This window comes from Mycolicibacterium hippocampi (assembly GCF_010723735.1).
GTDB lineage: Bacteria > Actinomycetota > Actinomycetes > Mycobacteriales > Mycobacteriaceae > Mycobacterium > Mycobacterium hippocampi.
The window spans coordinates 4502838-4559214 of record NZ_BLLB01000002.1; the positions used below are offsets into that span (position 1 = coordinate 4502838).

The 56377-nt window shown below is 66.9% G+C and carries 59 protein-coding genes (2 of these 59 only partly in view); 32 read left to right on the forward strand and 27 right to left on the reverse strand.

Going from position 1 to position 56377, the window contains the following annotated elements; translation table 11 throughout:
- The 5 genes from G6N53_RS22635 to lipP1 form a co-directional block, all read left to right on the forward strand.
- On the forward strand, window positions 1-632 hold the 3' portion of the coding sequence (locus G6N53_RS22635; protein WP_163892428.1) for an acyl-CoA dehydrogenase family protein. It extends 550 nt beyond the left edge of the window; only the last 632 of its 1182 coding nucleotides appear in the window; the start codon falls outside the window, past its left edge; it ends in the stop codon at window positions 630-632.
- A gap of 50 nt (window positions 633-682) precedes the next feature.
- Complete coding sequence (bphC, locus tag G6N53_RS22640; RefSeq protein WP_163892431.1) at window positions 683-1591, forward strand: biphenyl-2,3-diol 1,2-dioxygenase; 909 nt, start codon at window positions 683-685, stop codon at window positions 1589-1591.
- Window positions 1588-3054 (forward strand): FAD-dependent oxidoreductase, encoded by a 1467-nt coding sequence (locus tag G6N53_RS22645; RefSeq protein ID WP_163896256.1) that lies wholly within the window; start codon window positions 1588-1590, stop codon window positions 3052-3054. The genes bphC and G6N53_RS22645 overlap by 4 nt, the downstream gene beginning before the upstream one ends.
- A 156-nt stretch (window positions 3055-3210) precedes the next feature.
- Window positions 3211-4023: an IclR family transcriptional regulator gene (locus G6N53_RS22650; protein ID WP_163892434.1), complete on the forward strand. Its 813-nt coding sequence runs from the start codon at window positions 3211-3213 to the stop codon at window positions 4021-4023.
- Window positions 4020-4958, forward strand: a complete 939-nt coding sequence (gene lipP1 / locus G6N53_RS22655) for a LipP1 family hormone-sensitive lipase (protein ID WP_163892437.1) — start codon at window positions 4020-4022, stop codon at window positions 4956-4958. The genes G6N53_RS22650 and lipP1 overlap by 4 nt, the downstream gene beginning before the upstream one ends.
- Here the strand turns inward: lipP1 and G6N53_RS22660 are convergent.
- Entirely contained in the window at window positions 4912-6153 is a 1242-nt protein-coding gene (locus G6N53_RS22660) for an NADH:flavin oxidoreductase (RefSeq protein WP_163892440.1), read from the reverse strand. The two genes, lipP1 and G6N53_RS22660, sit on opposite strands and share 47 nt — an antisense overlap.
- A 99-nt stretch (window positions 6154-6252) precedes the next feature.
- On the opposite strand from G6N53_RS22660, the gene G6N53_RS22665 reads away from it, so the two are divergent.
- Together G6N53_RS22665 and G6N53_RS22670 are read left to right on the forward strand one after the other, a co-directional pair.
- Window positions 6253-6597, forward strand: a complete 345-nt coding sequence (locus tag G6N53_RS22665; RefSeq protein WP_163892443.1) for a hypothetical protein — start codon at window positions 6253-6255, stop codon at window positions 6595-6597.
- A complete protein-coding gene (locus G6N53_RS22670; protein ID WP_163892446.1) occupies window positions 6590-7195 on the forward strand; it encodes a Dabb family protein in 606 nt (201 codons plus the stop codon). Before G6N53_RS22665 ends, G6N53_RS22670 begins: the two co-directional genes overlap by 8 nt.
- A 13-nt stretch (window positions 7196-7208) precedes the next feature.
- On the opposite strand, the gene G6N53_RS22675 is transcribed toward G6N53_RS22670, so the two are convergent.
- Together G6N53_RS22675 and G6N53_RS22680 are read right to left on the reverse strand one after the other, a co-directional pair.
- Window positions 7209-8096: an SDR family NAD(P)-dependent oxidoreductase gene (locus G6N53_RS22675; RefSeq protein ID WP_163892448.1), complete on the reverse strand. Its 888-nt coding sequence runs from the start codon at window positions 8094-8096 to the stop codon at window positions 7209-7211.
- Window positions 8093-10015 (reverse strand): flavin-containing monooxygenase, encoded by a 1923-nt coding sequence (locus tag G6N53_RS22680; protein WP_163892451.1) that lies wholly within the window; start codon window positions 10013-10015, stop codon window positions 8093-8095. The genes G6N53_RS22675 and G6N53_RS22680 overlap by 4 nt, the downstream gene beginning before the upstream one ends.
- A gap of 147 nt (window positions 10016-10162) precedes the next feature.
- Between G6N53_RS22680 and G6N53_RS22685 the strand changes: the two genes are divergently transcribed.
- The 14 genes from G6N53_RS22685 (at window position 10163) to G6N53_RS30320 (ending at window position 23096) form a co-directional block, all read left to right on the forward strand.
- On the forward strand, window positions 10163-11740 hold the full coding sequence (locus tag G6N53_RS22685) for an acyl-CoA synthetase (protein ID WP_163896258.1): 1578 nt from the start codon (window positions 10163-10165) through the stop codon (window positions 11738-11740).
- A gap of 14 nt (window positions 11741-11754) precedes the next feature.
- Window positions 11755-12861: a zinc-binding dehydrogenase gene (locus G6N53_RS22690; RefSeq protein WP_163892454.1), complete on the forward strand. Its 1107-nt coding sequence runs from the start codon at window positions 11755-11757 to the stop codon at window positions 12859-12861.
- Window positions 12862-12886: 25 nt separating this feature from the next.
- A complete protein-coding gene (locus G6N53_RS22695; protein ID WP_163892457.1) occupies window positions 12887-14311 on the forward strand; it encodes an aldehyde dehydrogenase family protein in 1425 nt (474 codons plus the stop codon).
- A complete protein-coding gene (locus G6N53_RS22700; RefSeq protein ID WP_163892460.1) occupies window positions 14308-15087 on the forward strand; it encodes a crotonase/enoyl-CoA hydratase family protein in 780 nt (259 codons plus the stop codon). Before G6N53_RS22695 ends, G6N53_RS22700 begins: the two co-directional genes overlap by 4 nt.
- A complete protein-coding gene (locus G6N53_RS22705) occupies window positions 15084-16235 on the forward strand; it encodes an acyl-CoA dehydrogenase family protein (RefSeq protein WP_163892463.1) in 1152 nt (383 codons plus the stop codon). The genes G6N53_RS22700 and G6N53_RS22705 overlap by 4 nt, the downstream gene beginning before the upstream one ends.
- The gene (locus G6N53_RS22710; RefSeq protein WP_163892466.1) at window positions 16232-17269 is read left to right on the forward strand and encodes an acyl-CoA dehydrogenase family protein; all 1038 of its coding nucleotides are present in this window, start codon (window positions 16232-16234) and stop codon (window positions 17267-17269) included. Before G6N53_RS22705 ends, G6N53_RS22710 begins: the two co-directional genes overlap by 4 nt.
- 80 nt (window positions 17270-17349) lie before the next feature.
- A complete protein-coding gene (locus G6N53_RS22715) occupies window positions 17350-17841 on the forward strand; it encodes a polyketide cyclase (RefSeq protein ID WP_163892469.1) in 492 nt (163 codons plus the stop codon).
- 4 nt (window positions 17842-17845) lie between these two features.
- Window positions 17846-18706, forward strand: a complete 861-nt coding sequence (locus G6N53_RS22720; RefSeq protein ID WP_163892472.1) for an SDR family NAD(P)-dependent oxidoreductase — start codon at window positions 17846-17848, stop codon at window positions 18704-18706.
- A gap of 2 nt (window positions 18707-18708) precedes the next feature.
- The gene (locus G6N53_RS22725; RefSeq protein ID WP_163892475.1) at window positions 18709-19653 is read left to right on the forward strand and encodes an alpha/beta hydrolase; all 945 of its coding nucleotides are present in this window, start codon (window positions 18709-18711) and stop codon (window positions 19651-19653) included.
- A 108-nt stretch (window positions 19654-19761) separates the two neighbouring features.
- A complete protein-coding gene (locus G6N53_RS22730) occupies window positions 19762-20838 on the forward strand; it encodes a hypothetical protein (protein ID WP_163892478.1) in 1077 nt (358 codons plus the stop codon).
- 16 nt (window positions 20839-20854) lie between these two features.
- Complete coding sequence (locus G6N53_RS22735) at window positions 20855-21193, forward strand: nuclear transport factor 2 family protein (RefSeq protein ID WP_163892481.1); 339 nt, start codon at window positions 20855-20857, stop codon at window positions 21191-21193.
- A 60-nt stretch (window positions 21194-21253) separates the two neighbouring features.
- Window positions 21254-22036, forward strand: coding sequence for an SDR family NAD(P)-dependent oxidoreductase (locus G6N53_RS22740; protein WP_163896260.1), 783 nt, complete (start codon window positions 21254-21256; stop codon window positions 22034-22036).
- A gap of 60 nt (window positions 22037-22096) precedes the next feature.
- The gene (locus G6N53_RS22745) at window positions 22097-22885 is read left to right on the forward strand and encodes an SDR family NAD(P)-dependent oxidoreductase (protein ID WP_163892484.1); all 789 of its coding nucleotides are present in this window, start codon (window positions 22097-22099) and stop codon (window positions 22883-22885) included.
- Window positions 22886-22919: 34 nt separating this feature from the next.
- A complete protein-coding gene (locus tag G6N53_RS30320) occupies window positions 22920-23096 on the forward strand; it encodes an FAD-binding protein (RefSeq protein ID WP_237166613.1) in 177 nt (58 codons plus the stop codon).
- Between the two features lie 146 nt (window positions 23097-23242).
- On the opposite strand, the gene G6N53_RS22755 is transcribed toward G6N53_RS30320, so the two are convergent.
- Together G6N53_RS22755 and G6N53_RS22760 are read right to left on the reverse strand one after the other, a co-directional pair.
- The gene (locus G6N53_RS22755) at window positions 23243-23857 is read right to left on the reverse strand and encodes a PaaI family thioesterase (protein ID WP_163892487.1); all 615 of its coding nucleotides are present in this window, start codon (window positions 23855-23857) and stop codon (window positions 23243-23245) included.
- Window positions 23850-24374 carry a flavin reductase family protein gene (locus tag G6N53_RS22760; RefSeq protein ID WP_163892490.1) on the reverse strand — a complete coding sequence of 175 codons (525 nt, stop codon included), beginning with the start codon at window positions 24372-24374 and terminating at the stop codon, window positions 23850-23852. Before G6N53_RS22760 ends, G6N53_RS22755 begins: the two co-directional genes overlap by 8 nt.
- A 124-nt stretch (window positions 24375-24498) precedes the next feature.
- On the opposite strand from G6N53_RS22760, the gene G6N53_RS22765 reads away from it, so the two are divergent.
- A complete protein-coding gene (locus G6N53_RS22765) occupies window positions 24499-25173 on the forward strand; it encodes a PadR family transcriptional regulator (protein ID WP_163892493.1) in 675 nt (224 codons plus the stop codon).
- On the opposite strand, the gene G6N53_RS22770 is transcribed toward G6N53_RS22765, so the two are convergent.
- The gene (locus G6N53_RS22770) at window positions 25170-26876 is read right to left on the reverse strand and encodes a 3-ketosteroid-delta-1-dehydrogenase (protein WP_163892496.1); all 1707 of its coding nucleotides are present in this window, start codon (window positions 26874-26876) and stop codon (window positions 25170-25172) included. The two genes, G6N53_RS22765 and G6N53_RS22770, sit on opposite strands and share 4 nt — an antisense overlap.
- A gap of 135 nt (window positions 26877-27011) precedes the next feature.
- Between G6N53_RS22770 and G6N53_RS22775 the strand changes: the two genes are divergently transcribed.
- Both G6N53_RS22775 and G6N53_RS22780 read left to right on the forward strand, forming a co-directional pair.
- Complete coding sequence (locus G6N53_RS22775) at window positions 27012-28157, forward strand: 3-ketosteroid-9-alpha-monooxygenase, oxygenase component (RefSeq protein WP_163892499.1); 1146 nt, start codon at window positions 27012-27014, stop codon at window positions 28155-28157.
- Entirely contained in the window at window positions 28154-28447 is a 294-nt protein-coding gene (locus G6N53_RS22780; protein WP_163892502.1) for a ferredoxin, read from the forward strand. Before G6N53_RS22775 ends, G6N53_RS22780 begins: the two co-directional genes overlap by 4 nt.
- Here the strand turns inward: G6N53_RS22780 and G6N53_RS22785 are convergent.
- A complete protein-coding gene (locus tag G6N53_RS22785) occupies window positions 28434-29240 on the reverse strand; it encodes an SDR family NAD(P)-dependent oxidoreductase (protein WP_163892505.1) in 807 nt (268 codons plus the stop codon). The genes G6N53_RS22780 and G6N53_RS22785 overlap by 14 nt on opposite strands.
- A 59-nt stretch (window positions 29241-29299) precedes the next feature.
- On the opposite strand from G6N53_RS22785, the gene G6N53_RS22790 reads away from it, so the two are divergent.
- Complete coding sequence (locus G6N53_RS22790) at window positions 29300-30358, forward strand: NAD(P)H-dependent amine dehydrogenase family protein (protein WP_163892508.1); 1059 nt, start codon at window positions 29300-29302, stop codon at window positions 30356-30358.
- Between the two features lie 11 nt (window positions 30359-30369).
- Here G6N53_RS22790 and G6N53_RS22795 read toward each other — a convergent pair whose 3' ends face one another.
- The gene (locus G6N53_RS22795; RefSeq protein ID WP_163892512.1) at window positions 30370-32004 is read right to left on the reverse strand and encodes an HNH endonuclease signature motif containing protein; all 1635 of its coding nucleotides are present in this window, start codon (window positions 32002-32004) and stop codon (window positions 30370-30372) included.
- 194 nt (window positions 32005-32198) lie between these two features.
- Here G6N53_RS22795 and G6N53_RS22800 point away from each other — a divergent pair, with 194 nt between their 5' ends.
- Complete coding sequence (locus G6N53_RS22800; protein ID WP_163892516.1) at window positions 32199-32528, forward strand: hypothetical protein; 330 nt, start codon at window positions 32199-32201, stop codon at window positions 32526-32528.
- Window positions 32529-32732: 204 nt separating this feature from the next.
- Window positions 32733-33041, forward strand: a complete 309-nt coding sequence (locus tag G6N53_RS22805) for a hypothetical protein (RefSeq protein ID WP_163892519.1) — start codon at window positions 32733-32735, stop codon at window positions 33039-33041.
- Between the two features lie 75 nt (window positions 33042-33116).
- Here G6N53_RS22805 and G6N53_RS22810 read toward each other — a convergent pair whose 3' ends face one another.
- The 9 genes from G6N53_RS22810 to G6N53_RS22850 all read right to left on the reverse strand — a co-directional run bounded on the left by G6N53_RS22810 (window position 33117) and on the right by G6N53_RS22850 (window position 40868).
- Entirely contained in the window at window positions 33117-33956 is an 840-nt protein-coding gene (locus tag G6N53_RS22810; protein WP_163892521.1) for a DegV family protein, read from the reverse strand.
- 5 nt (window positions 33957-33961) lie between these two features.
- On the reverse strand, window positions 33962-34717 hold the full coding sequence (gene octT, locus G6N53_RS22815) for a diglucosylglycerate octanoyltransferase (RefSeq protein ID WP_163892524.1): 756 nt from the start codon (window positions 34715-34717) through the stop codon (window positions 33962-33964).
- Complete coding sequence (gene gpgP, locus G6N53_RS22820) at window positions 34707-35384, reverse strand: glucosyl-3-phosphoglycerate phosphatase (RefSeq protein WP_163892527.1); 678 nt, start codon at window positions 35382-35384, stop codon at window positions 34707-34709. The genes octT and gpgP overlap by 11 nt, the downstream gene beginning before the upstream one ends.
- On the reverse strand, window positions 35381-35761 hold the full coding sequence (rsfS, locus tag G6N53_RS22825; RefSeq protein WP_163896262.1) for a ribosome silencing factor: 381 nt from the start codon (window positions 35759-35761) through the stop codon (window positions 35381-35383). Before rsfS ends, gpgP begins: the two co-directional genes overlap by 4 nt.
- The gene (nadD, locus tag G6N53_RS22830) at window positions 35758-36420 is read right to left on the reverse strand and encodes a nicotinate-nucleotide adenylyltransferase (RefSeq protein ID WP_163892530.1); all 663 of its coding nucleotides are present in this window, start codon (window positions 36418-36420) and stop codon (window positions 35758-35760) included. The genes rsfS and nadD overlap by 4 nt, the downstream gene beginning before the upstream one ends.
- Window positions 36421-36435: 15 nt before the next feature.
- The gene (locus G6N53_RS22835; protein WP_163892533.1) at window positions 36436-37164 is read right to left on the reverse strand and encodes a GntR family transcriptional regulator; all 729 of its coding nucleotides are present in this window, start codon (window positions 37162-37164) and stop codon (window positions 36436-36438) included.
- A gap of 69 nt (window positions 37165-37233) precedes the next feature.
- Window positions 37234-38667 (reverse strand): vWA domain-containing protein, encoded by a 1434-nt coding sequence (locus tag G6N53_RS22840; RefSeq protein WP_163892536.1) that lies wholly within the window; start codon window positions 38665-38667, stop codon window positions 37234-37236.
- A complete protein-coding gene (locus G6N53_RS22845) occupies window positions 38667-39563 on the reverse strand; it encodes an AAA family ATPase (protein ID WP_163892539.1) in 897 nt (298 codons plus the stop codon). Before G6N53_RS22845 ends, G6N53_RS22840 begins: the two co-directional genes overlap by 1 nt.
- A 48-nt stretch (window positions 39564-39611) precedes the next feature.
- On the reverse strand, window positions 39612-40868 hold the full coding sequence (locus G6N53_RS22850) for a glutamate-5-semialdehyde dehydrogenase (RefSeq protein WP_163892542.1): 1257 nt from the start codon (window positions 40866-40868) through the stop codon (window positions 39612-39614).
- 86 nt (window positions 40869-40954) lie between these two features.
- On the opposite strand from G6N53_RS22850, the gene G6N53_RS22855 reads away from it, so the two are divergent.
- Both G6N53_RS22855 and G6N53_RS22860 read left to right on the forward strand, forming a co-directional pair.
- Window positions 40955-41821 carry a PfkB family carbohydrate kinase gene (locus G6N53_RS22855; protein WP_237166615.1) on the forward strand — a complete coding sequence of 289 codons (867 nt, stop codon included), beginning with the start codon at window positions 40955-40957 and terminating at the stop codon, window positions 41819-41821.
- Window positions 41818-42639 carry an enoyl-CoA hydratase/isomerase family protein gene (locus G6N53_RS22860; RefSeq protein ID WP_163892545.1) on the forward strand — a complete coding sequence of 274 codons (822 nt, stop codon included), beginning with the start codon at window positions 41818-41820 and terminating at the stop codon, window positions 42637-42639. The genes G6N53_RS22855 and G6N53_RS22860 overlap by 4 nt, the downstream gene beginning before the upstream one ends.
- Before the next feature lie 81 nt (window positions 42640-42720).
- Here the strand turns inward: G6N53_RS22860 and G6N53_RS22865 are convergent, their stop codons facing one another.
- Window positions 42721-44772, reverse strand: coding sequence for an NAD(+) synthase (locus tag G6N53_RS22865; protein ID WP_163892548.1), 2052 nt, complete (start codon window positions 44770-44772; stop codon window positions 42721-42723).
- 142 nt (window positions 44773-44914) lie between these two features.
- On the opposite strand from G6N53_RS22865, the gene G6N53_RS22870 reads away from it, so the two are divergent.
- Window positions 44915-45445 carry an Hsp20/alpha crystallin family protein gene (locus tag G6N53_RS22870; protein WP_163892551.1) on the forward strand — a complete coding sequence of 177 codons (531 nt, stop codon included), beginning with the start codon at window positions 44915-44917 and terminating at the stop codon, window positions 45443-45445.
- An 18-nt stretch (window positions 45446-45463) separates the two neighbouring features.
- Window positions 45464-46351 (forward strand): NAD-dependent protein deacetylase, encoded by an 888-nt coding sequence (locus G6N53_RS22875; RefSeq protein WP_163892554.1) that lies wholly within the window; start codon window positions 45464-45466, stop codon window positions 46349-46351.
- Here the strand turns inward: G6N53_RS22875 and proB are convergent.
- The 6 genes from proB to ndk form a co-directional block, all read right to left on the reverse strand.
- Window positions 46295-47434 carry a glutamate 5-kinase gene (proB, locus tag G6N53_RS22880; protein ID WP_237166616.1) on the reverse strand — a complete coding sequence of 380 codons (1140 nt, stop codon included), beginning with the start codon at window positions 47432-47434 and terminating at the stop codon, window positions 46295-46297. The genes G6N53_RS22875 and proB overlap by 57 nt on opposite strands.
- Window positions 47427-48872, reverse strand: a complete 1446-nt coding sequence (gene obgE, locus G6N53_RS22885; protein WP_163892561.1) for a GTPase ObgE — start codon at window positions 48870-48872, stop codon at window positions 47427-47429. The genes proB and obgE overlap by 8 nt, the downstream gene beginning before the upstream one ends.
- A gap of 89 nt (window positions 48873-48961) precedes the next feature.
- The gene (gene rpmA, locus G6N53_RS22890) at window positions 48962-49228 is read right to left on the reverse strand and encodes a 50S ribosomal protein L27 (RefSeq protein ID WP_163892564.1); all 267 of its coding nucleotides are present in this window, start codon (window positions 49226-49228) and stop codon (window positions 48962-48964) included.
- 17 nt (window positions 49229-49245) lie between these two features.
- A complete protein-coding gene (gene rplU / locus G6N53_RS22895) occupies window positions 49246-49569 on the reverse strand; it encodes a 50S ribosomal protein L21 (protein WP_163892566.1) in 324 nt (107 codons plus the stop codon).
- A 189-nt stretch (window positions 49570-49758) separates the two neighbouring features.
- The gene (gene rne / locus G6N53_RS22900; RefSeq protein ID WP_163892569.1) at window positions 49759-52707 is read right to left on the reverse strand and encodes a ribonuclease E; all 2949 of its coding nucleotides are present in this window, start codon (window positions 52705-52707) and stop codon (window positions 49759-49761) included.
- Between the two features lie 322 nt (window positions 52708-53029).
- Complete coding sequence (ndk, locus tag G6N53_RS22905) at window positions 53030-53440, reverse strand: nucleoside-diphosphate kinase (protein ID WP_159234901.1); 411 nt, start codon at window positions 53438-53440, stop codon at window positions 53030-53032.
- A gap of 129 nt (window positions 53441-53569) precedes the next feature.
- On the opposite strand from ndk, the gene G6N53_RS22910 reads away from it, so the two are divergent.
- Window positions 53570-54331, forward strand: a complete 762-nt coding sequence (locus tag G6N53_RS22910) for a MerR family transcriptional regulator (protein ID WP_163896267.1) — start codon at window positions 53570-53572, stop codon at window positions 54329-54331.
- Window positions 54332-54376: 45 nt separating this feature from the next.
- Here the strand turns inward: G6N53_RS22910 and G6N53_RS22915 are convergent, their stop codons facing one another.
- From G6N53_RS22915 to G6N53_RS22925, 3 genes are all read right to left on the reverse strand, one after another.
- Complete coding sequence (locus tag G6N53_RS22915) at window positions 54377-54712, reverse strand: DUF4233 domain-containing protein (RefSeq protein WP_163896268.1); 336 nt, start codon at window positions 54710-54712, stop codon at window positions 54377-54379.
- A 77-nt stretch (window positions 54713-54789) separates the two neighbouring features.
- Entirely contained in the window at window positions 54790-56220 is a 1431-nt protein-coding gene (gene folC, locus G6N53_RS22920; RefSeq protein WP_163892572.1) for a bifunctional tetrahydrofolate synthase/dihydrofolate synthase, read from the reverse strand.
- Window positions 56217-56377, reverse strand: the end of a protein-coding gene (locus G6N53_RS22925) for a valine--tRNA ligase (protein WP_237166617.1). The gene runs 2533 nt beyond the window's last position; the window shows 161 of its 2694 coding nt (coding positions 2534-2694); its start codon lies beyond the right edge, outside the window; its stop codon occupies window positions 56217-56219. The genes folC and G6N53_RS22925 overlap by 4 nt, the downstream gene beginning before the upstream one ends.

Consider the following 56377-nt stretch of genomic DNA (forward strand, 5'->3'; position numbering starts at 1 on the left):
GACTGCGCGGTACCGGGTCCAAGGACGTGATCGTCGAGGATGCGTTCGTGCCGTCCTACCGGACCATGGACGCGATGAAGGTCATGGACGGAACCGCCCAACGCGAGGCCGGGATGACCGAGACCCTGTACTTGATGCCCTGGTCGACGATGTTCCCGCTCGGTATCAGCTCGGCGGTCATCGGCATCGCTGAGGGAGCCCTCGCCGCGCACCTGGACTATCAGCGCGAGCGGGTCAACTCCAGCGGTGTGGCGATCAAGGACGACCCCTATGTCATGTACGCGATCGGCGAGGCGGCCGCCGACATCAACGCCGCCCGCCAGGAACTGCTCGCCAATGCCGACCGGATCTACGACATGGTCGACGCCGGCAAGGAGGTGTCGTTCGAGGATCGCGCCGCGGGCCGGCGCACTCAGGTCCGCGCGGTATGGCGGGCCGTCGCGGCAGTCGACGAGATCTTCGCACGCTCCGGAGGCAACGCGATGCGGATGGACAAGCCGCTGCAACGGTATTGGCGGGACGCGCATACCGGCCAGGCGCACGCGATTCACGTGCCCGGGACCGCGTTCCACGCCTCGGCACTCAGCTCGTTCGGTGTCGATCCTCAGGGTCCACTCCGGGCGATGATCTGAGCTGTCTCGCGCCCGACGTTCCACAATCGACAGACAGTAAGGGAGAGCCCATGGGCCCGATCAAGAGCTTGGGCTACGTCAAGGTTCAAACCGCCGATATCGCGCGCTGGCGCCAGTTCGCCTTCCGGGTGCTGGGTTTCGCGGAAGGAAGCGGACCGGACGAGTCGGCCCTCTACCTGCGGATGGATGAGCGGGCGGCGCGCATCATCGTGGTGCCCGCCGACACCGACCGCATCGTCACCGTCGGCTGGGAAGTCCGCGACCATTCCGCGCTGGAGCGCGTGATGACTGCCCTCAACAGCGCCGGGGTGCCGTTCAAACAACTCACTCAGGAGGATGCGGACGCCCGGCGCATCGAGGAAGGCGTCGCGTTCGACGATCCTGCCGGCACTTCCGTCGAGGTGTTCCACGGCGCGGTGCTCGACCACAGCCCGGTGGTCACTCCGTTCGGGGCGAGGTTCGTCACCGGCGACCAGGGTCTCGGCCATGTGGTGTTGCCCGCCCTCGATGTCGGCGGGCTGTTCGACTTCTACACCGAGGTGCTCGGTTTCGTCTCACGCGGCGCTTTCCGAGTACCGACTCCTCCGGAGTTCGGACCCGTTCGTGTCCGCTTCCTCGGTACCAACGAGCGCCATCACAGCCTGGCTGTCTGTCCGGCAATGACCGTGCGGGACCCTGGACTGATTCATCTCATGGTCGAGGTCGACAGCCTCGACACCGTCGGACAGGCACTGGACCGGGTCAACAAGGACGGGTTCCAGCTGTCGTCGACACTGGGCCGCCACACCAACGACAAGATGGTGTCGTTCTATGTGCGGGCACCGGGCGACTGGGACATCGAGTTCGGCACCGACGGTATGCGCGTCGACGAAAGCCACTACACCGCCGAGGAAATCACCGCGGACAGCTACTGGGGCCACGAATGGGTGAGCGATCTGCCGGCCGCGATGCGGCCATGAACCGCCAGCAGGACCTTGCACCCGTGCCGGCAGCGTCGATCGGCGCCTGGGACCACGAGGCCGATGTGGTGATCGCCGGCTACGGTGTGGCCGGCGCCGCCGCAGCCGTTGAGGCCGCCCGGGCGGGGGCCGACGTGCTCGTCCTCGAGCGCACCGGATCATGGGGTGGCGCCGCGGCGATGGCCGGCGGGTTCATCTACCTCGGCGGTGGCACTGCCATCCAGACAGCCTGCGGCTTCACCGATTCCGTCGACAACATGGCTACTTTCCTCAATGCGGCGATGGGACCGGGCGCCGACGAGAATCGGATCGCCGACTACTGCGCGGGCAGCGTCGAGCATTTTGACTGGCTGGTCGACTGCGACGTGCCGTTCAAAGCCGAGTTCTTCGGCGAGCCCGGCTGGGAGCCGATGGGCGACCAGGGTCTGATGTACAGCGGCGGCGAGAACTCCTTCCCGTTCAACTCCATCGCCACCCCGGCTCCGCGTGGCCACATACCGCAGATGTCCGGCAAGAAACAGGGCGAGGCGAGCGCCGGTTACATGCTGATGAAACCGTTGGTGGACACAGCCACCGCCGCCGGAGCACGCGCACTCTACGACGTCCGGGTGCAGCGCCTGATCGTCGAGTCCGACGGTCGGGTCACCGGTATCCAGGCACGCCACTTCGGCACCGAGACGAACATCCGTGCGCGACGCGGGGTGGTGCTGGCGACCGGGAGCTTCGCCTACAACGACGCCATGGTGGCGCAGTACGCGCCGCGGATCGCAGGACGGCCGGCGGCCTCGATCGAGCAGCACGACGGTCAGGCCATCCGGATGGCGCAGGCCCTCGGGGCGGACCTCGCGCACATGGACGCCACCGAGGTGGCGATCTTCATCGACCCTCAACAACTGGTGCGCGGAATCCTCGTCAACAGCCGCGGGCAACGCTTCGTCGCCGAGGACACCTACCCGGGACGGGTCGGGCAACTGACGCTCTATCACCAGGACAACACGGCGTTTCTGATCATCGACGGCGACGCTCAGGAGGACGCGATGGCGTCACTGTCGCCGCAGCTGATGATGCGCCCGCCCACCTGGGTCTGCGAGTCGATCGCTGACCTCGAGCAGGAGATGAGTCTGGCACCAGGCTGCCTGCAGGCCACCGTTGCTGCGTACAACGAGGCTGCCGCGCGCGGTGAAGACCCGCTGCTGCACAAGAAGCCTCAATGGCTCAAGCCCATCGGGTCGCCGGTCGGCGCGATCGATCTTCGCGAGAGCACCGGTGGTTTCACCCTCGGCGGGCTGCAGACCACCCTGGACAGCGAAGTTCTGCATGTCAGCGGTGAGCCGATCCCTGGCCTCTACGGCGCCGGCCGGTCCACCGCGGGGCTTGCAGCCTGGGGATACGCCAGCGGAATCTCCCTCGGCGACGGCAGTTTTTATGGACGCCGGGCCGGGAGACGCGCCGCCAAGGGCTGATCTTCACGTTTGATATCGCCGTCCGACAGAGTTGTGTCGGGCGGCGATATCTCGTCTCTATGTGATCACGACCATGCCATGTATGCTACAACTAGTCATATATCTACTTGGCATATGTAGTCTGTTTCACATTCGGTGGAGGATCCAATGACGTTGATGTCGCAGCCAGTCGAACCCACTACCCCGAGCGCTGTCATCGACCGCGTCTCCCTGGTGCTCGACGCGTTCGACGGACCTGGCCGGCTGACCCTGGCCCAGGTGGTTCGCCGCACCGGGCTGCCGCGTTCGTCGGCCCACCGCATGCTCGACCGACTCGTACAACTGCGCTGGCTGCGCCGCAGTGGTCGCGACTATGAACTCGGCATGCGTCTGGTCGAACTGGGATCACTGGCCATCCACCAGGACCGACTGCACAAAGCCGCCATGCCGCTGCTTCAGGACCTGCACCGCGCCACCGGGCTGACGGTTCACCTTGCCGTTCTCGACGGCACCGACGTCCTCTATCTCGACAAGACCGGTGACAGGATGGCTGCGGCCATCCCGACACGAGTGGGTGGCCGCCAGCCTGCGCATTGCGCCGCTGTCGGCAAAGCCATCCTGGCCTACGGCCAGGACCCCGAGAACGTCGACCTGACGGCCCGCAAGACCCGTTTCTCGATCAACTCGCGCACCCACCTCACCACGGAACTGGCCAAGGTTCGAGCACACGGCGTCGCCTTCGACCGCGAAGAGTCGCTGGCCGGATTCGGCTGTGTGGCAGCGCCCATCGGCGGCCCCGGCGAGGCCGTCGCCGCCGTGTCGGTGTGCGGACCGATGAACCGGATGACGTTCGACCAGCGTCTGGCGGCGCCGGTGCGGATGACCGCGATGGGAATCTGGCGCGATATCGAGGACGGCCCGCGACGGGTGGTTCCGACGCTGCAGCAGGTGCGTCCCCTGCGGCCCGCACCGGCGATGCAGTACGCGTGAAACTCGATCCCCAGATCGCCGATCTGATCGACACGCTGGACGCCGGCTTTCCACCGGTGCACACCATGACCGGTGCGCAGGCCCGCGCCACGATCCGGTCCCGATTCGTGCCGAACCCTGACCCCGAGCCCGTCGGTTCCGTCACCGACACGTCCATTTCCGGACCCGGTGGCGAGCTCGCGGTCCGGATCTACCGCCCGTTGACCGACGCCGCAGCGCTGCCGGTGGTGGTGTACGCCCACGGCGGCGGCTTCGTGTTCTGCGACCTCGACAGCCACGATGGACTATGTCGGAACCTGTCGAATCGCGCTGGGGCGGTGATCATCTCGGTTGGCTACAGATTGGCGCCGGAGAACCCCTGGCCGGCCGGCGCCGAGGACGTTTACGCGGCTCTGCAATGGACAGCCGACGCCGCGGACCTACTCGATGCCGACGCGCGACGGATCGTCGTCGCCGGCGATAGCGCCGGGGGTAACCTGGCCGCCGTCGCAGCGTTGATGGCCCGTGACCGCGGAGGTCCGAACCTGGCGGGTCAGTTACTGCTCTACCCGGTGATCGCCGCCGACTTCGACACCGAGTCCTACCGGTCGTTCGGCACGGGCTTCTACAACCCGAAACCGGCACTGCAGTGGTACTGGGATCAGTACGTGCCCGCAATCGCCGACCGGCAACACCCGTACGCGTCGCCGCTGGCCGCGGACCTCAGCGGACTGCCGCCGACCGTCGTCGTCACCGCAGGCCACGATCCGCTGCACGACGAGGGGGTGGCCTACGCCGACGCGCTCCAGTCAGCCGGGGTGCCAGTGACCAGGATGCCGTATGAAGGCGGCGTGCACGGCTTCCTCACGATGCCCATGCTCGAGCTGGCTCAACGGGCTCGTGCGGACGTCAGTTATGAACTGACACGGCTACTTTCGAAATCTCCAGCGGACTGACCGCGCCATACCGCTGCTCGGGATCCAGCACACAGTGGGTGCGTCCGAACACGGTGACCATGCACTTGTTGTTGTGGGTGCACCGACTCCGCACGCCCGGGTCGGCGATCATCGCATTGACAAGGCCGGGTTCGCGCAGCAGGGCCCGGCCCATCGCGACGAAGTCGAATCCCTCGTGCATGCCCTGCTCCACGTGGTCGCGGTTGGTGATTCCGCCCAGCAGCACCAGTTTGGTGTTGTGCACCACTGGCACGAACTGACGGGCAGCAGGCAGCATGTAGAGATCTTCGTAGGGATAGCTGCCCATCGCCCACTTGCCCACCAGACGTAGCGGCAGCCTCATCGGCGGCGGCATCACGGTGGCGAACTCCTTCACCGGCACGTCCCCCCGAAACAAATACATCGGTTTGAACACCGATGAGCCCTGGGTGAGTTCGAGCGCGTCCAGGGTGGCGTCGGCGTCCAGCAGCTGCGCGGCGCGCAGAGCCTCGTCGATCCAGATGCTCCCCGGCAGGCCGTCGTCCATGTCCAGCTTGGCGATGACGGCGATGCGGTCCCCCACCACGTCGCGAACCCGCTGCGCGATCTCCCGGACGAACCGCGAGCGGCTGTCGATGTCACCGCCGTACTCGTCCTTGCGGCGATTGACCAGCGGGCTCAAGAACGAGCTCGGCAGGTAAAGGTGGCCGAAGTGCAGCTCGACCGCGTCGAATCCGGCATCGACGGCGACTTGGGCCGCAGCGCCGAACTGATCGATCACCGTCTGTATCTCGTCTCGGGTGATCTCCCGGCAGTACGCCATGGACGCCGGGTTGAGGAACCTGCTCGGCGCGACCGGGGTGACCCCCGTGAGTCGTTTGGGTGCCACCACCCCGGCGTGACCCAGTTGCGCCGAGATCGCCGCGCCGGCGGCGTGCACCGCGGCGGTCAGGCGTTGCAACCCCGGCAACGCCTCCACGCTCATGACGATCTGCCCCGGTGCGCTGGCCGCCTCTGGTGACACACAGCAGTACGCGACAGTGGTCATACCGACGCCACCGAGCGCAAACGCGCGGTGGAAGTCGATCAGGTCGTCGGTGACCAGCCCGAGCGGTGATCGACCCTCAGACGTCGCGGCCTTGATCACCCTGTTTCTCAGCGTCACCGGCCCAAGTTGAGCCGGGTCCATCGGGTTCGGCGACACAGCAACACTCATCCCAACACTGTCCTTCCCAAATCCTTCATGTCGACGACTGCTTCCCGGTGGTCGGGAGCGCTACCGTCATCACCACTGCGCGCTACCTATTCTCGGCTCATGTCCGGCGATGTTTACGTCATAGACCGTGTGGTCACCCGACCCGGCCGCGCCAGGACATTCGTCGACACCTACCTCGCCGAGTACGCGCCGGGCGCCCGCAAACGCGGCATGACACTGTGTAATGTCCTGGTCAGCCCACCGATCTGGTTCGACGACCAGGTCAACACCGTCACCATCACCTGGTCGCTGCCCACCCCCCAGGCGTGGTGGGAGATGACCTGGCAGGGCCGCCCCGACGCCACCCTGGGACCGTGGTGGGCCGGTGTGGCCGACATGATCGAAGAGCGCTCTCGCACCGTGGCTGCCGCAGCCGACGACGTCGACGGGCTGTGCGATGTATAACGTCACCACGTTGATCCACACCGACCAGCGCGACCCCGTGATCGCCGCGCTGCGCGAAGTGGTGCGCGACGTACCCGATGCCCTTGTCGAAGCGACGCTGCCCGGTGTGCGCAATGGCGGCGACATCCTGATGCACCTGAGATTCGCCGACCATAGCCAGTGGCCAGAACTGCAAGCCCCCGTCGACAAGGTTCTGTCGACACCCGCTGTCACCCATGTCGACAGTGCGCACTACCGCGGCAGCCCCGCCGGGCCGAACGATCCGGGCGGATCGGTGTATCGCGCACTGTTCCTGCGGGTGGCTCCGGACACCCCCGACGATGTGCTCGCCCGGTTCGAGGCCGACCTCGCCGCAATGCCGCGCTACGTCGCCACCATCACCGCCTGGCAGCTCAGCCGCGTGACGACCGCCATCGGCACATCGCCATGGACGCACGTGTTCTCGCAGCGGTTCACCGACGTCGACGGCCTGCGCGGACCCTATCTGATGCACCCGATCCACTGGGCCTACGTCGACCGGTGGTTCGACCCGGAATGCCCGGAGTACATCGTCCGAGACCGGGTGTGCCACAGCTTCTGCCACTACCCCGATTCATAGCGCAGGCGGCGTCTCACATGCCCGAGGGTGAGATGTTCGGATTGGCCGTCGCCGGCGGTTCCACCGGCGGCAGCACCGTGCAGCCGTCGAGCGTGTGCACCGCAAGTTGCTGCGACCACGGATAGTGCAGGCTGAACGCGACCAGACCAGTCCGCTCCGCCGCGGGAAGGTGGCACATCGCCAACACAGTCTCGGCCAGGTACTCCACCGGCTCGGTCGGAAAGGCATCCGGAATCAGTTGCGCTGCACCGGGAGTACGAATCGCTGTCGACGGACCCACGCAGTTGACAGCAATATTGGCGTCAACCAGTTCGGCCGCCACGCCTTGGGTGAACCGGTGCAACGCCGCCTTCGCCGATGCATAGATCACATCGCCCGAGGTCTTGTTGTAGTCGCGATACGGGCGCACCGGCGCCACCCCGGTCACCGAACCGATGTTGACGATCCAGCCCTCCCCCTGCGTGGTCATGTGCGGGATCGCGGCGCGCGTCAGGACAAACGGGGTACGCAGGTAGTGCTCGAGGGTGCGGTCGAACGTCTCGGTGCTCATCTGCTCGATCACCGAATAATCAGCGAACCCGGCGTTGTTGACCAGGATGTCGATCCGGCCCGTGCGGTCGAGCACCTCGTCGATCAGGTTGTCACGCTGCTCCGCATCCTCGAGGTCAGCAGCCACACCGATTGCCGTGCCGCCGGCCTTCTCGATCAGTTCGACGGTCTCACCGATGGTGCCGGGCAACGCAGTGGAGCAGCCGCCCCGAATCGACGGCGACGGCGCATGCGAACGCGCCGTCACCACGACCGTCGCCCCCTCGGCCGCCAACCGCTGAGCGATGGCGCGGCCAATACCACGGCTGCTGCCCGTCACCAACGCTGTTCTACCGGTGAGCATTCCAGTCATCGCAACACGAAGTCCTCTTCGATGGGGGCCCGATGCTGATGCCAGACGTCGACGAGCCGAAACGGGGTGGCGACCACAACACGGCCGGAACCGGAACGGTAATAGGTGTGGGCGTTGGGGGTGTGACACCACACGGTGCGGCTCATCGCCTCGTCAATCGCCGCCACGTAGTCGCGGTGCGCTTCTGCGGTCACCTCGATGGTGGTCGCACCGCGCAGGGCCATCAACTGCAAGCACTCGATGATGTAGTGCGCCAGCACCTCCATCGAAAAGTTCGCTCCCGCACCATGTCCGGGGCTGTAGTTGGGTGCCGACGTGATGAACAGGTTCGGGAATCCCGGCACCGTGCCGCCGCGGTAGGCACTCGGACTGTCGCCCCACACCTCGGCCAGTTTCACGCCGTTACGGCCTCGAATGTCCACGGTGGAAAGGAAGTCCAGGTGGTAACCGGTGGCGTAAATGATGATGTCGAGGTCGATGTGTCGTCCGTCCTGCGTGACGATTCCGGTGGCGTCGACCTCCGCGGGCTCGCTGGCCTCGACGTCGACGTGCGGACGGGCCAGCGCCGCGTAGTATCCGCCCGGGTCGCGGATGATCCGCTTGCCGTAAGGCGCGAAGTCAGGAGTCACCTTTTTCGCCAATTCAGTTCCTGCACCGAATGTCTGGTCGATGTACTCCAGGCACATCTTCAGCAGTACGTCATTGGCCGGCGAGATGGACAGGTGGGACTTCGACCATTCCTCGTCCTGCAGGATGATCGGGTAGTTGTTGTCGGCGGTCCCCCAGTACGACTTGAGGCGATGCCATTTCGCGTAGTACGGCAGGCGCGCTCCGAGGTACCGGCGGTGTTCGGGAACCGCGTCGGTGAGCCGCTTGCGCGGCGCCACCCAGTGCGGCTGACGTTGGAACACCGTCAGGTGCTCGACCTGCTCGACGCAGGAGTCGACGATCTGCACGGCGGTGCACCCGGCCCCGATGATCGCGACCCGCTTGCCGGTGAGGTCCAGCGCAGGATCCCACAGCGCGGAGTGAACACTTATGCCCTCGAACGACTCTCTTCCCGGGAGCTCCGGCCAACGCGGCCGGTTGAGGTAGCCCACTGCGGTGATGACGACGCGGGCGTAGCCGATGTCCCGACCCCCCTGGGCATCAACCGTGTGGATCTGCCATTGCTCGCGGTCCTCGTCCCACCACAGAGCCTCGACCTCGGTGCCGAACCGGGTGCGCTCGCGCAACCGGTGTTTGTCCGCCAACGCCACCAGGTAGGCCTGGTACTCCGCGCCCTGCGGATAGTAGTTCGTCCAGTCGGGGTTCACCTCGCGGGACAGCGAATAGTACGCCGACGGCGTATCCACGCCGATTCCAGGATATTTGGTGGTCAACCAGGTGCCGCCGACTTCGTCGTTGCGGTCGATGATCTCGTAGGCGATGCCCGCCTCGGCAGCGGCCAGCGCGGCGTTGATGCCCGCGATGCCTGCCCCGATGATGGTCACGTCCAAGGTTTCAGGGATCGGAACGGTGCGCGGCAGCGTGGGCCGCGACGGCTGGAAGCCGCCCTGCTCCAACAGGAGTGGCACCTGCTCGTCGTCGACCTCGGATCCCAGCGCCACCGGCAGCAATCGGCAGAACAACTCCAGATCGTCGGCCGCGACCGCGTCGGAGCGGCGGGGCGCGGCGAGAGCGTGTATCACGGCATCCGCCAACGCCGCCGACGTGTCGGGATCGGTGACACCCGCACGTTCCGGTGGATCGGGCACATAGGAGATCTTGGGGCCGAACCGGTCGATGACCGACGGATCGCCGGTGATCTGCGCGAGCACCGCCACCAGAACTCCGGGGTCCGCTGCGCGCAGATTGGCCCGCAGTTGCTCAGGATCGGTAACGGTCACTGCGGCCTCAGACGGTGAAGCGGTGGTCATGACTCCGAGTATCGGAGCGAACCCGCGAGTCGGGCATCACAATGTCTACTCAGCGGGAGGCGAGCAGACTTGACGCGGGCCCTCCCATAACCTTCGGCACATGCACTGTGGGCAGGATGGCGCGAGCGGCGATGCGCCGTGGTGAGCATGGACCTCGAGGCGCTGATCAACCGGGCACGCGCGCATACGCTCGGTGATGTCCCCCGCCGCTCGGCGCGACGGCAGCCCGACAAAACCGCGATCGTCGACGGCGATGTGGTGCTGACATTCGCCGAGTTCGACGATCTGGTCGACCGAGCCGCGGCGGCTCTGGACGACAACGGCTTCCGGCCTGGGGACCGGCTGGCGTTGCTGGCACACAACTGCTGGCAGTACGCCGTCCTCGCGTTCGCCACGGCGCGTGCCGCGGTGGTTCTCGTCCCTGTCAACTTCATGCTGACCGCCGAGGAGATCTCTTTCATCCTCGGTCACAGCAAGGTCAGCGGGTTCATCGTCGAAGCAGACCTGGTCCCCACAGCCGAGCACGCGATGCGACTGGGAACGATCGTCACCACAACGGCGGCGCTCGTTTTGCCGGGTCAGCAGAAGCCCGTTGGCTGGGACGACTTCGGGCAGTGGCTACGCACCGGGTCCGCGCCGCCTCAACCCGAATTCGACGACGACCAACTACTGCGGCTGATGTACACCAGCGGCACCGAATCCCGACCCAAGGCCGTCATGCACAGCAGCCGCAGCCTGATGTGGCAGTACGTCAGCACCATCGTGGCCGGATCGATGTCTGGTGACGACGTCGAAATCCATTCCTTACCGCTCTATCACTGCGCACAGCTGGACAACTTCCTGGCCACCGACATCTACCTCGGCGCCACCAGCGTCATCCTGCCGCGCCCGGAACCCGAGCTGATACTGAGGACCATCGAGCGCTACGGCATCACGAATTACTTTGCCCCTCCCACGGTGTGGATCAGCCTGCTGCGGTCCCCGATTTTCGACGACGTGGACCTGTCCAGTCTGCGCAAGGGTTACTACGGCGCGTCGGCGATGCCGACGGAGATTCTCGCCGAGATCCGCGACCGATTGCCCGATCTGAGGCTGTGGAACTTCTACGGCCAGACCGAGATGGCGCCGCTGGCCTCCGCACTCGGCCCCGATGAACAGGACGCTCACCCCGGTGCGGCCGGACGACCGGTGATCAACGTGGACACCACGATCCTCGACGAACACGACACGCCGGTCCCGGCCGGGACCGTCGGCGAGATCGCCCACCGCAGCCCGCATCTGATGCTGGGCTACCTCGACGACCCGGAGAAGACCGCCGAGGCGTTCAAGGGCGGCTGGTTCCACTCCGGGGACCTCGGCTTCTACGACGAGCACGGACTGCTGCACGTCGTAGACCGCAAGAAGGACATGATCAAGACCGGCGGCGAGAACGTCGCGAGCCGCGAGGTCGAAGAGGTGCTGTATCGGCACCCCGGGGTGCAGGAAGTCGCGGTCTTCGGGTTGAGCCACCCGGTATGGGTGGAAGCCGTGGTGGCCGCAGTGGTGGTCCGCGGCGGTCTCACGCTGACCGAGGACGACATCCTCGCCCACTGCCGCAAGCACCTCGCCGGGTTCAAGACACCCAAACACGTCTACTTCGTTGATGCGCTTCCCAAGAATCCCAGCGGCAAGCTCCTGAAGCGAGCGCTGCGGGAGCGCTTCAGCCTCGAACCGACAAGTCACTGAGGAGATTTCCGCTCGTGTTCACCGGACGTATCGCACGATTCAACGCACCGGGTACACCGTTCGAGATCGAGACGGTGAACCTGCCCGAGCTGGGTCCGGGCGAGATCCTGATCAAGGTCACCCGCACCAATATCTGCGGCTCGGACGTGCATGCCTGGCACGGCACGTTCGCCACCCGTGGCCTGGGCGGGCAGCTTCCCACCGTTCTGGGACACGAGATGGTCGGTGTGGTAGAAGCGCTGGGCGAGGGCGTTACAGCCGACTCCAACGGCGCTCCGCTGGAATCTGGCACCCGCGTGGTGTTCCCCTACTTCTTCTGCTGCCATACCTGCCGCAACTGTCTGCGAGGTAGACGCAACTCGTGCCTGAACATGACGATGGCGATGCTGGGCCGCGCCGATGAACCGCCGTACTTCGTCGGCGGTTATGGCGACTACTTCCTGCTGCCGGCCGGCGCGGTGGTCTACACCGTGCCCGACAGCGTCTCCGACGACATAGCTGCCGGCGCCAACTGCGCGCTGTCCCAGGTGATGTACGGTCTCGAACGCGTCGATCAGCAACTCGGCGAGTTCGTTGTGGTGCAGGGCGCCGGCGCACTCGGCCTGTACGCGGTCGCAGTGGCCAAGGCGCGTGGAGCGGCTCGGGTCATCGCGATCGACGGGGTGCCCGAGCGGCTGGAATTGGCGACCGCGTTCGGCGCCGATGCGGTCATCGATATGAATGAGCTTCCCACCGCCAAGGAACGTGTAAGGGCGGTCCGCAAGCTCACCGACGGCCAGGGCGCGGACGTAACCGTTGAGGTCGTCGGCCACCCGTCGGCCATCGACGAGGGGCTGCAGATGCTCGGTCAGTTCGGCCGCTACGTCGAGATCGGCAACATCAACATCGGCAAGACCTTCGAATTCGACCCCTCGAGGTTCGTGTTCGGCAACAAGACGATGGTCGGTGTCTCACTGTACGACCCCGCGGTGCTTTCGCGCGCGCTGACCTTCCTCGAACAACACCGCACCATCTTGCCGCTCGAACGCCTTGCGGCAGCCAGCTATTCGCTCGACAACATCAACGATGCCTTCGCCGCTGCCGAGGACAAGCGCGACGTGCGCGCCAGCATCGTGCCCTGACCACCCGACCCTGGAGAGACGACAGATGCACGACTACACCCGCACCACGCTGTTCATCAACGGACAGTGGGTGACTCCCGATGGCACCGGGGCCATCGAGGTGATCGACCCTGCCACCGAGGAGGTGATCGGTTCGGTACCCAGCGGCACCGCCGCCGATGTCGACGCCGCGGTGTCCGCAGCACGGCGCGCCTTCGACCCGTTGATCGGCGTCGCCGAGCGCCGCGACCGCGTCGCCGCGGTCATCACCGCGATGGAGAAGCGGCTGCCCGACATCGCCGAGACCATCACCGCCGAGATGGGCGCCCCGGTGCGCATCGCCCAGACTGTGCAGACTCAGGTCCCGCTCGCCGTGGCCCGCGGCGTCGAGAACGTCCTGGCGACGTTCGACTTCGAAGAGCGCGTGGCCAATTCGCTGGTGGTGCGGGAACCCTACGGGGTGGTCGGTGCGATCACACCATGGAACTACCCGCTCTACCAGGTGATCGCCAAGGTGCTGCCGGCGATCGCAGCGGGCTGCACCGTGGTGCTCAAACCGAGCAACGAGGCACCGTTGTCGGTCTTCGAGTTCATCGAGGCCGTCGAGGACGCCGGCCTGCCTCCGGGCGTCCTCAACCTGGTGTCGGGTCCCGGCGCGGTGATCGGTGAGCGACTCGCCGAGCACCCCGACGTCGACTTGGTGTCCTTCACCGGCTCCACCGGTGTCGGCGCGCGGGTCGCGGAGCTGGCCGGACGGTCGGTCAAGAAGGTGGCACTGGAACTCGGCGGCAAGTCCGCCAACGTGATCCTCGACGGGGCCGACCTGGCGACGGCAGTCAAGGTCGGCGTCAGCAATGCCTTTCTCAACGGTGGCCAGACGTGCATGGCTTGGACGCGGATGCTGGTGCCGCAGTCCCGCTACGGCGAGGCACTGGACCTGATCGAGGCCGCCGTCTCGCGGTACACCGTCGGGGATCCGCGGGATCCCGCCACCCGGATCGGGCCGTCGGCCTCAGCGTCGCAATACGAGTCGGTATGCGGCTTCATCGAACGCGCCCAGAGGGACGGCGCACGACTGCTCACCGGAGGTGCGCAGAAGATCCGAGAGGTGGGCTACTACGTGACGCCGACAGTGTTCGCCGACGTCGACCCGAACTCGGAGCTGGGCCAGGAAGAAGTGTTCGGCCCTGTGCTCGCCGTGATCCCGTTCTCCGACGACGAGGATGCGCTGCGGATCGCCAATGGCACCCCGTACGGACTGTCCGGCGCCGTGTGGGCAAGGGACACCGACACCGCTATCGCCTTCGCCCGCGGCGTGCAGACCGGTCAGCTCGACATCAACGGCGGCCAGTACAACCCGGTCGCGCCGTTCGGCGGCTACAAGAAGTCCGGCATCGGCCGCGAACTCGGCCGGGCCGGCTTCGAAGAGTTTCTGCAGACCAAGTCCCTGCAACTGCCGGTGACGGCGTGAACAGCCCGCTGGACATCGCCGACACCGGCGCAACCCGGGTCTGGACGATCAACATCCCCCAGGCCGGCAACGCGATCACCGACAAGGGCTTCATCGCCGCTTTCGAAGCGGCGGTGGACGACGCCAACGCCGACACCGCCGTCGGCGCCGTCATCCTCACCGGAGCGGGCAAGATCTTCTCCGCAGGTGGCAACGTCAAGGAGATGGCTGATCGCGAAGGTATGTTCGGTCTCGATGCGCTCGATCAGCGCCGCGCCTATGTCGACGGTATCCAGCGGATCCCGCGGGCATTGGCCCGCCTGGAGGTGCCCGTGATCGCCGCCGTCAACGGAGCCGCCGTCGGCGCCGGGTGCGACCTGGCAATGATGTGCGACCTCCGGGTAGCATCCGAGCGGGCCTCATTTGCTGAGAGTTTCGTGCAGATCGGCTTGATCCCCGGTGACGGCGGCACCTGGTTCCTGCCGCGCGCCATCGGCTACGAAAGGGCCGCCGAGATGACTTTCACCGGTGATCGGATCGATGCGGCGACAGCGCTGCAGTGGGGCATGGTCGGCCGGGTCGTACCGCACGACGAGCTGCTCCCCCAATCCCACGTGTTGGCCGAGCGCATCACCAAGAATCCCGCGCACGCGGTGCGGATGGCCAAACGCCTGATGCAGGAGTCCCGGACCGGTGTACTGGAGTCGACGCTCGGCATGGCCGCGGCGATGCAGCCGCTGGCACACCGCGACCCTGAGCACGAGGCGCGTATCGCTCGGTGGAGGAGCCAGGGATGACACTTCCCCGTTTGATGCCACCGGCCAGCGTCGACGCCTCGAGCACCGATGAGCTGCGCGACGAAGTCCGCCGTTTCCTCGCCGAGCAACTAGCCGCCGGCGCTTTCACCCCCGCGGTGGACGGCTGGCTGTCCGGCTGGGACGAGACCTTCACCGCCGCCCTCGCCAAGCAGGGCTGGCTTGGTATGACAGTTCCAAAAGAATATGGTGGACATGGCCGCTCGTTCCTGGAGCGGTTCGTGGTCACGGAGGAGCTGCTGGCGGCGGGGGCCCCGGTGGCGGCGCACTGGATCGCCGACCGGCAGATCGTGCCGGCCCTGTTGAAAAGCGGCACCGAGGCACAGCGGACCCAATTTCTGCCACAGATCGTGCGCGGTGAGTGCTTCTTCGGCATCGGGATGAGCGAGCCGGACTCCGGCTCCGACCTGGCCAGTGTGCGCACCCGGGCTGTCGCGGTCGACGGTGGGTGGTCGCTGTCGGGCACCAAGGTCTGGACCTCCGGCGCGCACCGGGCGCACGCGTTCATCGCGCTCGCCCGCACCGCACCGGCGGACCCGGCGCACCGGCACGCCGGCCTCAGCCAGTTCATCGTCGACCTGCGCGGGCCGGGCGTGGACATCCGCCCCATCATCTCGATGAACGGCGCCCACCACTTCAACGAGGTGATCCTCGAGGAGGTGTTCGTGCCCGACACCATGGTGTTTGGGGAGATCGGCGCAGGCTGGCAGCAGGTGACCTCCGAGTTGAGCTTCGAACGCAGTGGGCCCGAACGATTCTTGTCAACCTTCGTGCTGCTCGCCGCAGCCGCCGAGCACATGGCTGCGCACCGGACGACTCGCAGCAATGAACTGGGACGAATTGTCGCCCGCGTGGCGGGCCTGCACCACATGTCGACTGCAGTGGCGGGCGCGCTGGAGCGTGACGAACCCGCCGACGTGCCGGCTGCGGTGGTGAAGGTGTTGGGCACCACCACAGAGGGTGACATCGCCGACTTCGCGGACCTCTATGTCGGCGGCGCTGCCATCGTCGACCCTGCGCTGGCCGAGCTGGTGTCGAGTGCCGTCGACCAGCGCCCAGGCTTCACGCTGCGTGGCGGAACCAATGAGGTGTTGCGCGGTGTGATCGCGCGAGGACTGGGGATGCGATGACCGCCACCGGTATCACCGCGTTCGGTGTCGACCCGGCCGTGGTCGACATGATGGGGCGGGTATTTGCCGACCACCGCGAAAGTCATCCGCCCACCGCAGGGGTCGAGCGTGACTCGACGTTGTGGCAGACGCTCGATGAACTCGGACTGCTGCGTCTCACCGGTGCAGAGTCAGCAGGCGGCAGCGGAGCAGGTTGGTACGAGGCCGCCGAACTCCTGGCGGCCGCGGTACATCACGGCGTGCGGATTCCGTTGGCCGAACACGATCTACTGGCGTGCTGGCTGCTGGAAGCCAACACCATGGAGTGCGACAAGGCGGTGCGCACCGCGGCGATGCTCAGCGATCAGGGGGTCGCGACGGGAGTTCCCTGGGCGACCGGCGCCGAGCGGATCGTCGTCGTCTGGCCCACCGGGGACGAATACCGCGTGGCCGACGTTGAGGTCGCCGCACTCGACATCACCCCCGGCATCAACTTGATCGGCGAGCCACGCGACACTGTGCGCGCCGATGTGGGCACCCTGACAGGAGCGCCACTGGCCGCGGAACTGGTCGCCGTCTTGCGACGTAAGTCAGCGCTGGTGCGCTCGATTCAGGTGTGTGCCGCCCTGGACCGAATCCTGGCCCTCTCGATTGAGCACTGTGGCTCCCGGGTCCAGTTCGGACGCCCGCTGTCCAATTTCCAGACAGTGCAGAATCTGATCTCCGATATCGCCGCCGAGACAGCGTTGGCGCGTGCCGCAACCGAAGCCGCGCTCACCGCCGCTGTCACCAGCGACTGGTCGGCTGCCAAGCTCGACTTCCTCATTGCGGTGGCGCGATCGTGTACCGGCCATGCAACTTCGGTGGTGGTGCGCAACGCCCACCAGGTTCACGGCGCCATGGGCACCACCTTCGAGCACCGGCTGCACGAGTTCACCCGGCCCGCCCTGGCGTGGCGTTCGGAGTTCGGATCGATGCAGCACTGGGATGGCCAGGTGACCGACGCCGCCCTGCAGGCGGGCACGGCAGGGTTGTGGAGTCTCATCACCGGTTGACGCAACTTCACGGACGGCCATGTTCCACTGATCGGGCAACACTGATGTCACCGGCGACACCGTCGAGTTGACTCACAGCCATGACCAACGAGATCACGCTGCCCGAGGTTCAGGAGTTCATTGCCGGATTCTGGTACCACTACGACCAGGGCCACTTCGACGAACTCGCACTGCGCATCGGCGAGGAAATGGAGTACCTCAGCCGGTCCGAGTCGGGTAACTGCCCGTTCGAGCATCTGCTCGCCGCCGAAGTGCACGGCGGTGCCGAGACATTGGCCTGGCTGACCCAGCACCGTAACGAAAACCCTTATCCGTTGCGCCACCACGCCACCAACATCTTCCGCACCGGCACCGACGGCGAGATCACCAACGCGCGCTTCTACATGTACGTCAACCAGGTAACCAACTCGGTACCCTTCGACGTGTCCAGCGGTGTGGCCGATGTCGGCATCCGCCGCGGCGACCGCGGCTTGGTCTTCACGTCGATGAAGGTCCTTCTCGACGCCGAGGATTCGATCCCGCTCGCCGAATACACCGCCAATAATGCCGCCGGCGCAGCAGCAGGTTCCTGACCCGATGTCCGCTCGCGACATCTTCGCCGGCGGCGTCGCTGTCGTCACCGGCGCCGGAGCAGGCATCGGCGCCGGTCTGGCCCGCCACGCGTCGCACCTGGGTATGACAGTGGTGCTCGCCGACGTCGACGGCGCTGCAGTGCGCGCGTTGAGCGACGAGCTCACCGCGGCGGGCGGGCATGCGGTGCCGACGGTGTGTGACGTCCGCGACGCCGATGCGGTGGCTGAACTGGCCGATCGCATCTATCGCGAGATCGGTCCGGTGCGACTGCTGGTCAACAACGCCGGCGTCGAACAATTCGGATACCTGTGGGATACCCCGGTGGCCAATTGGAACCGCGTCGTGGACGTCAACATCAACGGCGTATTCCACGGTGTGCGCGCCTTCCTGCCCAGGATGATCGAGGCGGGCACACCCGCGTGGGTGTGGAATCTGTCATCGATCGGTGGCGTCGCCGTCGTCCCCCTGCAAGCGCCCTACATCATGAGTAAACATGCAATTCTCGCGCTGACCGAGTGCCTGCAGCTCGAGGTTCAGCACGCCGGGCACGACCACATCCACGTGCAGGCTGTGCTGCCCGGTGCGGTGGTCTCCAACATCTTCGAGTCTGCCGGCGGTGTCAGCAACGGTGACGTAGCCGCCGCGGAATCTCAGCGCACCGCCATGCTCGACATCAAGGCCGAGGCCATGGATCCCATAGCCGCCGCGGAGGTGGTGTTCGAGCAGGCCGCGCAGGGTCGGTTCTATCTGCTCACCCAGCCTGAGTACGTCGGATCGGCGATGACCGAACGCGCCAATGTCCTTGCCGAACAACGACCCCCGATGCTGCGGACGCGGCGCCGGTTCGATCCTGCCGAGCATTGAGCGTGACCGTCTGGTCACTGGATCCCGACGCCGCGGCCCGAGTCGCAGCGTTCGGAGCCATACCCCCGATGCGCCGGCGCGGCCTGGATGCGGTGCGGCACGGACTCGAGTCGGCTCCCCTGCCCGACGACATGCCACCCATGGTCGCCGTGGAGGACTGTCCGATCCCGGGCCGGGCAGGCAAGATCGCCCTGCGCATCTACCGTCCGAGTTCCGATGCCGGCGGGCCGGTAGTGGTCTACTTCCACGGCGGCGGAATGGTACTGGGCTCCAACCGGTCGTTTGAACCCCTGGCGAGGATGCTGGCCGCTGCCGGCGACGCCACGGTGGTCGCGGTCGACTACCGACTGGCCCCGGAGAACCCGGCGCCGGCGCAGTTCGACGATGCGTTCGCCGCCACCTCGTGGGTGTTCGACAACGCCGACCGTCTGGGTGTCGATCCGGCGCGGCTTGCGGTGGCCGGCGACAGTGCCGGCGGATCATTGGCCGCCGCGGTGAGCCTGGCGGCGCGCGACCACGACGGACCCGCCATCGTCGCGCAGGTGCTGATGTATCCGGGTCTGGACCGTGACATGGCCGCGCCGTCGATCGTCGCGCTGCCCGACGCCCCGATGCTGTCGCTGGACGACATCCATTACATGCACGACCTGGCCGACCGCGGAGCGGGCGCACCGCACGACGCCTACCGGGTGCCGGCGTATGCAACCGACCTGACGGGGCTTCCCCCTGCGATCGTGGTGACCGCCGAGTGCGACCCGATCAGAGACTGGGGCGAACGGTACGCCGCGCGGCTGCGCGACGCCGGCGTGCAGACCACGGTGACTCGCTATCCCGGCGTCTACCACGGGTTCTTGATGCGCGCCGACGCGACGGCTCGCGGTCGGCTGGCCATCGCTGAGGTCGGCGCCCTGCTCCGGGCGAAATTCACCCACCCGTTGCGATTCTGACCACATCGCGGTTCTGACGCGATTGTCCCGATCACCGGAAAGCACCGATATGCACCGCTGAGATTCAGCACACAATCGACCTACCAGTGAACGACAAGAGGAGACTTCATGCTCACCGATGAACGGCGGATGGCGCTGTCCGACGTCCTGCGACCCGCGTCCCCGCCCGTCGAGGTCAGCAACGTCTACACCGACGACCAGCGCGACCGTCTCCTCGACGTGGTCCGCGCCGACGGTCCGTGGAAGCTGATCATCGCCCAGCACTTCGCCTCGGCCGACGAACTGATGGCCACGATGAGCGGTGCGTTCCCCGAGGGATTCACCCCGTCGCTGGACCTGTTCCTGACCCCGACGTTCCGTGGCTATCTGGCGAATTACGGGACCGTGCTCTATCCGGAACTGCACGACGTGTTCTACAACGCGCGCTTCCTCGACATGGCGAAGTCCTACTGGCAAGCCGAGTACGCCAAGCCTGAACTGATGCTGTTCAACATCAACGGGCCGTGCGCCAATCGTGATCCGGGACATCTGGATTCGCCGAGCTTCCGCGGCGTGCGCCACGAAAATGCGCCGACGTGGTTGTGCAGCGTGATGGGCAAGTCCGGACTGTTCACCGACTACCTGATCAAGATGGCGCAGGTCATCACCTGGTTCTCCCACGACTCGACCAGCGGATTCACCTACTGGCCGGAAGGGCCCCTCAAGCAACCGCAGCGCCTGCTTCCCCCGGTGTACAACCGCGGGGTGGTAGTCCAGAACGAGATGATGATGCACCGGGGCGAGGCCAACGGGCCACTGGAACAACAGGTCCCGTCAGGGCTGGAGTTCGACACCGTGTTCGCCGGGGACCCCGACGATCGCTCCATGTGGGTGCTGAAGAACGACGACCATGTGATCGCCCGCCACCACACCGACGAACTGCGCTTCCTGGTGCACTGGTCAGCGGAGGTGTTCTCCGACTTCGACGAACTGAAGAAGAACATGGACGGGTCCGATGACCTGACCATCGACAAGGCGATTGACATGCTGGTCGACAACCTCGCCACGACCGGTATCAAGCTCGACATCCCCAGCGCGCCATTGCACGACCCGGAGTTCATCGGGGCACTCAACGCCGCCTACGATCTCGGCGGACCGACGATCTACCCCGACGAAGCACCGCTGAGCGCATTTCAGATGGCCTAGTGGACGACTCGAGCGTGTGGCGAGTGCACCGATCGACCACGCCGTCGTCGACGTGGTGAACGAGTACCCGGCGTGCCTGGACACACGGGACTGGGCGGACCTGGACGGCGTTTTCACCCCCGATGTGGTCGGTCGCTGCGGATCGTTGATCGAACGACGGCATGCCAGAGTGGCATCGATCCGGAGCTTTCTCGACAACTATGGGCCACCCCCTCAGTGCTTCACCAAAGCACGCGTCATGCACATCGGCCAAGGGGCGCGGGCCGCGCTCGTTCCGTACGAAGCCATCGAGGTCTACCGGGATCAGTTCGTCAGAACACCCAAGGGGTGGCGAATCAAGCATCGCCACTTTTGATGTTCACATCACACTCGGAGACCTCAACGTGCTGCAGTCAGCATGATCGAAGGGATGGAAATGCAGAGATTCGACGACCGTAAGATACTCGTGACGGGTGCCGGCTCGGGCATCGGGCAGGCCACGGTCGCCCGGTTGCTCGCTGAAGGTGGCACGGTTGTGGCGTACGACGTCTCCGCCGACGGACTGGCCGCCACTGCGGCCGCCGCGGACGACACCGGCGACGGAATGCGGCTCACCACCGCCGTCCTCGACGTCTCGTCGGAGGATGCGGTCACGACGGCCGTCGACGCCGCGGCCACCGAGCTGGGTGGCATCGACGTCCTCGTCAACGCCGCAGCGATACAGCGCTGCGCGCACACTCACGAGCACACCCTCGACGACTGGAACACCACGCTGGCGGTCAATCTCACGGGAACCTTCCTGATGACTCGGCGGGCACTGCCTGCGCTGCTGGCATCCGGGCATGGAGTGGTCGTGAACTTCACGTCGACGGCGGCGTCGTTCGCACACCCGTACATGGCCGCTTACGCCGCGAGCAAGGGCGGCGTGCTGGCGTTCACCCATGCGTTGGCGCTGGAGTACTCGAAGCAGGGCTTGCGCGCGGTGAACGTCCAACCAGGAGGTGTCGCAACCGCTTTGGCGTTGAGCACGCTGGACAAGATGCCGGAGGGTTATGACCTCGGGCTGTGGGCCAAGCAGACCCCACTGATCGGTGGCCGGGACAACGAGATACTCGGCGATCCGGGCGCGGTGGCATCGGTGATCGCGATGGTCGCCTCCGAGGACGGCCGTTTCATCACCGGCACCGAGATCCGTGTCGATGGTGGCGCGCACGCCTGAGTCGGACCGACCGCCCAGCATCTAAGGACCGCTGATTATCTGAGTGAAGGACTCCGGACTGTGCAGATCAAGGACAAGGTCTTCGTTGTCACCGGTGGAGGCAACGGGATCGGCCGCGAGGTCGTTCTCGGCTTGGCCCGCCGGGGGGCGCGGGTGTCCGCGGTCGACCTCGACGAACGAGGGCTCGCGGAGACGAAAGAACTTGCCGGGGCAGGGGACGCGGTATTCCCGCACAGGGTCGACGTGACCGATCGCGCCGCGGTCGCGGTGCTGCCTGCGGAGGTGACCAACGTCCACGGGCAGATCGACGGCGTGGTGAACATCGCCGGCATCATCCACCGGTTCGCTCCGTTCACCGAACTGTCCGTCGGCGATATCGACAGGATCATCGACGTCAACTTCTGGGGGACGGTCAACGTGTCCCGCGCCTTCCTTCCCATCCTGGTCGAGCGGCCTGAGGCGAATCTGACCAACATGTCGAGTCTGGCGGCATTGATCCCGTTCCCCGGTCAGATCTTCTACGGCGCCGGCAAGGGTGCGGTGAAGCAATTCAGCGAAGGTCTCTATGCTGAACTGCTCGACACGAATGTCCATGTCGTGACGGTCTTTCCCGGTAACGTCAGCACGAACCTTGCCGGCAACTCGGGTGTGCAGATGGTTGATGCAGGCGGGCGCAAGGTCCGCTCCACGACTCCTGAGGTGGCCGCGGCGAAGATCGTCGACGGCATGACAAGGGACAGCTTCCGGGTGGTGGTCGGTACCGATGCTCGCCTCCTCAGCGCACTGTGTTGGATCTCGGCGAAGCGCACCACGGGATTTGTTGCCAGGCAGATGAAGTCGGTGCTTTGACCGTCATGGGTCCAACACGCGAGTACGACGTCTCGTGGTCGGGTTCGGGGCCGCCGGCGCGGCAGCGGCGATCGAGGCAGCAGATCGGGGCGCGCGGGCGCTCGTGTTGGATCGCGGCTACGGGGGCGGTGCCACCGCCCTCTCAGGCGGCATCACCTATGCCGGAGTTGGCACCCAGGAACAGTGCGACGCGGGTATGCGGACACCATAGATAATCTTCGGGCGTACCTCATACAGGAGGTTGGTGACGCCGTCAGCGACGAGACGCTCGACCGGTGCTGCGAACAGAGCCCTGGACTCATCACGTGGCTGACAGAGCAGAGCGTCGATTTCAAGGGCGGGCCGGTGTGCCGGCCTCTACGCGGCCGGCCCCGCCTCCAACGGTGGCCGCTGCTTGGGATGGATGAACACACCCTCGGCCTGCACCGTGACCCCGTGCCCGTCGGTGATCTCCCCGACCGCGAACGTCTTGACCCCTTCCACCCGCTGCACGCGGGCCTGGGCACGCAGCGGCCCCAACGGCGTGCCCCTCAGATACCGGACGGTGAGCGTGCCGGTGTAGGCGGGCCGGCCTGGCTGATGCGCGGTGGCACCCAGCACATGGTCGAGCACGAGCGCACACACGCCACCGTGCACGTGACCGGCCGGACCTTCGTAGGCCGCACCGAGCACGAACTCCGTCCACACCTGACCGTCCGGTTCGTGGTGCACGAACAACGGCGGCGCGACGGGGTTACGGATACCGATCGCGACGTTCCCCCAGGCGCTGCCCTGCCCGTCGGGGGTCGTGCGAAGGCCGAACGATCCCGGCATGAGTTCGACGCTGAGCTGCTCACATGCAGTGTCGATGAGCTGCCTCGCCGCGAGCACCGCGGCGGCATCAGCCTCGGTGCGGATGGTGACATCGATGAGTTTGCGTACCGAGACGGCCAGCGGTTCGTACACCGCCTCCAGCGGATGCGGATCAGTCATGGAGGTCGATGCCGCCGTATCCGCCCCGGTAGAACAGCAACGGACGCCTGCCCTCGTGGGCGTGAAGGCCGGTCACCCTGGCCACGACGATGGTGTGGTCTCCAGCGCCATGCTCGAATTCGACGTCGGCCTCAATAGAGGCCAGTGCGCCGTCGAGGACCGGTGCCCCGTTGTCGCCAGGTGCCCACGAGACCTCTGCGAACTTGTCGACACCCGACGTGGCGAACGTTGCGCACACCGTTCGTTGGCCGACGGCCAGCACGTTGATGCAGACCCGTCCCACGGTTCGAATCAGCGGCCAGCTCGACGAGGTGTGTGCAGGGCAGAACGAGACATAGGGCGGATCCAGCGACACCGACGTCACCGATTGGCAGGCGAAGCCGTACGGGCGGGCACCGTCATGCCCGGTGATCACCGCGACGCCGGTACAGAAATGCCCCAGCACCGCACGCATCGTCACTGCATCCGGCCGGTTGATCACGCGTGCGCCGGGCGGTTGATGGTCTGAAGTGTTCATCGCTCTCCATGGCTGTCGGCTGTCTGATTGCAGAGTGTCCGGCGGGGTGGACGCACGCAACACCAACTCCCGACCACCGGTCGTCACACGCGCCACTCAATGGTCGGGTTGCTAGTCTTCCGCAATGGAAGGTGACGATCCCGCGGCGAAACCGGCTCTTGCCGCGACCAGTTGGGCGATCCTGGCCATCCTGTCGTACGAGGACGAGCTCTCGGGCTACGACGTGAAGAAGGTGACGGAATGGAGCATTCGGTATTTCTACTGGAGTCCGTCGTTCAGCCAGATCTATGCCGAACTGAAGAAGCTCGAGAAGCTCGGCCTCGTCACCTCGCGCCTCGATCACGACAACGGTGCCCGTAGCCGCCGCCTCTACAAGATCACCGCAGCTGGGCTGCAGGCCGTGAGAGGTTGGGCCAACGATACTCCCGCTGAGCCGCCGATGTTGAAACACGGTGTGCTGCTCAGGGTTGCGTTCGGACACTTGGCCGACCCCGGGAAGCTCAAGGAGCTGTTGCAGGAACACGTCGAATTCGCCGAGAACATGCAGCGACAGGCAGCGCACGATGCACACGGCGCCGAAACGTTGGATGCGTGGGCCTACCCGCGTCTGGCCCTGCAGTGGGCCGCCCGGTACTACACGAACGAGCGTGAGCTCGCCCAACAGATGATCAAGGATCTCGACGAAGCCGAAGAGGCCTATGCGCGCTCCGGCGGCGCGGCCGGGGTACCCGGTCCCGGCCCGCGATACTGGCGAGAAGTCGAACAGCGGGTCGCAGCAGAAGACGAAGAACGGTCCTAGTCCTGTCCTGCTGCATCCCGGGCAGCGATGTAACCGAAGACCAGCCCCTGAGCGATCGTGGCTCCGGCGCCGGGGTAGCTCGCGCCGAACGCATTCGCCGCGGTGTTGCCGAGGGCATACAGACCATCAACCGCGGAACCGTCTTCGCGCAGCACCCGGGCCCGGTCGTCGGCCTGTAGGCCGCCACAGGTTCCCAGATCGCTCAGCACCATCTTGACCGCGTAGAACGGTCCCTGGGTCAGCGGTCGGAGGTTCGGATTCGGGGTCACGGTCGGGTCGCCGTAGTACCGGTCGTAGGCGCTCTGTCCGCGCCGGAAGTCGGGGTCACTGCCGGCGTAGGCGCCGGAGTTGAAACGGTTGATGGTGTCGAGGAACTGCTCGCGGGGCACACCGATCGCCGTGGCGAGGCCGCCCATATCTGCAGACTTGTGAGCGATACCCGCCTCGTACCAGCTCTGCGGGATCGGCATCCGCGGAAACAGTTCTGCAGCAAAGACATAACTGTTTCGGTACTGCTGATCGAAAATGATCCACATCGTTTCCACCGGGTTGCCCGCGCGTTCCCGTTCGAGTACACGCTGCCCGAAGGACATGTAGTCGGCCGACTCGTTGGTGAAGCGGGCGCCTGACTGGTCGACGATCAACGACCCGGGCAGCGAGCGCTCGGCCAGCATGACCGCCGGCGCTCCGTCGGGCAGCGCGGCGACCGCGGGGAACCACCAGGATTGCTCCATCAGATCGATGGCGGCGCCAACCTCCTGGCCGATCCGGATTGCGTCGCCGGTGTTCGTCTCGGCACCCAGGCTGGCGTGTGACTCGAGGGCCTCGGACTGGAACTTCCACCGCATGCCCATGCTGTGGTCGAACCCTCCGGCAGCCAGAACGACCCCGCGCCTGGCGGCGATCGTGTAGTCCTGTCCGTTTTGTTCCACCACCGCGCCGGTGACCCTGTCACCTTCGGTCGTCACGCGGGTCAGCGTCGTGTCCGTCCAGATCGGAATGCCGGCCCGCAACACTCCGGAGAACAAGGCGGCCGCCAGTGCCTGCCCGCCCGCGACGTAGTGCCGGCCGAGCAGCAGCCCGCCGATACCCTGCGCCAGCCGCTTCGCCACCAGAGGCAGGCCTTTGCGGGGCACCCTCGCCATCAGATTGAGCCAGCGGTAATCAGCGCCGGTGGTGGGCATCGGGACAGAGGCCTTCATTACCCCCGGACGCAACCGGGAGCGGTATTCGCCGAGGATCGACGTGTCCAACGGTCGGCACTCGCAGGTGCGCCCCGCCGCGGAGCCGCCTGGTTTCTCAGGGTGGTAATCGGAATAGTCCTTCGCCCAGAACAGACGCATGGGCGTGGTGCGCCGCAACATCTCCACCGTCGGCGCCTGGTTGGCAAGGAATGCGCTTGCTCGCGCGGTCGAGATGGTGTCGGCAACGACTGATGAGAGATAGGTCTGAGCGCGTTCGGCGCTATCTCCGGCGCCGGCCTCGGCCAGCACCGGGCTGGCAGGCAACCACAGCGCTCCGCCCGATCGTGCGGTGGACCCGCCGACCACGGAGGACTTCTCCACGATCAGCACAGATAGGCCACGCTCGCGCGCCGCCAGGGCCGCCGCCATGCCGGTGCCTGAGCCGACGACCAGCAGGTCGACGGTGGTGTCGCGGACGGGCAATCCGGTGGGAATGGTCGAGGAGTGCGCAGTCGTCACAGGCGAAACGTAGGACAACCCGCGACTGGGTCGACCGCGCTGTCCCAATGAGCGGAAGACGGTGTCCGGCAGGGGCACAAAAACCGATTCAATGCCTTCAACACCGACCCGAGCCAATCTATAAGGACGGTTCAGATGACCACCGCCAGCCAGCATGACGAGGTTCGATTGATCGAAGCCGAGGCGGCGCCGACTCGTTTCGCCCGGGGTTGGCACTGTCTGGGGCTGACAAGGGAGTTCGGCGACGGATCACCGCATCAGGTGAACGCCTTCGGCCAGAAGCTCGTGGTCTTCCGCGGCGCGGATGGCGCAATCAACGTCCTGGACAGCTACTGCAGGCACATGGGCGGCGACCTCTCCCAGGGGCAGGTCAAGGGCAATGAGATCGCCTGCCCCTTCCACGACTGGCGCTGGGGCGGCGACGGACGGTGCAAGAACGTGCCTTACGCCCGAAGGGTGCCCCGCCTGGCCCGTACGGCCACGTGGACGACGATGGAGCAGGACGGGATGCTCTTCGTCTGGAACGATCCGGAGCGCAAACCACCCCCCGCCGATGTCACCATTCCCCGCATCGAGGGGGCGACCAGCGACAACTGGACCGATTGGCACTGGTACACCACAGTGGTCAACACCAACTGTCGCGAGATCATCGACAACGTCGTGGACATGGCCCACTTCTTCTACATTCACGGCTCGTTGCCCACCCACTTCAAGAACATCTTCGAAGATCACGTAGCCACCCAGTACATGAAGAGCGGCGCTCGACCCGATCTGGGAGATCCCGAGGGGGTCAAGCTGATCGGCACGACGTCCTTGGCGTCCTATCACGGACCTTCCTTCATGATCGATGACCTGACCTACCACTACGAAGGCACTGATCAGCGCACCGTGCTGATCAATTGCCACTACCCCATCGATGCGAATTCCTTTGTGTTGCAGTACGGCATCGTCGTGGAGAAATCGGAGTTCCTTCCCGAAGACCTCGCGATCCAGACGGCCGTTGCTCTCGGCGATTTCGTGAAGATGGGTTTCGAGCAGGACGTCGCTATCTGGCGCAGCAAGGCACGCATCGACAACCCCCTGTTGGTCGAAGAGGACGGGCCGGTGTATCAGCTGCGTCGCTGGTACGAGCAGTTCTACGTGGACGTCGCCGACGTCACGCCGGACATGGTGGACCGCTTCGAGTTCGAGCTGGACACCACCCGTCCGAGCGAGGCGTGGATGAAGGAGATCGAGCACAACATGGCAGCCAGGGCCGCGGTGTCGGGAACCGTGGGATGACCCTGCGCGCCGACAACAGGCTCGCCGAGGCCCCCATGACGATGGTGGATTGCGGGCGATGCGCGGCCCGCGTCATGGTGCGCAAGAGCAGCTGGAATCAAACCAGCGTGCAATGGGATGCGGCGGCCTCGGAGAGTTGCCTCGAGCGAGATGCCGCAGAGCAGCTCGCGCCGACTGGGGAACACGAACTCTTTCTCGCGTGCACGGCGCTGAGCATCTCGATTTCCGACGCGGTGCGCCGCGGCGAATTGCCGATCGTCGACCAGGATTCCACTGTCAGCGGACGATGACAGAACTCGGCTCCCTTGGGGCTCCCAACATCTCGCGGTGCGAAGGCGGCCTACGGCCCCCCTCGTCGGTGACCCCGTACCGCTGCGCCAGTTCCGCACCGATCACCGTCTGGCCGCTGAGCTCACCCAGAGTCGGATCGTAGTACAGCGCATCGATGAGGTGGCCGGTGAACTCCGGGGTCTCGGCCTGCTCGGCGAACTCCGCCAGCGCGTCCTGATTGTCGTGGAAGGCCGAACGCAGCTTGTCGGTCAACAGGATTCCCATCCAGATCGACACCGTTGTGACGGCGGTGCCGCGGAAGTCGACCGCCATGTCGGCGGCCATCTTGTCGACGCCGGCCTTCTGTGCCCCGTAGGCCGGGCCGTGCATGTAGCAGACCGACCCCGGCGAGGAGGTGAAGACGATCAGCCCGCGGTCCGCGGCCAGCAGCAGCGGAGCGGCGTGCCAGGCCGCGATGTAGGACGACCGCAGACCGACGTCCAGCACGTCGGCCAGCTCGCGGGGCTTCTCCCAGAACGGTGCCGCGCCGATCAGATCGTCGGAGATGACCGCGGCGTTGTTCACCAACAGATCCAGCCGGTCACACTCCTGGCTCACCCGCTCGAACAGCCGCTCGACGGCGGCATCGTCCCGATGGTCGAGCGGGACCGCGACGACGCCCTCGGGCGCGTCGAGCATGCTGCGCCCCGTCCCGTACACCCGCCAACCGTTGGCCGCCAGTGCAGTCGCAATGCCGCGTCCGGCGCCCCGGCTGGCACCGGTCACCACGGCTACCGGGGCCGGGTCAGTCATGTGACCAACCCTAGAGGCAGTAGCTTCATCTGTTGACCCACTCTCGACGAGGAGATGTCATGAGCAGAGCTCACCCCGACCCACCGCTACGTGTCATCCAGTGGACCACCGGCAACATCGGGCGACGGTCACTGCATGCCATCATCGGTCGCGACGACATGGAACTGGTCGGCGTGTTCGCCCATGGCGCCGACAAGGTCGGAGTCGACGCGGCGGAGCTGTCCGGGTGGCCTGAACCCACCGGGGTGACGGCGACCGACAACATCGAGAAGCTGGTGGCGCTCAAGCCTGATGCCTGTTGCTACAACCCGTTGTGGCCCAGCATCGACGAGTTGGTCCGGCTGCTGGAGTCCGGTATCAACGTCTGCTCCAGTGCTGCCTGGATCACAGGTGGCAAGCAGTCGCCGGAGGATCTGAATCGCATTCGAACGGCTTGCGAGAAGGGCGGTTCCACGATCTTCGGCAGCGGTGCGCATCCGGGGATGAGCAACCTGGTCGGGATGGTGCTCTCGGGCGCCTGTGAGCGCGTCGACGAGATCCGGATCACCGAATCGGTGGACTGCTCCACCTATGAGTCCGCGGGCACCCAGACCGCGATGGGCTTCTCCCAGGACCCCGACACGCCGGGCCTGGCCGAGAACGTGCGCAGGGAGAGCGAGGTGTTCGCCGAGTCCGCCGCGATGATGGCCGACGCGATCGGAGCCACGCTCGACCGGATCACGTTCGACGTGACGTTCACCGCGGCCACCGGTGACAGCGACCTCGGCTTCATGCAGATCCCGAAGGGCACCGTCGCCGGCGTGCACGGCTACCACCGCGGCTGGGTCGGCGACCGCAATGTGGTCAGCGTCGGGTTCAACTGGATCATGGGCGATCAGGTCACCCCACCCAAGCCGCTCGAGCACGGCCACGTCGTCCAGGTGTTCGGCCTGCCGAACATGCGCACCGTGGTGCACTGCCTGCCGCCCAAGGACTGGACCGAACCCGGTTTCATGGGGCTGGGCATGATCTACACCGCGATGCCGGTGACCAACGCGGTCCCCGCGGTGGTCGCCGCGGCACCGGGCATCGTGACACTGGCCGATCTGCCGCCCATCACCGGCCGCTCGGCAGTCTGAATCTCACCGCTTCAGAAGGGTGGTGGTTTGTTGTGTTCGGCGACGAGGTCGTCGTTGAGGCGGCGTTCGGCGGTGATGGTGTGGGCGCGGTTCTGGGCGCGGGTGTGTCGGCGTCGGGGCATCATGGCGCCGCGTTGGTCGGTGGTGGTGTTGGTGTTTCGGGGTGGGTCGCCGTCCCACAGGGCCGCGGTGGGTGGGCTCAGCGCGGGGAACAGGGCCGCCCCTGCAGGGTGGGTGGTGTAGGTGTGGCCGGTGGGGCTGGTCCAGATGATGGTGCCGTCGGGTAGTTGTCGGTCGTGCCAGCCGTTCTCGCCGGTCCAGAAGGTTTTCAGGAGGTGATGGAAGCGGCATAGGCATTTGCAGTTGGAGGCGTGGGTGGGTCCGACCGGGTAGGGCACAGTGTGGTCGATGTCGGCTTCGGTGGCTGGGGCGTCGCAGCCGGGGAAGCGGCAGGTCAGGTCGCGGCAGCGGATGAAGTCGGCCAGTGCCCGGGAGGGGGTGTAGCGCGGCTCGGGCGGGGCCAGGCCGGGGTGGGTGACGGTGCGCAGCCGGGCGCGGGCCAGCAGCGGGTCGAGCAGGACCGCGGGCAGGATCCCGGCTCCGAACACGAACGCCGGCGACGCTGGGGTGCAGGATTCGGGCTTGTTCTCGGGCTCGCCGTTGGGCTCGTCGCCGGGACCGCCGCTGTCGTCACGGTCGCCGTCACCGGGATCCCCGCCGCCGGACCCACCGTCGGGCCCGCTGGGTCCGGCGTCGCCGTCACCGGGATCCCCGCCGTCACTGGGATCCCCACCGTCACTGGGGCTGTCTTGGCTGGCGGCGGTGAGGGTCTCGTGGTCGGCGACGACGTAGACGACGGTGTTCTTGTCGTTGGGGTTGGCGCGGGTGGTCTCGCAGTCGGGATCTGCGCACTGGCAGCTCATGGTGGTCTGTTGGATCAGCGCGCTCAGGGCGTCGGCGCGACGCTCCTCGGCGCTGCGGGGATCACGGTCACAGACGCTGTAGGCCATCTCCTGCACACGTTTCTCGTCGAGGGCGGCGTCGGCGCTGAACAGTCGAGCCCACAGGCTGGTGTAGCCGGGTGGGTCGCCGGGGGAGCCGAATTGCACATCGCGGCGGCTGACTGATTCGCGGGCGCGGCGCAGCGCGCCGGGATCGTGGCGTTCGATCAGCGCGTCGATGGCCTGTTCGGTCTTCTTGATCGACAGCGCGCCCCACGCACCGATCCGCTCGGCGAGTTCAGCATCCACGGCGGTCATCGCGGCGGGGTCTTCGATCAGGTAGGTGCGCCACACGATCGCCCGGACCAGCATTTCGCTGATCAGCCCGGCGTCGAACAGTGCGGCGACCTTGGGCAGCCGATCACGCAGCGCGACCCCGCGGTGGGCCTGATGCGAGGCCAACGAGCGGGTGATGTTCTGGGCGGCGGCCAGTTCGGCGACCACGGCGGCTTCGGGGTCGAGCCACCACGATTCGCGATCCCCGGGGGGCAGGTCGGTGCGGCGGGTGAAGATCTCGGCCATCACCGACAACTTGCGCGCACACGCGGCGTTTTCGGTGCGCGCCCACCCTCGGGCGGCGTCGACCAACTCGGCATCGGTGAGCGAGGCCAGGTCCGCGGTTTCGGGGAGTCCTTCATCGAACATGCTTCGAACACTAGTTCGACCCACTGACAAGTTTCACCGATGTGTTTCTGCCAGCCGTCGTTCATATCCTGCCACCGGAATTAAACCCCTGACCTGCCGGTTTAGGCCATCAGAACCACAAGAAAGCAACACAGAACGTCGAAACCGCGAGATTCGCTCCACGGCTCCGACCCAACACATAGGGAGCAGAGACCATGAAGAACTTCACCGCCGCCACCACCATCACCGCCATCGCCGCCGGATTCACCGCCGCCTTCATCGGGCTGGCCGGTCCCGCCGCTGCCGGGCCGTGGCCGCCGAAAGCGGCCCCCTCGGGCTCCGGCAGCGCCGCCGACACCATCGCCTCACTCGAGGCCGACGGCAACCGCGTCATCGTCAACCGCCAGGGCTCGACCGCACTGGACAGCGCCGAAGTCGTCTCGGTCCGTCAGGGCCAGCCGATCCGCGAATACGTCTGGGACGCCCAGGGCGACCGCCGGGTTCTGCAGAACACCGGCAACGTGGTCTTCGTCGACGTCAAGTAACCCCACAGAGCCGAAAGGGGCACCTCCACCAGGAGGTGCCCCTTTTCTCGTCAGCGACCGCGGCCTCGGCGAGCAACGGGACCGAGGTGTTTCTGCCAGCAGCCGTTCAATTACTGCCACCGGAATTAATCCCCTGACCTGCTGGTTTAAGCCATCAGAACCAACAAGATCAGCAAGATGTAGAACACATAGGGAGCAGAGACCATGAAGAACTTCACCGCCGCCACCACCGCCACCGCCATCGCCGCCGGATTCACCGCCGCCTTCATCGGGCTGGCCGGCTCCGCCGCCGCCGCCCCGTCCGGCTCCGGCAACGCCGCCGACACCATCGCCTCACTCGAGGCCGACGGCAACCGCGTCATCGTCAACCGCCAGGGATCCACCGCACTGGACAGCGCCGAAGTCGTCTCGGTCCGCCAGGGCCAGCCGATCCGGGAATACGTCTGGGACGCCCAGGGCGACGACCAGGTCCTCGAAACCACCGGCAACGTCGTCTTCGTCGACGTCAAGTAACCCCCGAAACCACAATAAGGGGCGCCCCCTCCCCCCCGGGGCGCCCCTTTTGTCATTCCGCGACTGCGTGGCCGCCTACGGTTCGGCGACCTGGATGGCCACCCCGACGGCTCCGCCACCCACATGCACCGACAGCACCGGCCCCATGTCGGCGACGGTCAGCGATGACAACTGCGGAAGACGTCGCGTCAGTGCGGCTCCCAGTGCGTCGGCGGCATCGTGGTTGTCGACGTGATGCACCACGACGTCCGCCGTGTTCTCGCCCACCACCTCGGCGACCCGTTCCACCATCGCGGCGTGCGCCTTGGTTACGGTTCTGATGCGCTGGTCGAGCACCAGTCTCCCGTCGACGTCCAGACACAGCAGGGGTTTGAGCGCCAGCGCAGTGCCCAGCCACGACGCGGTCGTGCGGATCCGTCCGCTGCGCCGCAGGTTGTCCAGGCGGTGCACGACGAGGAAGACGTTCGTACGGCCCAATGTCGACCGCGCCGCGGCTTCGACGGAATCGACATCGGCACCCGAGGCCGCGTACCGAGCCGCGGCCATCGCCACGAAACCGACACCCATCGCCGCCGAACGGGAGTTCACGACCCGCACCGACGGTCCGAACTCTCGCGCCGCCGTGACGGCTGCACTGTAGGTGCTCGACAGCGCGGCCGACAGATGTACTGCCACCACGCCGTCACCCCCGCTGTCGGCCAGAGCCAGGCGATAGGTCTCGACGAGCTCGGCCGGCGTGGCTCCCGCAGTCGTCACCCCGTGCCGGTCGTGGATGTCGTACGGGACGTCGTCGACGCCGTCGCGCAGGTCCATGCCGTCGACAAGCACATGCAATGGCACCTCGCGAATGTCCCAGCGCTTACGCTCGTCGAGCCGCAGGCGCGATGACGAATCGCAGACAACCACTACAGACATGACTGCTAACCGCTCGAATCAGGCAGGTGCACACCGGCTTCGGCGAGTCCCTTGATCATCAGTTCCGCCACCGCGCGGTGCGCCTCGAAGTTCCAGTGGATGCCGTCCGGGTTGCCCCGACCACTCATCACCTGCTCGGACACCGCCGCCTTGAGATCGACCAGCGGCACCTGGTGCTCGACTGCCCATTGCGTGATCGCCTCGACCGTTCCCGGCCTGCCGTGGTGCGCCAGCCCGTAGGTGGGCGCCCGGTGCACCGACGGCAGCGAAGCCACCACCGGAATTCCGGGCCGGTTGAAATCGATTGCGGCTCTCGTCATTTCGAGATACTCCACGGTCAGATGCGGGGGCAACGCCGGCCGTGCGAACGGTGAGAACCGTGGCTGCGCCCACCCGTAGCCGTCCCGCACCCAGCGGCGCAGCCACGGCGGCCGCACGTACCGGATCATCTCGCGCAGAGCGGTGGGCAACGGTGACGGCAACGAATCCATCCCGGACGTCGCGAAGATCACCGCCCCGGCGCGCGGCAACGCCGCCCACGACCGCGGGTCCTGCGTGGCCGCCCACCACACGTCGCGACTGGTCCAGCCGATCCGTCCGATCAGTTCGAGATCCCAACCGAGTTGATCGGCAACAATGTTCGGCCAGATGCGGGGATCATCGGACGGCAGACCACCGGTCGGACCGTAGTAGGACAGCGAGTCACAGAAGAGCAGCAGGGTCCGGCGGGGCAGATCCACAGCAGGCGACTCAGAGGACATCGTTGGCGACCTGCGCCGAGGCGTTCCACACGTCCAGACGCCACCGGATGTCGTCGAAAGAGTCCCGCGCCCCGTCGGGCCGAGAGTGTCCGGCCAACTGCACCCAGCTGGCATTGCCCATGCCGCCCAGCACCGGCCAGTTGTCGACGGGCAGCCCCAGCAGCGCACCGGTCAGGGCGGCGATCAGCCCGCCGTGCGCCACCAGCACCACCGGTCGGTCGGGTTCGTCGCCGCCCCACTCGGGCTGCCCTGCCACCAGTTCCCGCATCAGCGGCATACTGCGGGCCGCGACATCGACGCGGCTCTCACCACCGTGCGGAGCCCAGCGCGCATCGTCCCGCCATGCCAGCCTGGCGCCTGGAGCGACCGCGTCGACCTCGAGGTGCGTCATCCCCTGCCAGTCACCGAGATGGGTCTCCCGCAACCGGGTGTCGATACTGACCGGTTGCCCGCTGCGGTCACCGAGCGCGACGGCGGTGTCCAGCGCGCGCCGCAGATCCGACGACACGATCAGCAGCGGCTGGCGCTTGGCGAGCACTTCGGCCGCGGCGACAGCTTGTTCCCGCCCCAGTTCGCTGAGGTCGGTGTCCAACTGGCCCTGCATCCGGCTGCCGGCGTTGTACTCGGTCTGACCGTGCCGCAGCATGACCAGGCGGCGGATCGTCATTCGGTCGGCTCCCCCGCATCGTCCAGGTCGACGGGCACGGTCGGGCAGTCCCGCCACAGCCGGTCCAGCGCGTAGAAATTGCGCTCGTCCTGATGCTGGATGTGCACGACGATGTCGACGTAGTCGAGCAGGGTCCAGCGGCCTTCGCGGGTGCCCTCACGGCGGGCCGGCTTGTGTCCGGCGGCGCGCATCTTCTCCTCGACCTCGTCGACGATCGCGTTCACCTGCCGCTCGTTGGACGCCGAGGCGATGACGAAGCAGTCGGTGATGACGAGTTGACCGGACACGTCGATGACGACGACGTCGTCGGCGAGTTTGGCCGCAGCGGCCCGCGCGGCGACTTCGGCCATGTCGATGGCTTCCTTGGTGGCGGTCAGAACCGGTCTCCTTCACCTGTGAGGCTGGGGCTTTTTTCACTTCTGTACAGATCCCGTTTCGCGACGTACTGCACGACACCGTCGGGCACCAGATACCAGATGGGTCTGGACTCCTCGGCGCGGACCCGGCAGTCGGTCGAGGAGATCGCCAGCGCGGGCACCTCGACCAGGTGCAGCGCGTCGGAGGGTAGTTCCGCCATCGCGGCCGCGATGTGTTTGCCGTCGAGTTCGTACCCGGGCCTGTTGACGCCGACGAACCTGGCGATCGCGAACATCTCTTCCCAGTTCTGCCACGACAGGATCGACGCGAGCGCATCCGCGCCGGTGATGAAGTACAGGTCGGCGTCGGGATTGAGGGCGTAGAGATCGCGCAGCGTGTCCTTGGTGTAGGTCGGCCCGCCGCGGTCGATGTCCACCCGGCTGACGGAGAACCGCGGGTTGGAGGCTGTGGCGATCACCGTCATCAGATAGCGGTCCTCGGCGGCGGTGACTGTCCTGGTGCGCTTCTGCCACGGCTGACCGGTGGGGACGAACACCACCTCGTCGAGTTCGAACAGGTCGGCGACCTCGCTGGCGGCCACGAGGTGACCGTTGTGGATGGGATCGAAGGTCCCACCCATCACCCCCAGCCTTCTCTGCCGTCGCTCCCCTGGTTGCACGAATAGCGAGCTTACTCAGACCCCCGAGAGCCGGGGCGTCTGGAGAACTTCGGTGACCTCGAATGCGGCGCGATCAGCGCGGTACACGTCGTACCCGTACTCCACGCACCGGCCGGTGGTGTCCTCGGTGCGCCGGGTGAGCAGGGTCCCCGCCGATCCGGCCCGTACTCCCAGCTGCACGCTGGTCGCGTCGTCGAGCACGATCGACTCCAGCACCGCCGTCGAGCGCGCCAGCTCGATCCCGTACCGGTTGCGCAGCGCCGCCCACAGGGACCCCTGCTCCGGCTCGTCGAGGATCCCGGGAGTGAGCGCGGCAGGCATGTACGTCGTCTCCAGTGCGAACGGGACATCGTCGACGGTGCGCAGCCGGTGGAACGCGTGCACGGAGGCGCCGGCGGCCAGGCCGAGGGCGCCACGCACCACCGGGGTGGCGGGCTGGTGCACGGCCCACAGCTGACGCGCGGCGGGCCTGCGGCCCATCCGGGCGACCTCCTCGGAGAAACTGCCGACGTGGAACCGCACCCGGGGCTCGGCGACGAACGTGCCGCGCGGCGGGTTCCGGTACACCAGACCTTCGCTCTCCAACAGGGACAACGCCAGCCGCGCGGTCATCCGGCTGACGCCGTGCACTTCGGCCAGCTCACGTTCAGACGGCAGTAGCGTGTGAGGCGCCAGTTGCTCGGAGGCGATCCGGTCGCGGACGTCGGCCGCAATCGTCATGTACAGCGGCGCGCCTGAAGGCATCCATGCAGCGTAGCGGGGGTGAGCACGGTCCAGATGCGGTTCGCGGCGAACGTGTGTTGACGGGCTGAACTAGACGGGCAGCAGGGCGTCGATCACCGAGGCCAGCTGCTTGGCCGAACGGCATTCGTGCATCGTGATGACGTCCTCGTACCGCGGCACCGCCGAATCACCGCTTCCCCAGAGGTGTCTGGGTTCGGGATTGAGCCAGTGGGCGTGCCTGCTGGCATTGACCATGTGGGCGAGCAGTTCGGTCTCGGGATTGCGGTAGTTGTTGCGGCCGTCACCGAGCACCAGCAGCGAGCTGCGCGGCGAGAGCACATTCGGATACTGGTCGAGGAAGGACACGAACGCGTGGCCGTAGTCGGAGTGGCCGTCCCGGGTGTAGACCCCCGCCTCCCGGGTGATGCGCTGCACGGCGACCGCCAGATCGGAGTCGGGGCCGAACAACTGGGTCACCTCGTCGGTGGTGTCGATGAAGGCGAACACGCGAACCCTGGAGAACTGCTGGCGCAGGGCGTGCACCAGCAGCAGCGTGAAGTGGCTGAAGCCCGCCACCGAACCGGACACGTCGCACAGCACCACCAGCTCGGGCCGCGCCGGGTGCGGTTTCTTGAGAACCACGTCGATCGGCACGCCGCCGGTGGACATCGACTTGCGCAGCGTCTTGCGCAGGTCGATCTCACCGGCACGTGACCGCCGCCGCCGGGCGGCCAGCCGGGTGGCCAGCGTGCGCGCCAGCGGCTGCACCACGCGGCGCATCTGCCGTAGCTGTTCGCCGGATGCCCGGAGGAACTCGACGTTCTCCGCGAGCTGCGGGACGCCGTACATCTGCACGTGGTCGCGGCCCAACTGCTCGGCGGTGCGCCGCTTGGTCTCGGCTTCGACCATCCTGCGCAGCTGGGTGACCCGCTGAGCAGCCAGCGCCTTGGCGATCTGCTCCTGGGTGGGTGTGGGTTCCTCGCCGTAGGGGGCCAGCAGCCCGGCCAGCAACCGACCTTCCAGATCGTCCAGGCTCATCGCCTTGAGCGCCTGATACGACGAGTACGACGGGCCGCGACTGGAGTTGTAGCGTCCGTACGCCTCGACGATCTGGGCGATCATGGCGGCCAGCCGCTCGTCGAGGTTGGCCAGCTCCTCGTTGTCGCTGAGCATGTCGACGAGCGCGCTGCGCAGCGCCTCGATGTCCTCGGCCGGCAACCCCTGTTCGTCGGTCTCGTCGTCGAGCACCGTCCGGGCACCGAGTGCGGCCGGGAAGTAGAGGTCGAACAACGCGTCGTAGGTCTCGCGATGGTCCGGGCGGCGCAGCACGGCGCAGGCGATGCCCTCGCGCAGCACGTTCCGGTCGCCGAGGCCCAGCGTCGCCATCACCCGGCCGGCATCCACCGTCTCCGACGGACCCACCGAGATCCCTTGTCCGCGTAGCGCTTCCACGAACTCCACCAGATGGCCCGGAATTCCGTGGGGCGCCAGCGGCTGCGGCGGGCGGGTGCGTCGGACCGCCATCAGTTGAGCCTCAGCTCCCCGGAGGCCTTGATCTGGTCGGACTGGTGTTTGAGCACGACACCCAGCGTCGCCGCGATTAGCTCGTCGTCGATGGTGTCGAATCCCAGCGCCAGCACGGTGCGACCCCAGTCGATGGTCTCGGCCACCGACGGCACCTTTTTGAGCTGCATGCCGCGCAGTACGCCGATGATGCGGACCAGCTCCTCGGCCAGGTGTGCGGGCAGTTCGGGAACCCGCGAGAGCAGGATGCGACGTTCGAGGTCGGGGTCGGGGAAGTCGATGTGCAGGAACAGGCAGCGACGCTTGAGCGCCTCGGACAGCTCCCGGGTGGCGTTGGATGTCAGCACCACCAGCGGTTTACGGGTGGCGGTGATGGTGCCGAGTTCGGGCACTGTCACGGCGAAATCGCTGAGCACCTCAAGCAGCAGACCTTCGATCTCGATGTCGGCCTTGTCCGTCTCGTCGATCAGCAGCACCGTCGGCTCGGTCTGCCGGATCGCGGTCAACAGCGGACGGGACAGCAGGAACTCCTCGGAGAAGACGTCGTCCTTGGTGCGGTCCCAGTCTTCACCGTCGCCCCCCGCACCCGCGTTTCCTGCCTGGATACGAAGGATCTGCTTGGCGTGGTTCCACTCGTAGAGCGCCCGCGCCTCGTCCACACCCTCGTAGCACTGCAACCGCACCAGCTCAGAGCCGGTGGCCTGCGCGACGGCGCGGGCCAGTTCGGTCTTGCCGACACCGGCGGGCCCCTCGACCAGCAATGGCTTGCCCAGCCGGTCGGCCAGGAAGACCGCGGTGGCGGTGGCGGTGTCGGGCAGATAGCCGGTCTCGGACAACCGACGTGCGACATCGTCGATGTCGGCGAATATCGGCACCGTACGTGCGGGGAAGCTCATGGATTGATCCTCTTCGCGCAAGCGCTCATCGATGTTTGCTCTCCTGACTCAGGCGGGACGGGTGTGGCCGGTAACGGGTGAGCCCCACACGATCCACTTGGTGGACGTCAACTCTGGCAGGCCCATCGGGCCTCTGGCGTGCAACTTCTGGGTGGAGATGCCGATCTCTGCGCCGAAACCGAACTGTTCCCCGTCGGTGAACGCGGTGGACGCGTTCACCATCACCGCGGCAGCATCCACCCGTTCGGTGAACCGTTGGGCCGCAGCGAGATCCGCGGCGACGATGGCCTCGGTGTGGCCGGTGCCGAACTCGTTGATGTGACTGATGGCGCCGTCGACTCCATCCACGATGGCCAGCGCGATGTCCATCGACAGGAACTCCGCTCGCAGTTCCTCCTCGGACGGATCGGCGTGCACCGTCACCCCGGCGTTCTGCAACGCAGCGGTGAGCCTGGGCACGGCGACATCGGCGATGGCCGCGTCGATCAGCACCGTCTCTGCCGCGTTGCACACGCTGGGCCTGCGTGTCTTGGCGTTGAGCAGAATGCGTTCGGCCATCTCGAGATCGGCCGATTCGTGTACGTAGACGTGGCAGTTGCCGACACCGGTCTCGATGGTCGGCACCTGGGCGTCGCGCACCACCGCATCGATCAATCCCGCTCCGCCGCGCGGGATCACGACGTCGACCAGACCGCGGGCCTGGATCAAGTGGGTGACGCTGGCCCGGTCATCACTGGGAAGCAACTGCACGGCGTCGCTGTTGAGGTTCTCGGTCTCCAGCGCCGCACGCAGCGCGGTGACCAACGCGGCGTTGGACTTCGCCGCCGACGAACTACCACGCAGCAGAACTGCGTTGCCCGCCTTCAGCGTCAATCCGAAGGCGTCGACGGTGACGTTGGGGCGACCCTCGTACACGATCCCGATGACGCCGAGCGGCACCCGCTGCTGACGCAACTGCAGACCGTTGACCAACGTGCTGCCGCGCAGCACCTCGCCGACCGGGTCCGGAAGGCCGGCGACCTGGCGCAATCCGTCGGCGATGCCCTCGATGCGGGTCGGGGTGAGCGCCAGGCGGTCGAGCATCGCCTCCGCGGTGCCGGCGGCGCGGGCGGCGTCGAGGTCGGCCTGATTGGCCTCCATGATGGCGCGGGTGTTCATCAGCACGTGGTCGGCGGCGGTGCGAAGCGCGCGGTTCTTGGCATCGGTGCCCAGCGTCGCCAGCGCGCGAGCCGCGACCCGTGCGCGGCGGGCGGCGTCGTGGACCTGCCCGCGCAGGTCAGGTGCCGAAGGGGCTTGCACATGCATCAGGCCAGCGTATCCGGTGGGCGGCGCGCGGACCGGACCGGCCGTTGAGGTTGTCACAGCGCGACGCGCTCCCTAACGTCTCGGGTGTGACGCGAGTCTGCGTGGTCGGAAGTGTCAACGCCGATCTCACGTTCACGGTGACCGAACTCCCCCGGCCGGGTCAGACCGTGCTCGCGTCGGCGCTGTCGACGTCGCCGGGCGGCAAGGGCGGCAATCAGGCGGTGGCCGCCGCCCGGGCCGGCGCAGACGTGGCGCTCGTCGCGGCCCTGGGAACCGATCCGGCGGCCGAGCAACTGCGCACCCACCTGGACGCCAACGGCGTGGGGCTGGCAGGGGTGGTCCGTGTGCCCGGGCCCAGCGGGTCCGCGGCGATCATCGTCGACGCCGCAGCCGAGAACTGCATCGTGGTGGCGCCGGGTGCCAATGCGCATCTGAGCCTGAACTCGGCCAAGACCCGGTCGGTCGTCGCCGACAGTGACGTGGTGCTGCTGCAGCTGGAGATACCCGTCGACACCGCCACCGCCGCCGCCCGCGTCGCCCGGGCCGCCGGAGCGGTCGTCATCGTCAACGCGTCACCGACCCCGGACCGGGAAGCCATCGCGGCGCTGGCCGAACTGGTCGACGTGGTCGTGGTCAACGAGGAGGAGTCCGGTGCCTGGCTGACCGCCGCATCATCGCCGGTGAACCACCTCGTCATCACCCGCGGATCACGCGGCGCGAGCCACCTCGCCGGCGGGCGACGACTCGATGTCGCGGCCCCTGCGGTGGAGGCGGTCGACACCACCGGCGCGGGCGACGTGTTCGCCGGCGTGCTCGCGGCAGCGTGGCCGCACGGTGCCGACCACGCACTGCGGCGCGCCTGTGCGGCCGGCGCCCTGGCGACGCTGGTCCACGGTGCCGGTGACTGTGCCCCTTACAGTGAGGCCATCGAGGACATCTTGGAGGCTTCATGACCACGACGAATCCGCCACGGCCACCCGAGGGCGACTGGCTCGGGACGCCGTACCTACGTTTCACCCGGGACGGCGCGTTCGGGGTGTGCACGCTGGACCGGCCCGAGGCGCGCAATGCGATGACCCCGGCGATGTATTTCGGAATCAAGTACGCCGTCAAACACGTCGACGGCGATCCGGACCTGGCCGGGCTGCTGCTCACCGGCACCGGTGACGTCTTCGCCCCGGGCGGCGACATGGGCGGCGGCGGAGCGGACAACTGGCTGACGTTCGGTTCCGCGCTCGGCATGGACGCGTTGCCGTTCGACACCCTGCGCCAGTCCGCCAAGCCGGTGGTGGCCGCGGTGAACGGCCTGTGTCAGGGCGGCGGGCTGCAGATCGCGTTGTGCGCCGACATGGCGGTGGTCAGCGACCGGGCGACGTTCCGGGTGCCCGAGCTCTACCGTGGCATCGCCGACACGTACTACAGCCACATGCTGGCCCGGCTGATCGGCCCGGTGCGGACCCGGGACCTGATGTTCACCGGCCGCACGCTGTCCGCGGCCGAGGCGCTCGACTGGGGCATGGTCGCAAGGGTGGTTGCCCACGAGGACCTGCACGACGCCGCCCGCGAGGTGCTCGCCCAGTGCGCGCGTACCGCGCCCGCAGCCAGAGCGGTGATCAAGTCGAGCCTGGACAACTACATCGGCCTCTATGACCGCATCGGCATGCAGTCGAGCCTGGGCGCCCCCGAATCCATCGAAGGGTTCATGGCGTTCAAGGAGCGGCGCTCCCCCGAGTGGGTGCATCCCGAGCTGCGCATCGAAGGCCGGCTCTAGCACGGGCCCGACACACCGTTGAGGCTGCGGTCAGGGCGGCGACACGCCGGGCGATCGCGCCGTCAGCGCAGTCTCAACTGTTCATTCGCGGGGAATCGCGGCCTCGATCTCGTCGAGCCAGGCGCGCGCGGACATGTCCGACGGCGCCCGCCAGTCACCGCGCGGGGACAGCGAGCCGCCGGCAGAGACCTTGGGCCCGTTCGGCAGCGCCGAGCGCTTGAACTGGCTGAACGAATAGAAGCGCTCGGCGAACACCTGTAACCAGTGGCGAATCTCTTTGAGCGAGTACGCCGGTCGATCACTCTCCGGTAGACCGGGGGGCCAGTTGCCGCGCTCCGGGTCGCTCCAGGCGTGCCAGGCCAGGAAAGCCACTTTCGAGGGCCGGAACCCATAGCGCAACACCTGGAAAAGAGAGAAGTCCTGCAACACATAGGGGCCGATCTTGCCCTGGGTGCTCTGGATCTCCTCGTCCTCGCCCGCTGGCACCAGTTCCGGGCTGATCTCGGTGTCCACCACCGACTGCAACGCCGCGTTGATCTCGTCATCGGCGCTGCCGAACTGCTCCGAGGAGATCACCCAGCGGATCAGATGCTGGATCAACGTCTTCGGGACACCGCCGTTGACGTTGTAGTGCGACATCTGGTCGCCCACGCCGTAGGTCGACCAGCCCAGCGCCAGCTCCGAAAGGTCCCCGGTGCCCAAGACGATGCCGCCGCGCTGATTGGCCAGCCGGAACAGGTAGTCGGTGCGGAGCCCGGCCTGCACGTTCTCGAAGGTGACGTCGTAGACCTTCTCGCCGCGGGAGAACGGATGATCCATTTCGCGCAGCATCAACTCGGCCGACGAGCGGATGTCGATGGTCTCGAAGGTCACCCCCAGTGCGGCGGCCAGTCGGGTGGCGTTGTTCTTCGTTCGCTCACCGGTGGCGAACCCGGGCAGTGTGAACGCCAAAATGTCGCTGCGCGGCCGCCCTTCGCGGTCCATCGCCTTGGCGGCGACGATCAACGCGTGTGTCGAGTCCAGACCGCCGGACAGGCCCAACACCACCTTCGGGTAGTTCAGCACCCGCAGTCGCTGTTCGAGGCCGGACACCTGGATGTTGTAGGCCTCGTAGCAGTCCTGCTCGAGTCGCTGGGGATCGGCAGGCACGAAGGGCAGCCGCTCGACGTCACGCAGCAGGCCGATGTCGCCGCCGGGCGGGTCGAGGCGAAACTCGATGCGGCGGTAGGAGTCCTCGTCGATCAGTTGATGGCGCCGGTTGTCGTCGAAGCTGCCCATCCGCACCCGCTCGTTGCGCAGCAACTCCAGGTCGACGTCGGCGGTGGAGCGCCGCTCGCCCTTCGGGAAGCGCTCGGACTGCGCGAGACAGACGCCGTTCTCCCAGATCATGGTCTGGCCGTCCCAGGCGAGATCCGTCGTGGACTCGCCCTCACCCGCCGCGGCGTACACGTAGGCGGCCAGGCATCGGGACGACGTCGACCTGGCCAGCAGGCAACGATCGTCCGCGCGGCCGATCGTGATCGGGCTGCCGGACAGGTTGGCGAGCACGGTGGCGCCGGCCAATGCGGCTTCGGCGCTCGGTGTCACCGGGACGAACATGTCCTCACATATCTCCACGTGCAGCACGAATCCGGGCAGGTCGGCCGCGGCGAACAACAGATCCGGACCGAACGGCACGTCGGCGTCACCCACCCGGATCTCGCCGTGCTCGTCGGCGCCTGCCGCGAACTGACGCTTCTCGTAGAACTCGCGATAGTTCGGCAGATAGGACTTCGGCACCACGCCGAGCACCCGGCCGCGGTGGATGACGACGGCGGTGTTGTAGATCCGGTTGCGGTACCGCAGCGGCGCCCCGACCACCAGGACGGGCAGCAGCCCAGCCGAGCCGGCGATCACCTCGAGCAATGCGTGTTCGACGGCTTCGAGCAGCACGTCCTGCATCACGATGTCCTCGATCGAGTACCCGGACATCGTCAACTCCGGAAACACCGCCAGGGCCACACCCTCGTCATGGCATTCCCGGGCCATTTGCAGCACCGACTCGGCGTTGGCGGCAGGGTCAGCAAGCGTGGTGTGGTGGGTGCATGCGGCGATGCGCGCGAAGCCGTGCCGGTAGGCCGAGTAGAAATCCATGCCTCATTGTTGCCCGAAACCCCGAGCGAATAATCAGGCCCCGACAGATGCGGCCGCGCAGCCTGCTCCTGTTGGCCTGTCGTTCGTCCGCCGGAACCGCGCCCGACCCGGGAACTTCTTCTGCAACGTGCATGCTGGACGCGTGAATAAGGTTGCCACTCAACGCCAGTCGCGTCCGATGCTCACCGATCTGGCGAGCCTGCTCGACAGTCTCCCGACGTTTGCGGCACTGCGACCGCTTTTCGACACCCGGGCGATCCACGTCGAGGACGAGTTCCACGACGACACCTACGAGGTGCGCGCCGAACTGCCCGGGGTGGACCCCGACGAGGACATCGAGGTGACGGTGTGCGACGGCCGGTTGACGATCACCGCCGAGCGGGCGCACCCGGGTGAGAACTGCGGCCGTGCCGAGTTCACCTACGGAACGCTGACCAGGACCCTTGCCCTGCCCGACGGTGCGGACCAGGACGACGTCAATGCCACCTACGACCGCGGAATCCTCACCGTCTCGGTGCCGCTGTTGGACCGGCACCGGCTGCAGAAGCACGTCGAGGTGGTGGAGATCGTCGCTCTGGAGGAGTCCGCCGTCGGGGACGACGACGACGCTCTCGACACCGACGAGAACGCTTTTGACACCTCTGACCAGCAGGTATCCGACGAGGAAAGCTGATCACTTACATTCGAGGACGTGGAAGCACCCGAACTGGTCGCGCTGCTGGAGGGCAGGCGTCTCGCCGTGCTGACCGGCGCCGGCCTGTCGACCGATTCGGGGATTCCGGACTACCGCGGGCCGGACTCACCGCCCAGTAACCCGATGACGATCCGCCAGTTCACCTCCGACCCGGTGTTCCGGCGGCGCTACTGGGCGCGTAACCACGTCGGGTGGCGGCACATGGACCAGAGGATGCCCAACGCCGGGCACCGGGCGCTGGCCACCCTCGAACGCGCTGGTGTGGTGTCCGGGCTGATCACCCAGAACGTGGACCTGTTGCACACCAAGGCCGGCAGTCGCGCGGTGGTGGATCTGCACGGCACCTATGTACGGGTGGTCTGCCTGGACTGCGGCCACACCATGTCCCGGGCCGTGCTGGCCGAACTGCTCGAGGCCGCCAACCCCGGATTCCTCGAGCGCGTGCGTGCCGTCGGCAGCATCGGGGTGGCTCCCGACGCCGACGCCGAGGTCGGCGACACGACGAACTTCCGTATCGTCGACTGCCCTGCGTGTGGCGGCATGCTCAAGCCCGACATCGTCTACTTCGGTGAAAACGTTCCCAAACACGTTGTCGAACAAGCCTATTCAATGGTCGACGACGCCGATGCACTGCTGGTGGCGGGATCTTCACTGACGGTTTTCTCCGGCTACCGGTTCGTCCGCCACGCAGCGGCCCGCGGTATACCCGTGGCGATCGTCAACCGCGGACACACGCGCGGCGACGACCTGGCGACGATCAAGATCGACAACGGCTGCTCACCGATGCTGGCGCTGTTGGCCGACGAACTGCCCGCAAATCCGCGCCGTTCAGACGGCCACCAGGTCGTCGGCGTGCACGGCGGGCCGGCGCAGCTCGGCGGGTAGGTCCGAGGTGGACCGACCCAGCATGGTGCCCAGTTCGGTGGCGTCGTAGGCGACGACACCCCGAGCGACCAACGTCGAGTCCTGAGCACGCAGCTCGACCACGTCACCGCCGTAGAACCGCCCGGAAAGCGCCGTGATGCCCGCGACGAGCAAGGAACGCCGTTGCCGCACCACGGCGTTGACCGCGCCGTCGTCGAGCGTCAATGTCCCTGCGACCTCCGCTGCGTGCCGCACCCAGAACCGGCGCGCCGACATGCGCTCGGAGCGCGGCGCGAAGACGGTGCCCACCGAGGCGTCGGCCAGCGCGGCCGCCGCGTCGGTCGCGGCTGCCAGCAGCACCGGCACGCCTGCGTCGGCGGCCAGCAGCGCCGAGGACAGCTTGGACACCATCCCGCCGGTGCCGAGGTGGCTGCCCCGGCCGGCTGTGACGCCTTCCAGATCCCCGGGCCCATCGACCTCCGGAATGAAGCGCGCCGGGCGGTCCTCCGTCGCTTTGCGCGGGTCGCCGTCGTAGAGGCCGTCGATGTCGCTCAGCAGGATCAGCGCGTCCGCTCCGACCAGGTGCGCGACCAGTGCCGAAAGCCGGTCGTTGTCACCGAATCTGATTTCGTTGGTGGCCACGGTGTCGTTCTCGTTGACGATCCCCACCGCGTGTAGCGTCCGCAACCGGTCCAGAGTGCGTGCGGCGTTGGTGTGCTGCACCCGCATCGAGATGTCGTGCGCTGTCAGCAGTACCTGTCCCACCGTCCGTCCGTAGTGTCCGAAAGCCGCACTCCACGAATTGACCAGGGCCACCTGTCCGACGCTTGCTGCCGCCTGCTTGGTGGCCAGATCCGTTGGGCGTCTGGCCAACCCGAGCGGCTCGATCCCTGCGGCGATCGCACCGGATGACACGATCACCACATCGGATCCGGCCCGCATCCGCATTTCGATCGCGTCGGCGAGGCCCTGCAACCGACCCGCGTCGAACATCCCCGTCGGGGTGGTCAGCGCAGTGGTGCCGATCTTGACGACGACCGAACGCGCAGAGCGGACAGCCTCCCGGTGAACGGAGTTCGCCCAGTCGGCGCGGTCCTCACTCACCGCTGCCCTCTGCTCGGCGTGCCTTGCGCGCAGCCTTGCGCTCATCGGCCGAGACGCGGTCGGTCTGCTCGAGCCGGACGTCGGTGCCGCGGCCCGACATCTGCATGTCCACCCCGGCCGGGGTCTGCGGCTCCCAGTCGAACGTCATGTCGCCGATGGTCACGGCACATCCGGGCCGGGCTCCGAGTTTGAGCAACTCGTCCTCGACACCCAGGCGTGCAAGCCGGTCACCGAGGTAACCGACCGCCTCGTCGTTGTCGAAGTTCGTCTGCGCCACCCACCGCTGCGGCCGGGTGCCGCGCACCACGAACCCGCCCGTACCGTCGGCTTCGACGGTGAAACCGCTGTCGTCGACGGCGACCGGCCGGATCACCGGCCGGCGCGGCACCACCTCGGGCTGGGCGGCGCGGTACGCGGCGACCATCTCCCAAAGGGCGAAAGTCAACGCCCGCAGGCCGTCTCGGGCAACCGCCGACACCTCGAACACCGGCCAGCCGAACTTGCGGGTGACTTCCTCGCGGACGAAGTCGGCGAGTTCACGAGCGTCGGGGACATCGATCTTGTTGAGCACCACGGCCCGCGGACGCTCAGCGAGATCACCCAGCGTCGAATCCCCCTGCAGCGTGGGGGTGTAGGCGGCGAGCTCGGCTTCCAGCGCCTCGATGTCGGAGACCGGGTCGCGGCCGGGTTCCATCGTCGCGCAATCGACGACGTGCACCAGCACCGCGCACCGTTCGAGATGGCGCAGGAAGTCCAGCCCCAGGCCACGGCCCTCGGAGGCACCCGGGATCAGGCCGGGAACATCAGCGACGGTGAACGTGTGCTCGCCAGCCGACACGACGCCCAGGTTGGGCGCCAGCGTCGTGAACGGATAGTCGGCGATCTTCGGCTTGGCGGCGGAGATTGCCGACACCAGCGACGACTTGCCTGCCGACGGAAACCCGACGAGTCCGACGTCGGCGACCGTCTTGAGCTCCAGCGTAAGATCGCGGACCTCGCCCTTCTCGCCCAGCAGCGCGAAGCCGGGGGCCTTACGCGCCCGCGAGGCCAGCGCGGCGTTGCCCAGCCCGCCCCGCCCTCCGGCGGCGGCGTCGAATCGGGTACCTGCGCCCACCAGGTCGGCCAGCATCCGGCCGCGCTCGTCGAGGACGACGGTCCCGTCCGGGACCTTCACCTCGAGGTCGGCACCGGCCGCACCGTCACGATTGCTGCCGGCGCCCTGCTTGCCTGACGGGGCCACGACATGGGGATGGAAGTGGAAATCCAGAAGGGTGTGCACCTGGGGGTCGACCACGAACACGACGCTGCCGCCGCGCCCACCGTTCCCGCCGTCAGGGCCGCCCAGCGGCTTGAACTTCTCGCGGTGGACCGAGGCGCAGCCGTTCCCGCCGTTGCCTGCCCGCGCGTGGACGACGACGCGGTCGATGAACCGGGTCATCGGACTTCCTTTCCGTCACGAAATCTACGTTCACAGACGAAGCGCAAGAGCCCCTCTGAAAACGCAGATCTCGCCGGTGGAAGAGGGAACTACGCGTCGACGCGCGGGGCGCGGACGACGTTGACGAACTTGCGACCGCGCTTCTTGCCGAACTCGACGGCGCCGGGCGCCGTGGCGAACAGCGTGTCGTCGCCACCGCGGCCGACATTGTCACCGGGGTGGAAGTGGGTACCGCGCTGCCGGACCAGGATCTCGCCGGCCTTGACGACCTGCCCGCCGAACCGCTTCACGCCCAGTCGCTGAGCGTTGGAGTCGCGACCGTTGCGTGAGCTCGAAGCGCCCTTTTTGTGTGCCATGTCTGTCGCCTCCGTCGTTACTTGATGCCGGTGACCTTGAGCACCGTCAACGGCTGACGGTGGCCCTGGCGCTTGTGATAGCCGGTCTTGTTCTTGAACTTGTGGATGCGGATCTTCGGGCCCTTGATGTGCTCGAGCACCTCACCGGTGACCGCGACCTTCTCCAGCGCCTTGGCGTCGGTGGTCACCTCGGACCCGTTGACGACCAGCGCGACCGGCAGCGAAACCGTGGCGCCGGGCTCGACCTCGAGCTTCTCCACCTTGACCACGTCACCGGCCGCGACCTTGTACTGCTTGCCACCGGTCTTCACGATCGCGTACGTGGCTGTTTCGGCTGCCATCGATGGTCTTCCTCTGCTTCGCGTGCGGGCGCGCAACACCCGGGGGTGCGCGTGCGGGTCTGGGGTGCGGGGGCCCGGGACGTGCGCTAACGCAGCCTCGAGACTTCCCACTGCCTCCCGCTGGCCGTGAGCAGGCCATGGAGACAACTGGTCAAGGGTACGTGACCAGCGGGTAGAGGGTCAAACCGCTCAGTCGGCCGACGGTGGACCCGCGGGTCTCGCCGCCGCTCGTCTGCGGCTGCGGCCCCCTGAGGCGGTGGCGACAGCACGTCGCGGCTCATCTGAGTCCTCCGAGTCCTCTTCCGAATCGTCGTCGGTGTCGTCGTCGGAGTCGTCGGAGTCATCCGAATCGTCGATGACGTCGATCTCGTCCTCGTCGGAGTCCTCGTCGTCGTCATCGAGATCGATCTCGTCCTCGTCATCATCCGAGTCGTCATCATCCGAGTCATCCTCGTCGGAGTCGTCCTCGTCGGAGTCATCCTCGTCCGAGTCATCGTCGGAGTCGTCGTCGTGCCTGACGGCTTCGCGGATGGCGTCGGGCTCGAGCTCGGCGACCTCTTCGGCGGCTTCCGTGGCCTCATCGACCTCGCCGTCGTGCTCATCGTCATCGTCGTGCTTGCCGTTTGCGGCGGCCATCGCCTTGAACATCGGATGCTCACCCGGCGAGTGGGCGGGCACTTTGGCAACCGGAACATCCTGCTGCTCCCGTGCGCCGCGCTTGCCCCGCTTGCTGCGGCGTCCGCCGCCGGACTCGGCCTTTCGCCCCGCCGACGACGTGGAGTCGACCGGGTCACCGTGTAGCACGATGCCGCGACCGCCGCAGTGGGTGCAGGACGTCGAGAACGCCTCGATCAGCCCGGTTCCGAGACGCTTCCTGGTCAGCTGCACCAGGCCGAGTGACGTGACCTCCGAGACCTGATGGCGGGTGCGGTCCCGGGCCAGCGCCTCGGTCAGCCTGCGCAGCACCAGGTCGCGGTTGTTCTCAAGCACCATGTCGATGAAGTCGATGACGACGATGCCGCCGATGTCACGCAGCCGCAGCTGCCGCACGATCTCCTCGGCAGCTTCCAGGTTGTTGCGGGTCACGGTCTGCTCGAGGTTGCCCCCCGAGCCGGTGAACTTGCCGGTGTTGACGTCGACGACCGTCATCGCCTCGGTGCGGTCGATGACCAGCGTGCCGCCGGACGGCAGCCACACCTTGCGGTCCATCGCCTTGGCGAGTTGTTCGTCGATGCGGTGCACCGCGAACACGTCGGGGCCCGACCCGGATTCCGTGGACTCCGCCGGTTCGTATTTCGTCATCCGCGGGACCAGTTCCGGTGCCACGTTGTTGACGTAGTCGTTGATCGTCTTCCAGGCATCGTCACCCGACACGATCAGCCCGGTGAAGTCTTCGTTGAACAGGTCGCGGATGACCTTGACCAGCACGTCGGGCTCTTCGTAGAGCGCCACCGCCGCGCCGGCGGCCTTCTTCTTGGTCTCGGCGGCCTTGGCGTCGATCTGGTTCCACCGTTCCTGCAGGCGGTCGACGTCGCTGCGGATGTCCTCTTCTTTGACACCCTCCGAGGCAGTGCGGATGATCACGCCCGCGTCCGCGGGAACCACCTCCCGCAGGATCTCCTTGAGCCGCTGACGTTCGGTGTCGGGCAGCTTTCGACTGATACCGGTGGACGAGGCGCCGGGCACGTAGACCAGGTAGCGCCCGGCCAGCGAGACCTGCGTCGTCAGCCGTGCGCCTTTGTGGCCGACAGGGTCCTTGCTGACCTGGACGACGACGTAGTCGCCCGGTTTGAGTGCCTGTTCGATTTTGCGCTGCGCGCCGCCGAGGCCGGCGGCCTCCCAGTTGACCTCACCGGCGTAGAGCACACCGTTGCGGCCGCGGCCGATGTCGACGAACGCCGCTTCCATCGACGGCAGCACGTTCTGCACGATGCCGAGGTAGATGTTGCCGACCAGCGAGGTCTGGGCGGCGGAGGTGACGAAGTGCTCGACCACCACGCCGTCCTCCAGCACCGCGATCTGCGTGTAGCGGGCGCCCTCGTGCGGCGGTTCGCTGCGGACCTTGTCGCGCACGACCATCACCCGCTCGACGGCTTCGCGGCGTGCCAGGAACTCGGCCTCGCTCAGGATCGGAGGCCGACGACGGCCGGCGTCGCGACCATCCCGGCGGCGTTGCCGTTTGGCCTCCAACCGGGTCGAGCCGCTGATCCCCTGGATCTCGTTGTTCGACGAGTCACCGTCGCCGCCGCCCTTGGCGCGCCGCGGAGGACGCTCGTGCACGACGGTGTTGGGCGGATCGTCGGCAGAGGTGCTGCCGTTGTTGTCGTCGCCGGAGCCGGACTTGCGCCGGCGGCGTCGGCGCCTGCGGGTCTTGGCGCCGTCTGTGCCCGACCCGTCGTCGTCACCGGTGTCGTTGTCGTCGTCGGATTCGTCACCGGAGTCGGACTGGTCGCCGTCGCCCTGATCGTCACCGTCGGTGTCGGAGGTCGCGTCGTCGCCGTTCTGCTCGCCGCGACCGCGTCCGCGGCCCCGCCGTCCGCGCCGCCGACGCTTGGCAGCCGGACGTTCGGCCTGGTCGTCGTCGGAGTCCGAGGCGTCGTCCTCGTCGTCATCGTCGTCGTCGGTGTCATTGTCGTTGTTGTCGTCGTCATCGGCGCGGACGCTGTCCTGGCGCAAGCGCACGGGCTGCGGAGCGACGAACAGCGGGAGGTAATCGGCGGTTTCTGCCGGGTCCGAGTCGGGAGTCTCCAGGATCAGCCGTGACTCCGGTTCCTCCTCGGCCACGGCCGGCACGCTCGGCTCGACGTCGGCGACGGGCTCTGGCACGGTCTCTGGCTCCGGGTCGGCGACGGGGGCCGGCACGGCCGCCTCGGCGGCGACAGGTTCGGCGAGGGCCTCCCGCACCTGGTCTGCTTCGTCGCGGCCCACGGTGGAGTGCGCGCTGCGCGTCCGGCCGTCCATCTCGACCAGGGCGTCGATGATGCGCTTGCTGGTGGTCCCCAGGACCCTGGCCAGCGAGTGGACCCTCAGCCGTTCAGGCGGTGGGGCGTCTTTCGCTTCACCCGTCGGGACCGCGCTGTGCTCGGTCTCTGCGGGGAGGTTGTCGGTCGGGCTTTGAAAGTTCTCATTGTCGGCCACGTATTCTCCTCAAGCCCCCGGGCGCGTCGGGTTCTGACGCGGCCACGCGAGGGCTTCGTTTTTGTGTCCGGGCTTAACTACTCCCGAACTTGTTATGGTCTCGCCCCGAGCGATCCCCAGAGGAACCATCTCGGTGCCGGTCTGAATGATGGCTGGACTGTCTGCGCCGCACAGCAGGTAGCGGTGGTCGCGCTCGTCGAAGTCTTCATCCGGGTGGCCGACCACGGGTTGTTAAGCCGGTCACCCGCAGCCAGTATCCCACATCCCGACAGCGGCTCCGAGGAGGCTGACGCAATCCGCGGTCAACCCGTGCCGCGCGGGCCTATCGGCCGGGGAACCAGAGGTCGATCTCACGAACGGCCGAATCCGGCGAATCAGAGCCGTGGACCAGGTTGTACTGCGTCTCCAACCCCAGGTCACCACGGATCGTGCCGGGTGTGGCCTTCTCGACGGGATCGGTCCCGCCGGCCAGTTGCCGGAAGGCCGCGACCGCGCGCGGCCCTTCGAGGATCGCGGCCACCACCGGACCTGAGGTGATGAACTCCAGCAGCGACGGGAAGAAGGGCTTCCCCTCGTGCTCGGCGTAATGCGCACGAGCCAGCTCGTCGCTCACGTTCTTCAGTTCCAGGGCTGCGATGGTGAGGCCTTTGCCTTCGATTCGGCTGAGGATCTCTCCGATGAGGCGGCGCTCAACACCGTCGGGCTTGATCAATACGAGGGTCCGCTCAGTCACGGCCGACAGCCTAGCCGGACGACGATCAAGCGGCGAGGAACGAGTCCGCTCGATTACGTTCGAACATGCGGACTTGACCCTCACGCGACGTGAGGCACCACCCTGATCGACGTGACGCAGGAGACGCAGGTGGACGAACTCACCGTGGGCGAAGTCGCGGAGCGATTCGGCATCACGGTGCGGACGCTTCACCACTATGACCACATCGGGTTGCTGACCCCCAGCCGGCGCACCGCCGCGGGTTACCGGGTTTACACGCCGTCGGACCTGAGGCGCCTGTCCCAAGTCATCGTCTACCGCAGGCTCGAGTTACCTCTTGATGAGATCGCGCGCCTGCTGGACGACGGCAACGAGGTCAGCCACCTGATTCGGCAGCGCGAACGCGTCATGTCACGGCTCGATGAGATGAAGGACCTCATCGAGGCAATCGATCACGCATTGGAGAAGGCAATGACGAACACCCCCATGACCGACGACGACATGCGCGAACTCTTCGGTCACGGTTTCGACGACTATCAAGCAGAGGCCGAGCAGAAGTGGGGCGAGACCGCCGAATGGAAGGAATCACAGCGCAGGGCGAAGTCCTACGGCAAGGACGAATGGATCCAGATCAAGGCCGAGGGAGCAGCAGTCGAGAAGGCCTTGTCCGACGCCTTCCGCGCTGGACTGCCGCCCGACTCCGAAGAGGCGATGACTGCGGCTGAGCAACACCGGCTTCACGTGAATCGCTGGTTCTACGACTGCCCGCCGGACTTCCACCGCAATCTCGGGGACATGTACGTGAGCGATCCCAGATACGTCGCAACCTACGACGAATCATTCGGGCTTCCCGGCCTCGCGGCCTACTGCCGCGAGGCGATCCACGCAAACGCGGACCGATGTGGCCACTGACGTTTCGGCGCAAGGCACATGGCGTGACCCTGCGCAGTTGCGGATCTAGCCGGGTGGTTGCTGCCCGGGGAGGAGACCACGCTTCTGTCGGCGCAGCACCTCTGCCCGCAGGTAGACGAGCAGCAGCCAGACCACCGCGAACAGCAGCCCGATGAAGCCCAGCCCCGGGTAGATCAGCCACCCGCCGATCAGCGGTACCTGCACTCCGAGATTGGCCCAGATCGCCCAGGAGCGGCCCTGGACACCGGACATCAGGACCAGAAGCACCGCGAAGCCGATGATGTAGGCCATCGAGCCGGTCGACAACCCGCCCCCGACGGCGCTCACCACGGGTAATGCCAGCAGCACGACGATGGCCTCGAGGATCAGGACCCCGGCCATGATCCCGCGGAAGCTCTTCCACGGGTCCGGGGCCCCCTGGCCGACAGCGGTGGGGTCTGGCGGCGGGGGTTGTGCGCTCACGCCGGATCCCTGCCGAACAGGGTGCGCGCCGCGCCGGCGGTCACCACCGAGCCGGTGATGACGACGCCCACTCCCCCCATGCCGCCGGCCCCGTCGTCAGCGTTGCCCGACTCCTCGACGAGGGCGGTGGCCGTCTCGATGGCGTCCGGCAGGGTGTTCGCGGAGATGACGCGCTCCGGACCGAACCGCTCCTCGGCCTTGAGCGCCAGTGCTTCGACCTCCAGTGCCCGCGGCGAACCGTTGTGGGTGACCACGATCTGGTCCAACACCGGTTCGAGCGCGGCCAGGATGCCGTCGGCGTCCTTGTCGGCCATCACGGACACGACGCCCACCAGGAACCGGAAGTCGAACTCCTCGCTCAATGCCTGAGCGAGCGCGGCCGCGCCAGCCGGGTTGTGGGCCGCATCGATGAAAACAGTTGGGGCGCTGCGCATCCGTTCCAGCCGGCCAGGCGAGGCCACGGCCGCGAACCCGGCGCGCACGGCGTCGATGTCGAGTTGTCGCTGAGCTCCGGCGCCGAAGAACGCCTCGACCGCCGCGAGGGCGAGGGCGGCGTTGTGCGCCTGATGCTCACCGTGCAGCGGAAGGAAGATCTCGGAGTACAGCCCGCCGAGGCCCTGCAATTCGAGCAGCTGGCCGCCGACGGCTACCTGCCTGCCGAGCACCGCGAACTCGGAGTCCTCGCGGGCGACCGCGGCGTCGGCACGCACCGCCTGCGCCAGCAGCACCTCCATCGCTTCCTGCGGCTGCCGGGCGATCACCGCGACCGTGTCGGTCGGTATCAGATCGTCTGCCTGTTTCGTGATGATGCCCGCCTTCTCACCGGCTATCTCGGTGACGGTCTCGCCGAGGTAGTCGACGTGGTCGACGCCGATCGGCGTGATGACCACCACGGGGGCATTGACGACGTTGGTGGCGTCCCAGCGGCCGCCGAGTCCCACTTCGACGACCGCCACGTCGATGGGCGCGTCAGCGAAAGCGGCGAAGGCCATCGCGGTGAGAACTTCGAACTTGCTCAACCGGGGGCCGTCCCCGGTGGCCTGGGACTGCTTGTCGACCAGTTCCACGAACGGCTCGATCTCGCGGTATGTGTCGACGTAGGTCGCCGGGCTGATCGGTTTGCCGTCGATCGCGATGCGCTCCACTGCCGACTGCAGGTGCGGGCTGGTCGTCCGCCCGGTGCGCCGGTGCAGTGCGGTCAGCAGTGCGTCGACCATCCTGGCGACCGAGGTCTTGCCGTTGGTTCCGCCGATGTGGATCGACGGGTAACCGCGTTGCGGCGACCCGAGCAACTCCAGCAGCGCCGAGATCCGAGCGGTGCTCGGCTCGATCCTGGTTTCCGGCCAGCGCTGATCGAGCAGGTGCTCGACCTGCAACAGTGAGGCGATCTCGTCCGGGGTGGGCTCGGGTTCGGGCTCGACAGTCATTGCGGCAGCGACTCGAGCCTGGAGGTGATGCGCTCCACTTCCTCGCGGGCGACCTGCTGACGAGCGCGGATCTTGTCGACGACCTCGACTGGCGCCTTGGCCAGGAACCCGTCGTTGCCGAGCTTGCCGGTGGTGCCGGCCAGCTCCTTCTGCGCGG

Excerpts from the sequence above, each read along its gene's own strand:
- G6N53_RS22845 (WP_163892539.1), bottom strand. The coding sequence starts at position 39,563 with ATGAGCTTCCCCGCACGTACGGTGCCGATATTCGCCGACATCGACGAT.
- gpgP (WP_163892527.1), bottom strand. The coding sequence starts at position 35,384 with ATGACGATCCGCCGCCTGGTCATGCTGCGGCACGGTCAGACCGAGTAC.
- rplU (WP_163892566.1), bottom strand. The coding sequence starts at position 49,569 with ATGGCAGCCGAAACAGCCACGTACGCGATCGTGAAGACCGGTGGCAAG.
- folC (WP_163892572.1), bottom strand. The coding sequence starts at position 56,220 with ATGACTGTCGAGCCCGAACCCGAGCCCACCCCGGACGAGATCGCCTCA.
- G6N53_RS22705 (WP_163892463.1), top strand. The coding sequence starts at position 15,084 with ATGACACTTCCCCGTTTGATGCCACCGGCCAGCGTCGACGCCTCGAGC.
- G6N53_RS22835 (WP_163892533.1), bottom strand. The coding sequence starts at position 37,164 with ATGCCTTCAGGCGCGCCGCTGTACATGACGATTGCGGCCGACGTCCGC.
- G6N53_RS22740 (WP_163896260.1), top strand. The coding sequence starts at position 21,254 with ATGCAGAGATTCGACGACCGTAAGATACTCGTGACGGGTGCCGGCTCG.
- G6N53_RS22695 (WP_163892457.1), top strand. The coding sequence starts at position 12,887 with ATGCACGACTACACCCGCACCACGCTGTTCATCAACGGACAGTGGGTG.
- G6N53_RS22720 (WP_163892472.1), top strand. The coding sequence starts at position 17,846 with ATGTCCGCTCGCGACATCTTCGCCGGCGGCGTCGCTGTCGTCACCGGC.
- G6N53_RS22775 (WP_163892499.1), top strand. The coding sequence starts at position 27,012 with ATGACCACCGCCAGCCAGCATGACGAGGTTCGATTGATCGAAGCCGAG.
- G6N53_RS22840 (WP_163892536.1), bottom strand. The coding sequence starts at position 38,667 with ATGGCGGTCCGACGCACCCGCCCGCCGCAGCCGCTGGCGCCCCACGGA.
- G6N53_RS22790 (WP_163892508.1), top strand. The coding sequence starts at position 29,300 with ATGAGCAGAGCTCACCCCGACCCACCGCTACGTGTCATCCAGTGGACC.
- G6N53_RS22670 (WP_163892446.1), top strand. The coding sequence starts at position 6,590 with ATGTATAACGTCACCACGTTGATCCACACCGACCAGCGCGACCCCGTG.
- G6N53_RS22800 (WP_163892516.1), top strand. The coding sequence starts at position 32,199 with ATGAAGAACTTCACCGCCGCCACCACCATCACCGCCATCGCCGCCGGA.
- G6N53_RS22810 (WP_163892521.1), bottom strand. The coding sequence starts at position 33,956 with ATGTCTGTAGTGGTTGTCTGCGATTCGTCATCGCGCCTGCGGCTCGAC.
- G6N53_RS22660 (WP_163892440.1), bottom strand. The coding sequence starts at position 6,153 with ATGAGTGTTGCTGTGTCGCCGAACCCGATGGACCCGGCTCAACTTGGG.
- G6N53_RS22805 (WP_163892519.1), top strand. The coding sequence starts at position 32,733 with ATGAAGAACTTCACCGCCGCCACCACCGCCACCGCCATCGCCGCCGGA.
- bphC (WP_163892431.1), top strand. The coding sequence starts at position 683 with ATGGGCCCGATCAAGAGCTTGGGCTACGTCAAGGTTCAAACCGCCGAT.
- G6N53_RS22645 (WP_163896256.1), top strand. The coding sequence starts at position 1,588 with ATGAACCGCCAGCAGGACCTTGCACCCGTGCCGGCAGCGTCGATCGGC.
- rpmA (WP_163892564.1), bottom strand. The coding sequence starts at position 49,228 with ATGGCACACAAAAAGGGCGCTTCGAGCTCACGCAACGGTCGCGACTCC.
- G6N53_RS22715 (WP_163892469.1), top strand. The coding sequence starts at position 17,350 with ATGACCAACGAGATCACGCTGCCCGAGGTTCAGGAGTTCATTGCCGGA.
- G6N53_RS22730 (WP_163892478.1), top strand. The coding sequence starts at position 19,762 with ATGCTCACCGATGAACGGCGGATGGCGCTGTCCGACGTCCTGCGACCC.
- G6N53_RS22860 (WP_163892545.1), top strand. The coding sequence starts at position 41,818 with ATGACCACGACGAATCCGCCACGGCCACCCGAGGGCGACTGGCTCGGG.
- G6N53_RS22780 (WP_163892502.1), top strand. The coding sequence starts at position 28,154 with ATGACCCTGCGCGCCGACAACAGGCTCGCCGAGGCCCCCATGACGATG.
- G6N53_RS22675 (WP_163892448.1), bottom strand. The coding sequence starts at position 8,096 with ATGACTGGAATGCTCACCGGTAGAACAGCGTTGGTGACGGGCAGCAGC.
- obgE (WP_163892561.1), bottom strand. The coding sequence starts at position 48,872 with ATGACCCGGTTCATCGACCGCGTCGTCGTCCACGCGCGGGCAGGCAAC.
- G6N53_RS22685 (WP_163896258.1), top strand. The coding sequence starts at position 10,163 with ATGGACCTCGAGGCGCTGATCAACCGGGCACGCGCGCATACGCTCGGT.
- G6N53_RS22710 (WP_163892466.1), top strand. The coding sequence starts at position 16,232 with ATGACCGCCACCGGTATCACCGCGTTCGGTGTCGACCCGGCCGTGGTC.
- G6N53_RS22665 (WP_163892443.1), top strand. The coding sequence starts at position 6,253 with ATGTCCGGCGATGTTTACGTCATAGACCGTGTGGTCACCCGACCCGGC.
- G6N53_RS22865 (WP_163892548.1), bottom strand. The coding sequence starts at position 44,772 with ATGGATTTCTACTCGGCCTACCGGCACGGCTTCGCGCGCATCGCCGCA.
- G6N53_RS22915 (WP_163896268.1), bottom strand. The coding sequence starts at position 54,712 with ATGGCCGGGGTCCTGATCCTCGAGGCCATCGTCGTGCTGCTGGCATTA.
- G6N53_RS22680 (WP_163892451.1), bottom strand. The coding sequence starts at position 10,015 with ATGACCACCGCTTCACCGTCTGAGGCCGCAGTGACCGTTACCGATCCT.
- G6N53_RS22760 (WP_163892490.1), bottom strand. The coding sequence starts at position 24,374 with ATGAACACTTCAGACCATCAACCGCCCGGCGCACGCGTGATCAACCGG.
- G6N53_RS22785 (WP_163892505.1), bottom strand. The coding sequence starts at position 29,240 with ATGACTGACCCGGCCCCGGTAGCCGTGGTGACCGGTGCCAGCCGGGGC.
- octT (WP_163892524.1), bottom strand. The coding sequence starts at position 34,717 with ATGTCCTCTGAGTCGCCTGCTGTGGATCTGCCCCGCCGGACCCTGCTG.
- G6N53_RS22755 (WP_163892487.1), bottom strand. The coding sequence starts at position 23,857 with ATGACTGATCCGCATCCGCTGGAGGCGGTGTACGAACCGCTGGCCGTC.
- G6N53_RS22795 (WP_163892512.1), bottom strand. The coding sequence starts at position 32,004 with ATGTTCGATGAAGGACTCCCCGAAACCGCGGACCTGGCCTCGCTCACC.
- G6N53_RS22850 (WP_163892542.1), bottom strand. The coding sequence starts at position 40,868 with ATGCATGTGCAAGCCCCTTCGGCACCTGACCTGCGCGGGCAGGTCCAC.
- G6N53_RS22650 (WP_163892434.1), top strand. The coding sequence starts at position 3,211 with ATGTCGCAGCCAGTCGAACCCACTACCCCGAGCGCTGTCATCGACCGC.
- G6N53_RS22765 (WP_163892493.1), top strand. The coding sequence starts at position 24,499 with ATGGAAGGTGACGATCCCGCGGCGAAACCGGCTCTTGCCGCGACCAGT.